A 57,258-nucleotide genomic window follows, 5' to 3' on the forward strand; every position below is an offset into this window, starting at 1 on the left:
AAGAATTTTTTATAGGCTTCACATGCATCTTTGACCGCTTGTTTCGCAACATTGTTCGATACATCAAATAACCAGTTGAAATCATCCAGCTGTTTTATTTTAGTGATTTCTTTCCTCAAGTCATTGTCAGATATGAATTTGTTACCCTGTTTGTAGTTTTCCTGTTGCCGTGCAAGCGTCCAATTATAGACCCATCTCGCGGTACCTACCGATTTCCACATGATGATTTCTTGCGCTTTTGTCGGTTTCAACCTGACCTTCTTCCCTAGAATCATCAAAATCACCTCCGTACAAATCCTTTACCCTTTGCACGGAAAAAATATGCTTACTATCAATAGTCTTTCAACTATTTTTATAGTTTTTTATATGCTGTTCTAGTGCCTCCTTTTCGAAAATTATAGCATTCTATTAGAATATACTGATAACCATAACGAAATAGAAAGCAACTTCACCAAATAGGAAAAGTTGCTCTCTTGTAGGTTATGAATGTATTAAGCAAGCAAGCGAAACGCTAAATTCTTCCACACGCTTATGCGAACGGGTTGCCGCTCCTGCTGCCCTCTAATTTGAGATAAATAAGTCCGTAAATCGCCTTCAAACTCCTGTATTAAAAAAGGAACCTTTGTAAAATGATGGGGCTGTACCATATTCGGCTGAATCGCAAACATCCGCACGCCACCTTCATTGACCACCGTTGCCACAAACTGCGAACAGAAAAATGCACGATCACGCTCGATACCAATATTTAACGCAACCGCAAACAGCCCGATAAAATTATACTTATACTGCTCTTTACGGCGTTCAATTTGGCGGATCTTCTTGCGCATCCTATGATATTCCTCTTCACTAACCTCACAGCTAAAAATCATACAATCTGCCTCACGGAATATCCCCTCAGCCACATCCTCCTTCACAAAACCACCTACAAAAGGATTATGCCGCTGCTTCCGTCCAAAGCTGTACACCTCATTCAATTGCTCGTCAAAAGCGATTGAAGCGTGATTCAAATCCTTTCGCGTGTACAGTCCAATCGCCTTCGACAGCAACGTTCCTGTATCCGTTAAGACAATATATATGGTTTTCCCCACGACAATCAACCCCCACAATCTATTACATCTACTATGTACTTTTTGAATAGCAAACTAAACCGGCTATAGTTGGAAACTTCCTAAGCCCCGAGACCTAGTTCGCAACAGACAATCCAAACATTTTATAAACTCGTAATCTCCATACTTAATTATACGTCTTTCACTAGCTAAGAGTTTCATATTCTTGAAAATATTTAAAACTAAATGTGTCGTTTACTACACAGAGCACTCTATCAAAATGTTTTCAATCCGCAACTTTCAGGGTACATACATACTAACAGCCTCAATAACTTGTGTCCATCAAAACTCCAATAAAAGGAAGTGATTAAGATGATAAATAATTCACCGGAAATCCCACAACTTACACCAGCATCTGACAACGACGCTGCAACTATCGCTAACCAAGTCGTTGCAGCTGTCAATGCCTACAATCGCAAACTGAATCATGACCAAGAAGTCGGACTCATGCTTACATCATTCGGGCAGACCGTGACCGTCAACATCACCGGAATTGGCTTTATTGGCACAAGGTTAATAATGTTTAAAGGATTCCTCACGAACAACAATGCACCTGTTGAATTGTTACAGCATGTGTCACAGTTGAATTTTTTGTTGGTATCGTTGAAGCGGGACAATCCGCAGGAGGAGAGAAAGCATATTGGGTTTGTGGGAGAGTAAGTGTACAGTGTGCTATGTTTTTACAATAAAAAATGATAGCCTTCTGCGGTTAGGCAGAAAGCTATCATTTTTTTGTTTTACCCTATAGTGTGTGCGGAGATTATTTCAATCCACATCCCTCGTTTAAGAGGGATGACCATTATTCTTTCCATAGACCCCCATAGCCGCACACATAAACCTCGCCAACCCCTCCCCAAACTTATCAATATTCTTCGTAAACCGTTCATCATCCACATACATTTCACCGAGTCCTTTAAATGCCTCAAGTGAGTACGTTCCAAAATTAGTATTTAGCATGTTGAACCAATCGCCAATTGCCTCCTGTGCTTCGTCTGATTCTGGAGATGTGTTGCGAAGCGCGGCAAGATTAAAGTAGATGCGGTTCATCTCCTTCTGAATTTCAGGTCCAAACTGTGCAACTTTTTTGTTTGATTCGTCTACTGCCTTGTCACCCCAACGCTCCCTTGCTTCTTGTTCATATGGATTGTGGCTAAAGTCAAAGCCTTTAAACTTCTCTTCGTTCGTCATTGCATATTCCCCTTTTCCTTGTTGAATGGTCTTGTCAATCGTTGCAATCATACTATCGAGCTGCTTGCGTTTATCTAGCAACATTTCTCGCTGCATTTCAAAAGCCTCCTGGCGATTAAATGCGGGACTATCCAGCAGCTCTTTAATCCTCTTCAAAGAAAAGCCGAGTTCACGAAAGAACAATATTTGCTGCAGCGTTGCCAAATTATCGTCGGAATACAGTCGGTAGCCCGACTCCGTCGAATTATCCGGCGTTAGCAATCCAATGTCATCATAATGATGGAGTGTGCGCACACTGACACCGGTTAACTGTGATACTTCTTTCACTTTCATCACTCATGGCCTCCCTTTAAACTAACTATAAAGTATGACGTAACGTGAGAGTCAACAAGAAATAAGAACTTATTATTTCTTCAACTCAAGAGGACGTTCATACTGCCAAGTCCGTTCGTTAACAATAGTGTCCACTACATAAAAAAAGAAATCCAGGACTACACCGGGATCTCTTCTCCTTACACCTTTACACAATCGGCATCCAAATCTCAATAACATCCTCAGTTGCTCCTGCGGGATAGACATATCGCTCAAAATCATAGCACTCCCGCAGTTGGATATCCTTCATCTTAATAATAGCATCGTACGTAGCGGGAATCCCTGGAATGCCTCCCTCGACCGTAGCAACGATGAATTTACCTGAAGGGATAACAACCTCTTGCGTATTCGGGAAGCCTTCAGCGAGATTCGATTGGATACCAGCGATATAGTGGATTTCCTCTCCCTCCATCTTCAGACAAACTCCAAAAGACTCTTCCACGACGACGCCTTTATTGGCAATTTCCACATTTAACTTTTCCCATTCGGCAGGAATTTGTGCAACAGGTCCTATTAATCCATACCCCTTTACTGTCATTTCTTCCATTTCAACAATTCTTGTTTCCATATAAGACTCCCCCTTGTTTAAATAACTTTCAATCGCTTCCATCGTCTGACTCAAACCCTCCATTTCGAGCTCGATTTGCTGTCTCCTTTTCACTAACAACGACTCCATTTGTCCGTCTCCTTCCGCGAGAATAGCCGAGAGGGATACCCCAAATCGCCTCAATGTTTTGATCCGAACTAGTTGTTGTTGCTCCATTTGCGAATAAAAACGGTAGCCTGTTTCTTGATTAATGAAAGCAGGTTTAATAAGTCCCATTTCTTCATAATGCTTTATGGCTTTCACCGTGACACCTACAAGGCGAGCCGTTTTTCCAATCGACAGCATGAACACCCCTCCTTCTTTAATAACTATAAACCTATCCGTTAGGTGTGAGTCAATAGGCGCGAGCATGGGACTACACCGCTACTATTCGCAGAAGAACGCGAATGGTTTCAGTGGCCTAGCACCCGCGAAACTTACTCAATCGGCAGCCAAACCTCTATCTCATAGCCCTCCGAACCTACTGGATGAATATAGCGCTCCAAGCTAATGCTATTGCGCATTTGAATGCCCTCCATGCGCATCAATGCAGTAAACGTTATGGAAATGGCGGAAACTCCACCTTCTACCGCAGCAACAAGGAATTTACCAGCGGGTACAACAGCTTCTTCCGCCTCAACAAGTCCATCTCCAAGCTCCGATTGAATGCCCGCAAGATAGTGAATTTCCCGATCCTTCATCGCCAAACAAAGCCCGAATGATTCTTCCGCTACAATACTTTTTTCAGCCAGTTGTGCATTCAATACATCCCATATACCCGGTATGTCAGACAGCGGCCCCCTCAATCCAAATCCTCTCACCGTAAATGCCTCAACCTCAATAATACGTGTGTCCATCTATCTCTCCTCCTTACCTTCATTATTAGTAAGTATACCTGTTGAAAATCCAATCTTAAACTTCTAGTAATCAAGGGATTAGAAGTTCATGCTCCCCCTATTTCACCACAAAAAAAGCTTGTTGAGAAACCAATTTGGTTCCTCAACAAGCTTTAAATCATTATTCAAGCCAACTTTCTTTCATTCACGTCCACATTATCCACCACAATATCCGTCTCAATCTTATTCGCTCTATTATGCTTCGCTTTCACAAAGAACAGCACTGCCAAAATAGCCGTTAAGACGATTCCAATGTAGTAGGATAGCTGCAAGTCTAGGCTAAATCCAATCTTGGCGTTTAAGATATAGACAAAGACCATATAGCTGATGAACAGTGCCGGGACGAGCGATACAAAGTAGTTCTTACCTTTAACGAACAGATACATCGTCGCAATCCACAACGCAATCGCCGCGGTTGCTTGGTTCGCCCAAGAGAAGTATCTCCACAGAAGGTTGAAGTCAATTTGCGTTAGTAAAGCAGATACCGCGAACAATGGCACAGCTATCATCAAACGTTTCGCCACTTTTTTCTGGTCAATCTTCAGATAATCCGCAATGATTGAACGTGCTGCACGGAACGCTGTATCACCCGATGTAATCGGCAGTACGACAGCCCCCAATACCGCGATTGTTCCACCAATAGCTCCTAACAATGTCATGGACACTTCATTGACTACTGAAGAAGGTGTGCCTGATTTGATGAATTCACTTAATGTTTGTCCGTCTAATAGACTCATTGCCGCAGCAGCCCAGATCATCGCAATGACCGCTTCTGTAATCATCATGCCGTAGAATACATAACGACCTTGTGATTCTTTTTGAGTTGTTCTAGAAATAATTGGCGACTGTGTTGCGTGGAAGCCAGATAGCGCACCACATGTAATTGTAAAGAATAAAATCGGGAAAATTGGAAGATTATCCGGGTGTAAGTTCGCTAACGTCAGTTCTGGAATTGTATAATCCGAGAACAGTAAAGCCCCTCCAACCCCAACAGTACCAATTAATAACACAGCCCCAAAGTACGGGTATAATCTACCGATAATTTTATCAATCGGAAGAATTGTAGATAAGAAATAATAAGCAAAAATGACTGTAATCAATATTCCTACCGCTATTTTACCATTCATTAATATTGCCAATAAAGATGCCGGTGTTGTTACAAATACAGTTCCAACTAATAGTAGAAGTAAAAGTGCGAAAACGTTTACAATATGCTTGGAAACGTTACCTAAGAACTTTCCAGCAAGCTCCGGAATATGCGCACCTTTGTTACGAATGGAGATCATACCCGTTAAATAGTCATGAACAGCTCCCGCGAAAATCGCTCCAAACACAATCCATAAGAAAGCAACGGGACCGAATAACGCCCCCATAATCGGACCGAAAATCGGACCTGTTCCAGCTATATTTAATAGTTGGATTAACGCATTCTTTTGTTTGTGCATCGGCACGTAGTCAATGCCATCCGCATTGGCATACGCAGGTGTTTTCCGTGCATCCGTAGGATCGAAAATCTTTTCAATGAATTTCCCATACGTGAAATATCCAACAACTAATAGTAAAATTGCGCTAAAAAATGTAATCATGTCATACCCCCTATTTGATCTATCTCTTTTACCATTCCATATATTTAGTGTATGGCAAATCTTCTAAAATAGATGTTTTTGGGCACAACATGTCAGTTTAAGAGTTTAACATGTAAATAGAGATGGATAACATGTCACTACAATTCCAAACGCTGCCGTAAATCTTTCACGTAATTTCTACTGACCGACAGCTTTGCATCCAAACCTTCCAATTCCAGCTGATAGGCCCCATTAAACCATGGCGTTAATCGGCTGACGTACTTCAGGTTAACGAGATAGCCTTTATGAATCCGAAAAAAAGAGAAAGGTACTAAGCGACTTTCCAACTCCTTCAACGTTGTCCTCACTTCATAATCATCCGTTTGCGTAATAATTTTTGTTACTTTTTCATCTCGATAAATATACAAAATATCCTGTGGCAAAATATAATCGATGTCGCCATCTGTTTCCACTGCCAACTTCCCAGGTTTCTCTGTGTTATCAACTGACGGCGCCGGATGTAACGTCTTGACAATTCGCTCTATCGTTTGCTTTAACTGCTCCTCGTCATACGGTTTTAATAAATAATCGATCGCGTTAATGCGAAAGGCTTCCGCCGCGAATTGTGGATAAGCCGTTGCAAAAATGATAAGTGGCACTTTTTTTAATTCTACCAACGTTTTAGCCACCTCAATGCCATTCATCTTAGGCATCTCGACATCCAAAAAAACAACATCTGGCTGAAGTTGTAATGCTTTTAAAACAGCCGCTTCCCCACTCTCGGCCTCCCCAACCACTTGAACGCTTGGAAACTTGCTTAGTAAATACGTTAATTCATCACGTGCATATCGTTCGTCGTCTACGATCAAAGTACGGATCGTCCCCATTAGACACTTCCCCCCCATTTAGGAATTCGAAATGAAATAGCTGTTCCTTCATTCTCTATGCTTGCAATCGATAAAGCAGCTTGTTCGCCAAACGTCATTTGTAAGCGACGATTGATATTAAATAGCCCTACGCCAGTTCCCGTTTCAGACTCCAACTGCATCGTGCCCAAAACCGCTAGTCGCCCAGGTGCTATTCCTTTGCCGTTGTCTTCCACCTTAATTTCAATTTCCGCGCCAAGATCACGCACCGTCATGTGCACCACACTATTTTTCTCCATATCATTAATGCCATGATGGATGGCATTTTCAACGATGGGCTGTAAGGTGAAGGGTGGAATTTTTTCTTGTAATAAATGATCATCAACGTCATACGAAATGGTCAACCGATCTATAAATCGTGCTTCTATAATTTCTAAATACGCTTTAACATGCAATAACTCTTGTTCAAGTGTTATTTGAGATGCGGTTGTACCTGTAACGTTTTGTCGCAAAAAGTAGGACAATGACGTCAGTAGTTTCCGTGCTTGATCCGGATCCGTACGAATCAGCGACACAATAATATTCATGGAGTTAAATAAAAAGTGGGGACTGATTTGTGCTTGTAACGCTTTGATTTCAGCCTCTTTCGCCAATTGGTAGGCGCGATCTGTTTCGGCAATTTCTAGCTGGTTACTCAATAGCGAGCTTAATCCGGCAATTAATTCGATACTTACATCTGTAATGACTTTTTCAGATGGATAGTACAGTTTCAACGTGCCAATCGTTTCGCCGCGCCGAATAAGTGGTGCAATGACGGCTGCTCCTAATCGACAGCCTGGATAATCGCAGTGAATGGTGCCGTCATTGACAACAACCAACTTGCCATGATGAATGACATCCTTCGTTTCATCCGTCCGAATCGGGGTGCCTACCTTATGATGATCACTGGCAATCCCGACATGCGCAAGAATATGCGTTTGATTGGTCATGGCGACAGCACTGGGCTTTAATTCACAAAACAGAATATCGCAAACTGTTTGTGTCGTATCTGCGTTCATACCTTTCCGCAAATAACCAAGGGTCTGATTCGCAATGCGCAACGTTTTCTGCGCCTGCAATGCCGTCACTTTCTCTTGTTCACTGATCACATTATGGACAATCAATAGAAATAGCGCAGTTCCAACACCATTTGCCAAAATCATTGGTAGCCCAATGACCTCTACCAATGAAACCGCTTGCTCAAATGGTCTGGATATTAACAGAATCATAGACATTTGCATCGCTTCCGCAAGTGCCCCGATGCCAAAAACAGTAAGCGGTTTAAGCGCTTTCCCTTTTCGATAAAAAGCACCGGCGACCACACCTGCAATAATGGTAGACAGTCCACAAGAAATGGCCGTAAATCCGCCCAACGTCATACGATGGATACCCGCAATCAGCCCAGCACCAATTCCCACGCGGTAACCACCTAACAAACCAGCGACAACCACTCCAATGACACGTGAATTCGCTATGGCCTCCTCCGACGTTAATACCGTTGCAACACTAGTAAAATGCAATGTATTCATATTAAGCGCGACCCCAAAATACGTGCCCACAATACCAAAAAAGCCAAAAAACAAAATCGCCGTAATCTCCTGCCTGCGATTCAATTTATCACGATGCACCAAGTTTTTAAAAAACTGAAAACGAGTCAAAATGAAAGCAACCGCAACAATCATACCAACACGCTCCAGCATTATAACCAGCAAGTCAAACAACTGAACATCACCTCATTTATAAAACACATTGTTTAAATTATACTGTAAACGTGTAGGGATACATATCTTTATTTTCAGTCAACGAGATGCCAGTGACATTAAAACAATTATCCGCATGACAGCCTGCAAGACACCGGTAATCTTTTGCGTAATGACGTTATGATTTGAATGAGTATCGTAATAAAACATATCAAAAGTGAAAACAAAACAGCCAGAAACCCTTAGTATAATAAGAATTTCTAGCTGTTTATGAATACTGCATGTTCAATTCATCCGCTCGGAAGAATTCAATTATTGAGAGTAGGTTAGCTTAGAACACACAAAAAGAAGTGTGGAGAATATTATTAAGTCAATCTCAGATCAAACGAATCTATTAGCATTGAATGTTTCTATTGAATCTGCACGTACAGGTGAGCATGGAAGAGGATTTGGCGTAGTTGCAAATGAAATGCGTAAACCATCAGAGCAAACAAAAAATCGATTATTGACGTATCAAACTTACTTTCCGAAACAAAAATCCAAGTAAATAATGTTTTATCTTCAAGATATAATATTATTCAAATCGGATCTAATATAATGGCGGAGACAAATCTCGTGTTTGAAGAAATAATAAATTCGATGCGAATAAACAAGCACCAGAATAAATTGATTGAAAATGAAATAGATTCTTTCATAAATGTATTAACAGAAATATCAAGTGCATCATCACAAGTTGCAACGATTGCTGATGGATTAAATCAATTAACTCAACAATTGAACTAAAGCATTTCTCCAGGTACCTGTTATGCCCTGCATTTAAAATCAGTCAGAGAGTTGACTGGCTTTTTCGTAATATAGATATACCTATAAATTTGTGGAATCCGATGGTATGTGTAACCTTCATTATTTGTTTTTCAACACAAGTTTTTCACTTTTATCATTCCAACTCACTTCTAGCATTAACTCATCTTCACTAGTCGTAGAAGGACTATTAGAACTTAGCATCTTTCCTTTGTATATGCCTTTTTCGTTTAATAAAATCTCGTTTGCACTGTATTCTAACGCTCCATTATGACTTGATTCCACACGATAACCGAACGTGTCAATGGCTTTCAAGTCATCGCCCCTGTAGTTGAGTTGAATTGTATAGATTTCATCTCCACCAGTCTGACTAACTGTGATTGTCCCTAACCATTGATCGCCTTCACCGGTAAATAGCAATTCTTTGCTTTGACATCCAGATAATAATAATAATAATAATAATAAAATCGCTACAAATAAAATTGATAGAAATAGTTGTTTCAAAGTACCCTCTCCCTCAAACGGGTGATTATATTATAAATAACCAAGTAAGTCTTTTAAGTTTTTGATTTCATAAACTCCTTCATTAATATAGGAAGAACCCACTCCTATTCCAAACCCCCTCATCCCCATATTGATAGCTAATTCAACATCTACTATTGAATCACCAATTATAAAAGATTCGTCAATATTTATGCCAGTGTATTTCTTTATAGCCTCTGTAATCATCCCAGTTTGAGGTTTAATGCAGGTGCACCCCTCTGTCCTGCTATGCGGACAGTAAAATATATCTAAGATTTTCACTCCCTGACGAGTTAGCTCATCCATTATCTTTTCCGTAATATCCTCATACTGTTCAAACGATATAAATCCTTCATTTAATAAATACTGGTTCGTAATAATGATAATTTCATAGCCATGTTGATTTACACTTCTCAATGTTTCAATTGCATCAGCAAGAAACACTGGATTGTCGATGTGTGTCCATTCGTGATCTGGATAGTCTTCAATAATCGTTCCATCCCTGTCAAAGAACGCTACCTTCATTGTAATCCTCCTACTCCCTCTCGGATAAGCCCTGTGCTTTAGACGCTTTGGTTGCAATAAAGTTCAGAATTTTCTTTTATCTAAGATTGTTTCTCTCCCTATATGTACATAGTAAGCACAAAGGAGATCTTTCAGCGCTCTATACCTTATGGCAATCAATGATAAATCTTTTAGCACTCTGTCTAGTCGAGTTTCTACTCTTTGCAAAGCCTGAACAACGGCAGCAAATACGCAAGTATTTCCTACTGGCTTTCGGTTTGCTCACATTGAACCTAGCCCTGCTATTCCATTATCATTTTTTCGACCAGCAATCACTCGCAGGACTACGTGTAACGACAGTACCATACACCATTCTCTTGATTGTTATGGTTATCGGTGCCGCCTTACAATTCTCATCAGGCATCCTGCTCTTCATGATGGAACGTAAAAGAACCCGTCCTTTTCAATGAAAGGACGGGCCAGTTCTTCGTATCATGGGTTTACCAGCGAGTTTCGACATTTACCGGCGACTTCACGGACTTTACCAGCGACTCTCGACATTTACCGGCTACTCCCCTCGCCCAACTCAGCCTTCGCCAAATAAAACGCACCTTTAATCGCCGACAACCCTTCAATACCAGGTGTGACAATATAATCAGCAATCTGATCTTCTAGCTGCGGGAAAGCCAAGTAATGATTATTCATCGCTTGCAGATGTTTGTAAATCACGGGCAACACTTGTCTTTGCTTCATCACGCCACCACCTAAAATAATTCTTTCGGGTGATAGCGTTAGAATATACGTCATTAACGCTTGCGCTATATAATAGCCTTCGATTTCCCACACTTCAGTCCGCTCTTTCAGCAACACGGCTTTTTCATTCCATCTCTTTTCAATCGCTGGTCCAGCAGCCAATCCCTCTAAACAATCTTGGTGGAATGGACAAACCCCCTCAAAAGAGTCTTCAGGATGCCTTCTAACCATGATATGCCCCATCTCAGGGTGACTGATTCCTTGCAGCATCTTGCCATTATTCACCGCGCCCACGCCGATTCCCGTTCCAACTGTCATATAAATACAACTGTCGACATCTTGGGCTGCCCCAAACTTCGCCTCTCCCAACGCCGCAATATTGACATCTGTATCGAACACCATCGGAACATCCAAGTGCTCTTTTAACGATGATAGGATATTAAAATGCTGCCACGCTACTTTAGGTGTCGTTGTAATGCAGCCGTAATTCGTAGAGTTTGGGTTAATATCAGCCGGACCAAATGCCCCCACACCTAGCGCTTGAATATCAAATCGTTGAAAGAATCCCTGTACTTTCTTCATTGTCTCCACAGGGGTTGTTGTTGGAATTTCAATTTGCTCAATCACATTGAAACCCATATCCCCCACGGCACAGACAAACTTTGTTCCACCTGCTTCAATTGCACCTAGCAAGATAAATTCTCCTCTCTACTACGTATCATGAGTGGGATGCTGAAATATAGCTATTTGTTAGCTCGATAGCTCCGCCTGATGCGAATAAGACAATTTCTTCACAGACCTTATCCGGATAAATCAAGCTCGTTACAGCATAAGCACCCTCATTCAAGAATATTTCAATAGAAGAAGAATCTACAATAATACGCAATTTCACCTGATTTGTAGCCTGCAAATTCAACTCTTGACGATTCGAAAAGTTTTCCGAGAATGTGATCTCTCCCGAATACTTTCGATCCAACGTGACACGATTTGTCTCTGTGTCTATCGTAAGCACCGTTTTTTGACTTTCCGTATGAGATACCACGACACCGAATTGCTTCGCGTCATGATTATCAATCGCTAAAACAATCTCCACACTCGACCTATCGACAGCAAATGTTTTTCGCTCTTCACTGTTGATCAATACATCATCAATTTCAACAACTTTCGTAAAGTATGGATCTAGCTCCTTAACAGGATTTTGAACGACCAGCAACTGATCTCCAACATGTTGTAGCGCTAACGTTCTCGGTAGCGTCATCTGACTTCTCCAACCCTCAGTTGGTACTTCGTTGGCATAGCGCCAATTACTCATCCAGCCCAGATAGATTCTTCGACCATCCTCCGAAGGAATATCTGAAAAACTCACTCCAGCGTAATTGTCTTTACCAAAGTCTAGCCACTGAATCTCTTGGTTGTCAGCTGTAAAAGTAGAGCCATCAAAAGAACCTATAAAGTATTGCGTTCTTGAACCACTATCAAATTGAGGGTTGTCCCCAATACTGACCAACAATACCCACTTCTTCTTTTCACTATTGTCCACGGCTAATTCAAATAGATCAGGACATTCCCAAACGCCGTCATGAGAACCAATATTATCGCCAAACTCGCTTTCAAACTGCCAGTCTATTAAATTCAGTGACGAGTAAAAAGTTACCGTTTGTCCTGTTGCTAACGTCATCAGCCACTTTTTCGTTTCCGCATGCCAAAATACTTTCGGATCCCTAAAATCTACTTTTGTTGGGTGCCCGAGTACAGGATTCCCTTCGTACTTCGTCCACGTTCGCCCCTGGTCATGACTATAAGCAAGACTTTGGGTTTGAATGGCCGGCGTTCCATCAGCCTTATCCAAATGATGCGTAAAAATCGCTACAATTCCTGGCTCATCCGGGAAAAAACCTGATGTATTATGCCAATCGACTACGGCACTTCCTGAAAAAATGGTCCCTAGTTCATCTGGATATAACGCAATCGGAAGCTCCTGCCAGTCAATCATATCCTTGCTGACAGCATGGCCCCAATGCATAGGGCCCCATACGCTGTCATTTGGATTATGCTGAAAGAATAAATGATATTCACCTTTAAAATAAACCATTCCGTTCGGATCATTCATCCAATTTTTCTGTGGTGCAAAGTGTAAGGTTGGTCTATACTTCTCAAGATTATTAGTAGTCAATCACTATTTCCTCCTCTGTTAGTTTGAATTTCGGTCATAACCATCTTGTTTAATTTGTAGCCATGTAGGGAACTTCAATCGATCTAGCTCTGCTAAATACTCATCCCACTCGTCTTCAGCTTTTCCAGTTTTAATCCACTCTGCTCGCTTTCTGTGGACATAAGCGAATAAATCTGCTTCGATCGTCGATAGTTCTTTTAACTCATCAAGAGAGAAAAATACTTTTGGATATATATTGTCGGCATACATATGTGGCGACATGACTTCCTTCATTAAATTCAGTCTGCCTACTGCATCATCTGGTTTTGTCGTAACAGTGCCATAGTATCCATCGAGAATAGCTAATGGTCCGCCAATATTTGTTTTTTGTCTTAGCTCGCCAGGTGCAGTTCCTTCCAATGGAAGATGTTTTAGCATATTGGCACTTTCGTCAAACTCAAAGATATTTTGTTGCTCTGTATCGCCATAAGTGCCCCAGTTATTTTGCACAGATTGCACTGGATCATAAAGTTGGTCAATCCATTTGGCCGTTAACTCCAAGTTTTTATTGGCACTTGTAATAACCATTCTGCCTCGGTCAAAGCCCATTCCGTTTGTACGTGCAACATGGACATTGCCTTCAGCATCAGCGAGTGGGGGCATTAGCTCATATTTATCGTTATCGCCACTAATATTAGCTTTATCCCATGTGAAATATAGACCGAACTTCTCGTCTTTCCCTTTAGCCACATACGTATTGAAGTCTTGTTCGAAAGCTTCTTCATCAATTAAGTTATTTTTATAGAGGTCAGCAAAATACATCATGGCATCACGATAGCCTTCTTCAGCTGCGGTAAAAACGACTTCACCTTCATTGGAAACGACTGTATGATCCCAGTTATCACCCAAGCCAAATGGATTGAACAAAAACGCAAGATCCTCCCCACCTTTGTTAATGATGAAAGAAAGTGGGATTTCGTCTGCTTGACCATTGCCGTTTGGATCGTCACTTTTGAAGGCTAGCAACACTTCTTTTAGCTCTTCTGCATTGGTTGGCATGTCCAATCCCAAATTGTTCAGCCACTCCACGTTAATCCATGGGAATGTATCAATGGAGTGAATACTTTCTTTCCCTTCGCCCAATTCCTCAATCCATGGAAAAGCATAAATATGACCGTCTGCTGTCGTAATCATAGATTTGTATTCCGGTCTTTCCTCCAATACTTTTTTAAAGTTAGGCATGTACTGGTCGATGAGATCTTCCACAGGAATAATCGTGCCATCCTTCCCTAACTTTTGAAGATCATAGTCACTATAGGCAGCATCTAAAATTGCATCTGGTAAATCACCACTCGCAACCGTCAAGTTTCTCTTTTCAATAAACGAATCACTCGTATAGTTTTTCCATTCAATATTGACACCCGTTTTTTCCGCTAATCGTTTGTAAATTAACTTGTCATTCGGATCTGTCGGTGCTAAAGGTGAGCTTTGTGTCATGAATTTTAAGCTTACTGCTTCTTCCAATGGAAATGTGACATCTTTCAGCTCATATTCTTCAGATGACGTACCACTATCCTTGCTACATCCCGCAAATAATAACCCCGTAACGAGTAAAGCTGCTAGTGCTTTGTTGCTCTTCTTCATACTAAAACCCCCATTTTTTTATTTTATTGAACCAACCATTACGCCTTTTTCAAAATACTTCTGGAAGAAAGGATACATAATGATTAGAGGTAAACTAGAAAGAATAATAGATGAGTATTTAATCATTTCCGACATCTTTTTCAACTCTGCCATGGCAAGCTGGTCGCCAATCATTCCTGGCTGCACCTCATTTTGAATAAGTATAGAACGTAATACTAATTGCAATGGATGCAATTTAGCATCCTCTAAGTAAATCATGGCGTCAAAATAAGAATTCCATTGCCCTACAAAGGCATATAAGGCAAGAACAAAAATAATCGGTTTAGATAGCGGTAAAATAATCTTGAAGAATATAAGTAAATCAGATGCCCCATCGATTTTTGCCGCTTCTTGGAGTTCCTTAGGAATGGCTTTGAAATACGTTCTAGCTAAAATAATATTCCAGACACTAATCGCACCTGGCAAAATAATAGCCCATATGCTATTTAACATCCCTAGATCCTTGACCACTAAATACGTAGGGATTAAACCACCACTGAAAAACATCGTGATGAGGAAGAAGATCATAATGACTTTCGTACCTCTAAAGCCCTCAACCGATAATGGATAAGCAGCTAGTACGGAAACAATAACTGTCGACAATGCAAATCCAACTGAATACAGAATCGAGTAAAAGAACCCTCTAATAATCGCTTCGTTTTGCAAAATTTTTACATAGCCTTGCACACTCCAATCGTCCGGATTGAACGATATGCCTTTGCTTAGCAAGACGTTAGGTTCTAAAAACGAAGCTAACAGCACATAGAGCAATGGCAACAGAATAATCAACGTCGCAATAATGAGGACATACTTATTTATCATGAGCAGAAATCGATCTTTTTTCGAATAATTCATATCTCTACCTTGTCCCCCTTTTAATAAAGACCTTCACCTTCATTAAGTTTTTTAACCACGTAGTTCACAAAAATAAGCAAAATCACATTGATAATGGAGTTAAATAATCCGACTGCCGATGAGTACGCATAGTCTCCGGCTTGTAGCCCCACTTTGTAAACATAGGTTGCAATAATTTCAGACGTTGGAATATTCATGGCGGTTTGCATCAAATAGGCTTTCTCAAATCCAATGCCCATGATTCCACCTGCCGCAAGAATAAATAGAACAGCCATCATCGGTTTTAATGTTGGAAGATCGATATGCTTTACTCTTTGCAACAATGATGCTCCGTCAATGGTTGCTGCATCATGTAGCTGAGGATCCACATTAGAAAGCGCTGCCACATAAATGATGGAAGCCCAACCTGCACCTTGCCAAATACCCGAAAGAATATAGATGGATACAAATGCATCTGGATCAGACATGAACGAAATCGGCTTGTCCATGAAAAACGATAAAATCGCATTAATGGGTCCTGTTGGTGATAAGAAGATAAACAGCATCCCTGTAATGACAACAACCGAGATAAAATTCGGTGCATACAGAACTAGTTGAATATTTTTTTTAATGGATGCTCGTTTCACCTGATTTAACATTAATGCTAGAATAATCGGTACCGGAAATCCTAACACCAGGCCATAAACACTTAATTTAAGCGTATTCATGAAAATGTCTCCAAAGTTGGGGGACGTTAAAAACTTTGTAAAATGCTCGAATCCTACCCAATCACTTCCCCATATGCCTTTCATAGGACTAAAATCTTTAAAAGCAATAATAGACCCGTACATCGGAATATACTTAAAGATAATTGTTAAAATAATCGCAGGGGCTAAAAATAAATACAGCGTGTAATTTTGAATCATATACCGTAACAAACTTTGTTTCTTATGAGGTACGTTTGTTTTTGTATCAGTGGTCATTTCTATGCATAGCCCCCTTAAATGTTTTTCGATTTGTGAGTTAATAATATGTCAACCGCTTTCATATGTCAACCGCTTGACATAAAATAAATTTTAAAAACCTAATCTTATGAAAATTAGGTTGTCTCATTGATTAACAACTGAACAGGCAACGCTGTTTCATAGGGGCCTGTAAGTTCAGAATTATCGATCATATCCATCAATTTTTCCACAGATGTTTTAGCAATTTCCTCAATCGGTTGTTTAATCGTCGTGAGCTGAGGTAAAAAGCTTCTCGTCGTTTTCGTTCCATCATAGCCAATGACCTTTAATTGCTCCGGAACCCGAATATTCAATTCCCTAGCTACTTGCAAACAGGCAGCCGCCATTAAATCATCACTGGCAAAAATACCATCTGTTTCAGGACGTTCGACTAAAATTTTTCTGATTGATAATACAATATCCTCATCATCAAACTGTATCTCATATGTAATGGGGTTTTCGACCAGATCCTCATAGGCTTTTCTTCTATATTGTGCAGGTGTTTCTAATTCAAGAGGACCGTTAATATGAATAATTGAACGACAGCCACGATCAATTAAATGCTGAACCGCCAATTTGCCACCCATGTAATTATCAGAACCCACTACGGGTATTGTAGGTGCCAAGTAATGGTCAATCGCAACAATTGGAAGCTTTGGATACTTATAAGTATCGATTCCCCGGTTATATGAACAGACAATGATACCATCTACTTGATGTCGAATCAGCATCGTCGAATATGCTTTCTCTTTTTCAAGTTGCCCTGAACTATTGCAAAGAATAATTTTATAACCTAAAGAAGAGCAGATATTCTCAATATACAACGATAATTCACCAAAAAAAGGATTACTAACCGTCGGGACGATTAGTCCAATAAAATTCGTTCTCTTTTTGAACAGAGACCTAGCAACGTCATTGGGGTAGTAATTCAATTCTTTGATCGCATTTTGCACTTTTTCTTTCGTCTGTTCACTAATATACCCTCTATTATTCAACACTCGAGATACTGTAGTTGGAGATACGCCTGCTACCTTCGCAACATCTTCTAATTTCACTTTCATAATGTGTCTCCTTAATAAAGTATTTTTATTCCCAATATTAATTACATCTTAGCATATACCACTAGCTGATTACTTGCTAAAGAAGGCTTATAGGGCAGGAATGTCTATAATCGAAAGCGTATTCCTAGGTGATAATGATGTCCTTTAGACCTGATGAAATGAATGGCGACCATTTCTGCAACTTGTTCCCCAACCATATAATATAAAACTTGCACCCAATCCACATCCTGCATATTAGAATAAACAATGTCATCAAGAACAAATATATCCGCTTCAGCGTTTCCCAGGAAATCTTTTGGTGTTGGGTTCCCTATTACTGTGTTAATTTCTATCCAAACTTTCTGCGGCTTTTCTCCTGATACATCATCATTTGAACACCTCGGCAGTGTAAGTCTCATGAACACCATTACCGCCATTAGCCATCTATTCACACATATCCCTCCATGTAGAATAGACAATATGAATTAAGGAGCTGAAATCATAGATCATACATTTTGATAGGTGAACAGTACATTAATGGTTTGTTAAAATCGCCGTAGCAAAAAGATCTATTTAAAAAGACCGCAACGATGTGAGTGCATCGATACGGTACTTATACTAACTGGTTCCGAAAAGGGATCAGTGTCCTAGGATGAAATAATCTACCCGGAGCGTTCAACTCAAGGGTGGATTATTTCTTTTGTGATACGGAATATACCGTGACAGGTACAAGAATCGGGATGCTGTCCCCCTTGAAAACCCTATTCTATTATTCTCCCATTAAACCAAACACGTGTTCTTAGCAACAAAACAAGATGATTAAATGAATGCCTATTACTGTAAACTGACTTTCTTCCTCTTCAAAAACCCAAACTTCGTTTCAGATATAACAATTGCCACAAGAATCAGCACTGCACCAATAATCATTTTCGCCGTCATCACTTCACTTAAAATCACAACCGAAAAGGCCATACCCCACAAGGCTTCTGTCGATAAAATGATCGCCGCTTTAGTTTCTGTAATATATTTTTGAGCCACGGTTTGCAATAAGTAGGCTATCGTTGTCGAGAATAATCCCAAGTAAAGGAGTGGCAATAGCCCTTCCGTTTCCATTGAAAACGACGTTTCTCCTTTGAAGATGACAACCATCCAGCTAATCACTGCTGCCACTGCCATTTGAACGATTGTCAGCAGAACGGCATCCTCGTCTTTAACAAATTTGGCTGTGTAAAAAATATGGAACGCAAATCCAACCGCGCAACATAAAGTCAACAAATCACCGACATTCACTTCCGCCGATAATTTAAGCGATAACACTGCCACGCCAACCAAAGCAATCACTGCCCCACTCATTTCAAATAAATCGATTTTTCTCTTGTACAATAAAAAGCCGATGAAAGGAACGATGACGACATTGACTGCAGTTAAAAACGCATTTTTAGAAGGGGTCGTATATTGCAATCCTACTGTTTGAAGCACAAAAGCCACATACAAAAATAGTCCTAATATCGTTCCTTTCACAAGCGTACTTTTCTTAATATCCTTCAACTTTTTATTAAATAAAGCACATAAAATGAGTACGCCGATTAAAAATCTTCCTGCTAAAAGCTGATATGGCGTGTAATGTTCCAATGACATTGCACTGGCTACAAATCCACTTCCCCAAATGATTGCTGTAATAATGAGTCCTATTTCGCCGATATATTTCCGCATAATCCACCGCCATTTTCTTAATAATCCTATTATAGCGGATTATTAAGTTCTGCGAGGATTTCTTTTACAGTTCCCATTGTCGTCAAATGCGCACTTTCCTCATTCCACGATCGACACATATCCCGGCTTCTAAATAATATCCTTCCCTTGCTCTGACAAATTCCAATCGATAAATTCAGCAACATGCGGATTTTCATGTTTTATTCACTTGAAAGGATGATTGCTAAACATATTCCAAATTAGCAGAACATAAAAAAAGATCCACCTCGGATCTTTTTTCATTACAATATGTCACAAACCCGTCCAACCTGTCCGTCTTCAAGGCGTACTTTAATGCCATGTGGGTGAAAGCTTGAGTTGGTCAATAAATCCTTCACGACACCCTCGGTTTTCACACCTGTTCGTTGGTCTTTCTTTAAAATGACCGCTACTTTTAAACCTGGTTTAACATCTGCACGATTTTGTCCGTTCATTGAGTAATCTTCCCTTCTTTTTGATGCATCCACTCGTTATCCACTTATTAGCTCTAGTCTAACATAAAGAGGGTGAGGTTATTGTACAATAGACTCAACACAATTTTACTAATTCGGCAGGTCTATATTAATAGAAGACTGGGGGTTTAAAGCAATGAAAAAAAGATTAATAATGGCTCTTATTTTCATTTTAGCAATAGGTGGTTTTACTCTTTATAAAATTTATAATGACAATGTAATTCATCAATCCAAAAGTATAGCTTCCGCAGTAATGTTCGAAAGTATTGACGACCTGGCTAATTCTTCCGACTTAGTTATAAAGGGAATAATTTCTGAAGGTTTCACAGAATTAGATAGACAGCTTACAGATAAACTAACCACAGAACATATTTATAAATTTATCGTAACAGAAGTAGTAACTAATAATTCCAGTGATGAAATTATTATTGGAGATGAACTTACTATTAGTCGATCCATCTCGTTTAAACAAGGAAGCTCTACGTACAACTTATTGGAAGGTAGCTCTGAAAACCTCGAAACGGGGAATTATTTATTATTCTTAAATCAAAACCCACTAGACAAAACTCAATACACAATCGTGTCTCCTAATCATCTTTATAAAGAAATGAGAAAGAGTAAATATAGAAACCTTATTGGTGGAACAGCAATAAATGAAATTGGGGAGAGTGAAATCTCTAATTTAAAGGAATTGACCAGATAACTAAAAAAACAACCTCCCCTTTGGAAGGTTGTTTTAAAAATTGTCAATATCGCAACGACTAGCATGGCAAACATAAAAGTTACCATTCTATATTTCATTCCAAAACCAAACTCCCCACAAACGCATCCATCCGCTGTTCCATCATCTCATCCGTCAACCCCGTCACACCAAAAGCCTCCCAGCCACTATAAACAGTAGGCGGCCCGTCTAAGAAATCGAATGCCGAGACAATATCCCAATACAAATCGTAGGTAAATGAAGAGCCTGCATGCTTTTTATAGGCTTCCAAAAATAAATCTGCGACCTCCACGCTATACAGTAACGCCAAATTCACTCGGCAATGCCCCACATCAATTCCCGCTGGTCCAATGCAAGCATTTGGCCAATCGACGACGCCACTCACTTCATCACCCAACCACAATACATTCGCGGGATGAAAATCGCGGTGAATGAACGTTTCACGGAATGCTGGCATCTTTCCCTGTAATCGTTCAAACGCCGACTGCCATACAGCTGATTTCTTTGTCCATTCTGGGAGTTGGACTGCATCCCGATGCGTATAGGAAGCATATTTCCAAGAGAAATCATCCGCTTCCACACGATGAATCATTGCTAGTATTTTCGCCAATCCATCGGTCCACTTCACAAAATCACTCGGTAAAAGTTCAACCTGCCCACCAACTTTCGTCATCAGAATAGACGGCAACCCACTTGCCTCGCCTGTTTCATCAAACGCAATGAGCAATGGCGCTGGAAGCCCGCTCGCCGAGGCTTTCCGGAGACTCGCCGCCTCATGCTGGACAAGATCAGGTTCCTCCATAAGCCATTCGGCATTGTCGAACTGGCGTAACACGACTGTTGATGTTTCAGATACCACTTCATGAAGAATAGAAGATGTACTGCCCGGCAGTCGTTTCATAGACTGAACTGCAATGCCAATTTCTTGCTGTATCCAACAATTCACTTCGTTAATTGTCATTATCTCATCTCACTTACCACGAAATAGCATTTTTGCGCGGGTAGAGACTGCTTTTGCGCGCACGGCCGCCGCCCAAAATCACTCACTTCGATACATCACTTCCCCCGCAACAACCGTCATCACAACGCTTGCCCCAACAATCTCTTCCACATCCACCACAAATAAATCCCTATCCAGCACAGTAAAATCAGCGTCAAACCCCACTGCTAACTTCCCTCGCACATCCTTCTTACCAATAGTCCCCGCACTTCCCGTTGTAAACAAGCCAACCGCCTCAAAGCGGCTCAGCTTTTCATCCGCCAAATAGCCCGCGTGCGTTTCACCTGGTTTCCGACGTGCCACGGCCGCATAAATACCAAGCAATGGATCTACCTCTTCAATCGGAGCATCCGATCCACCACCACAAATAAACCCGCGATCGAGCAGCTTTTTCCATGCATACGCCCAATCAAGACGGTCCTCGCCTAATCGATCCATCACCCACGGAAAATCCGACGACACAAACACAGGCTGTAAATCCAGGATAACCGGCAACTGCGCCATACGTTCCACCAAATCATCACGCAACACATTGACATGAATCAAGCGATCGCGTTTCCCTTCAGGCACAGGATGTTTTTCAATAGCATCCAATGCTTTTTCCACAGCAGCATCCCCGATGACATGGACAGCAATCGCCTGACCATATTTCCGTGCCATTGCCACAAGTGCATCGATTTCTTCATCAGTCACTACCGTCATACCCGATGTTTCAGGTGTATCCGCATACGGCGCACTCAGCAATGCCGTTTTTCCACCAAGCGCTCCGTCGATGAAAAACTTCATTTCACCCGGCTCAATCCATGGCTCACTATACGTCGCCTTTTCTTCCATCAACTGCTTGAAAACAGTAGATCTCCGGAGCAAATGCGCACGGAATTTCTTCTCCGGACCAATAACATTTTTGAACGCTTGCAAAGGATTGCTGTAATCGCCGTAATAACCAAGATCATCTGTCACTCCCCCCGTTAAACCAAATGACAGTAAATCATCAACTGATTTTCGTAAAGCACGCGTCAATGATTGTTCGGTCGGCTCTGGAATGAGTGCCAGCACCGCATCCATAGCACCTTCCTTCAGAAACCCTGTAGGCTCACCATTTTCATCCCGCACAATGACACCATCTACCGGGTCTAGCGTATCTTTCGTAATGCCCGCAAGCTCCAGCGCTTTGGAATTCGCCAATACCGCGTGTCGACATGCCCGTTTCAACACCATCGGCGAAACCGTCACCTGATCCAATTCCTGACGCGTAAAAATCTTTTTATCAGGGAAATTATTTTCATTCCACCCTTCCCCCATAAACCACTCGTCCGCCGCTAATCCCTCGTGTGCTCCCAGTAACATGTCCATCATCTGTTCAGCAGACGCTGCTTTGGATAAATCCAGACTCAGCAACTTCTCACCATGACCAATCATATGCATATGACTATCGATGAATCCGGGATACAACACTGCCCCGTTTAAATCGATTGCCTCATCAGCTTGCCCCTTCAACGCTTCATACGTTCCAATCGCAATGATCTTGCCATCTTCCGTCAGCAACGCTTCTACTTGGTCGCCTTCCTGTTGCATCGTATACATCTTACCGTTATGCCATACTGTTTTCATCCCAAATCCCCCTATCTCTACTGCTATTGTAAACTTTCAGACAATTTTCTGCTACAATGAAAGTGAATCATAGGGAGGTATATAATTATGCGATTAACCGTTTACCTAGCAGGAGAAATTCACAGTTCATGGCGTGAAGAAGTGAAACTGAAAATAGCAGCACTCAACTTACCAATCGACTTCGTGGGGCCAATGGAAGATCATGACCGTTCCGACAATATTGGTGAAGAAATTTTAGGCAAGCAGCCTAGTGCCATTTTCAAAGATGCCGCAGCATCCAACTTCAATAATTTGCGTACAGAGGTTTTAATGAAGAAAGCCGATATCGTCATCGCCCTATTCGGCGAACAATATAAACAATGGAATACCGCAATGGATGCCAGCGCGGCCGTTGCATTCGGCAAACCACTCATCCTCATTCGAAGCGAAGCACATCACCACGCACTGAAAGAACTATCCCGCAAAGCCCACGCCACCGTCGAAACCGTCGACCAAGCCATAAAGGCATTGCACTATATTTTTGAATAAAATCGGAAGGACCTCACTTTAACGAGGTCCTTTTGTCATTTACAAACTCTTAACATTCCCTTCATACTCCCTCAACATTCCAAAGCTATGATAAGTAAAGCAAGCGCACTTACAACAATAAGTTCGACTAAATAGAGCTCCAACATCAATGAGGAGGATACTCATGACCTTACAATTAGAGCGTACAAAGGATGTAAAACTTCACGTTATGGAAAATACAAAATGGCACAAACCCGTCTACGAAACGAATGGCTTGAACCTGTGGTATGGATCATCCCATGCACTTAAAAATATAGATCTTTCTATCAATGAAAAAGAAGTGACCGCCATCATCGGCCCTTCAGGCTGTGGGAAATCCACATATTTAAAAACATTGAACCGAATGGTAGAACTTGTACCTGACGTCACGATTTCAGGCAACTTAACTTTCCAAGGTAACAACATTCTTGGCAAAGCAATGCCTGTTGAATTGCTACGCTCGAAAGTCGGCATGGTGTTCCAAAAGCCGAATCCATTCCCGAAATCCATTTATGAAAACGTGGCTTTCGGTCCAAAAATTCACGGCATCCGCAACAAAGCAATGCTCGACATGGTCGTTGAAGACAGCTTACGCAAAGCCGCTCTGTGGGATGAAGTGAAAGATCGTCTGCACAAAAGCGCCTACGGACTTTCCGGCGGGCAGCAACAACGTCTCTGTATCGCCCGTTGCCTTGCAGTCGACCCCGAAGTCATTCTAATGGATGAACCAACATCGGCTCTCGATCCTGTCTCGACACATAAAGTCGAAGAACTCATTGCCGCCATTAAAAACGACGTCACCATCGCCATCGTCACGCACAACATGCAACAAGCTGCCCGTATCTCAGATCGCACCGCCTTTTTCCTCAATGGCGAAATCGTCGAATGTGATCGCACGGCCACCATCTTCAACAACCCAGCCGATCCATTAACAAACGACTACATTAACGGCCGTTTCGGGTAATTATTTCTATCCATAATAATTGAACTGACGAACATGTTAACTACAATCCAGCGAAGGCGCCTTACAGGGGTAGCTGAAGCGATAAGACTGACAGTGATCTTCTGTCTGGCTTATCGCGGGAAGCATCCCCTAGCGCCAAGCGAATTTCAAAGTAATATTTAATACAAGTCATCCTGCTTTCCCCAGGATGACTTTTTTAATTAATAAAATTTAATGTTTACAAATCATTTACACTTTCATCATACTCACTTTACATTCACCCCTTATACTAACAATTGAAAGAGCAAATCTTTCACAAAAAATCCGTTTTGGGAGGACAATTAACATGTCATTTAAAAAGTATCTTTTGTTCCTAGTAGTGGCTGCACTTGCAGTACTCACAGCAGCATGTGGGACGGATTCAGAGCAAGAAGACAAAGGCAATGCAAAAGCAGCAGCAAATTTAGAAGGTAGCGTAACCATCGATGGATCTGGAACGGTCTACCCGTTAATGGCTAAAATCGCTGAAGAATATATGGTCAATGAACAAGAAAATGTATCGGTTGAAGTAAGCCGCGCGGGAACAAGCGCTGGCTTCAAGAAGTTCTTAATCGACAATGGAACAGACTTCAACGATGCTTCCCGTCAAATCAAAGAAGAAGAAACAGCCGAAGCAGATAAGCTTGGTATGGAAGTCAAAGAATTGAAAGTAGCATTGGACGGCTTAACATTCGTCATTAACAAAGACAATGACTGGGCGACTGAAATGACACCAGAACAACTCATCAGCATCTTTAAAGCTGATGGCGCAGTCGAAAAATGGTCTGACATCAACCCAGCTTGGCCTGCAGAAGCTATCAAACCAATGGGGCCAAACGAAAACCATGGTACGTATGAGTTCTTCTACGAAAAAATACTTGATAAACAAGATTTAGTGAGTACTGTCAATCTTCAACAAGATTATTCAACACTTGTAAACTTAGTATCTGAAGACAAAAATGGGATTGCATTCTTCGGATTCGGTTACTACGTCAGCAACCAAGATAAGTTGGGTGCAGTAGATGTAGACTTCGGGAACGGTCCCGTTGAACCGTCCCTTGAAACAATCTCAGAAGATGGCGACTATGCCGGCTTCACACGTCCAGTCTTCACGTACTTGAATGTAAAAAATGCTAAAGACAAGCCACAAGTGCTAGACTACGCAATCTATGCCATGAACAATGTCAATAAGTTTGCAGGCGAAACAGGCTTCGCACCGATTCCTGAAGCAGAAGCAAAAGCCAACGTCGATTTCTTAAACGGCTTAAAATAATACACCAAAAGAAGAAGGGCGCTAGTACTATACCAGCCTCCTTCTTCTTATCACTTATACGCGGTAGAAGGAGTGCTTTGCACAATGCCCACAAACAACAATGAGCTTAACATCCGAGAATTAATGGAACAAAAAAGACAATCGAGAAATTTCAAAGACCTGTTCGAAAAATCGATTCCCTTCTTTCTTTTATTAATCGCATCCATATCGATTTTAACAACGATCGGGATTATCTATACATTACTATCTGAAACGATTGAGTTTTTCAAACGTGTACCATTTGTCGACTTTTTCACGGGTACTGTACTTAAACCGTTAAGCCAGACGCCTGAATTTGGCGTGCTTCCCCTCATCATGGGAACCATCACATCATCACTTATCGCCATGGTTGTTGCTGTACCTGTCGGCCTAATGACAGCCATCTATTTAAGTGAATACGCATCAGATCGTGTAAGAAAAGTTGTTAAACCACTTTTAGAAATTCTGGCGGGTATCCCGACGATTGTCTATGGTTTCTTTGCCTTCACTTTCGTCACACCCCTATTGCGTGAATTAATTCCCAGCCTACAAGCAACAAATATATTAAGTCCTGGTATCGTCATGGGCGTTATGATTATTCCGATGATCGCTTCCTTATCAGAAGATGCGATGAGCTCCGTTCCGCAAGCAATGCGTGAAGGTGCACTTGGATTAGGTTCTACTAAGCTAGAAGTGACAAGAAAAGTCGTCATTCCTGCCGCCTTATCAGGTATCATTGCCTCCTTCGTACTAGGTATATCACGGGCCATTGGTGAAACAATGATTGTCACCATTGCAAGTGGCAGTACGAAAAACTTCACGTTTGACATCACACAGTCTATGCAAACGATGACTGCTTATATCGTTGAAGTAACTGGCGGAGATGCGGCTGCTGGGTCGACTGTTTACTATAGTCTTTACGCAGTTGCCATGACACTCTTTGTCTTTACATTACTGATGAATGTCATTGCAAGAGCCGTTTCTCGTAAATTTAGGGAGGAATATTAACATGGAGCAAGTGAATTACGGCGGCACTATACGGAGAATGAATGCTAGAATACTACTGAATAATGTGGCTAAATTCATCTTTCTATTATCCACACTCTTTGGTCTCGTTGTCCTGTCCATCTTACTCTATCGTGTCGTATCCCAAGGGATTGGCTGGATCAATATGGATTTCCTCACTGGAAAACTATCTACACGACCTGAACGTGCCGGCATTATGGGTGCTATTCTCGGTACGGCCTGGTTAATGTTCGTCGTTGTCCCTGTCACGCTATTCTTAGGCGTTGGAACAGCACTTTACTTGGAACTGTACGCGAAAAAAGGGCGACTACAGGGATTCATTCAAACAAATATTGCAAACTTAGCAGGCGTTCCATCCATTGTTTACGGGATTTTAGGCTTAACCGTTTTCGTCAGAGCCCTACATTTCGGCAATATTGTACTTGCAGGCGGTTTAACAATGGCGCTGCTCATTTTGCCAATCGTCATTGTTGCTAGTCAAGAAGCCATTCGTGCGGTACCCAACCATTTAAGCGAAGCTTCTTACGGTATGGGCGCTACGAAGTGGCAAACGATTAAAACAGTCATCTTGCCTGTTGCACTACCTGGCATCCTAACAGGTGCCATTCTTTCACTATCACGAGCAATCGGCGAAACAGCACCATTAGTCGTTATCGGAATTCCTGCGTTATTACTACCTTTCCCAGGAGGCATTTTCGATCGCTTTACCGTACTACCGATGCAAATCTATTATTGGACACTCGATTCCTCACTCGTTGCGGAATATGCGAACCTAGCAGCTGCAACAATCATCGTCCTACTCGTTGCTTTGCTTATCCTAAATTCGACAGCTATCGTTATACGAAATAAATTTCAAAAAAGATATTGAATTCAATGTATACTGGAATGCACTAATCCCACTGAACTCGGTGTGGTTAGTGCATTTTTATTCCATTGAACGTGCCAGTTGCTGCCCCAATTCGCGGAAGGACACGAATGGTGTCAGTAACTGGACACCGGAGTGGTATGGGTATTTTTTAGCGCTTCGAGCGCCTACCTCACTAACAAAAAAAACGAAGATGCCCTCATTCCCGGCATCTTCGATCTATAATTTGTCTATTATTCCAGTCCCATCTCTACCCGAACAACATCCGCAATCCGTTCAACGAGACGTTCACAATTCTCTTCCGTTGACGCTTCTACCATGACGCGGACAAGTGGCTCAGTACCAGAAGGACGAACGAGCACACGACCCTCTCCAGCCATTTCCTGTTCAGCTTCCGCAATGACTTCCGCCACTCGCACATTGTCTGTTACTGCATTTTTATCCGTTACGCGAATATTAACCAATCTTTGTGGATAAATCGTCATTTCACTGGCAAGATCAGATAATTTTCGTCCTGTGCGTTTCATTATATTAATGAGTTGCAAGCCTGTCAGTAGACCATCCCCCGTTGTATTATAATCAAGGAAAATAATATGGCCCGATTGTTCGCCACCTACATTATAATTATTTTTCCTCATTTCCTCTACAACATAACGATCACCGACAGCTGTTGCTACACTTTTAATATCATATTTTTCAAGTGCTTTGTAAAAGCCCAAGTTACTCATGATTGTTGAAACAACTGTACTCGATTTCAATCGTCCTTCCGAGTGAAGATGACGGGCAATGATGTACATAATCTGATCGCCATCTACGACTTTACCGTTCTCATCGACCGCGATCAAACGATCGCCATCACCGTCAAATGCCAAGCCGATATGAGCACCTTTTTCAACAACGAATTTACCTAATTCCTCAGGATGAGTCGAGCCAACACCATTGTTGATGTTCAAGCCATTTGGTGAAGCCCCCATCGTTGACAGGTCTGCATCCAAATCTGCAAATAGATGTGTGGCTAATGGTGATGTCGCACCATGCGCACAGTCAAGTGCCACATGAATACCTGTGAATTCCTCATCGACTGTCTGTTTTAGGTATTGAATATATTTATGGCCGCCTTCAAAGTATTCAGTAATGGAGCCAACACCCGCGCCAGTTGGACGCGGTAATAGGTCTTCCTGTGCGTTTAACAGTTGCTCAATTTCCTCTTCCTGCTCATCCGTCAGTTTGTAGCCATCAGCACCGAAAAATTTGATGCCATTGTCTTCAACTGGATTATGCGAAGCTGAAATCATAACACCAGCCTGTGCATTCATGACCCGCGTTAAGTAAGCAACACCCGGTGTACTGATAACCCCAAGCGTCATCACTTCGATCCCTGTCGATAAAAGTCCCGCAATCAAGGCACTTTCAAGCATATGACCCGAGATACGTGTATCTCTACCGACAAGTACTTGTGACTTGCCTTGCGCTTCTTTCGTTAACACATGGCCACCCATTCTACCGAGCTTAAAAGCGAGCTCCGGCGTCAATTCCATATTTGCAACTCCACGGACACCATCTGTCCCGAAATACTTTGTCATTTCCATTCTCCCTTTCAATCCTGTACATTCAGTTGAATCCTCAGGCAAGTTCAATTTGCATCGTTACTTCACCATCTGAAAGTTTCCACCTTACATCCGGAGGACCTTCTACCGACACGAGAAGAACCTTTTCTCCCTCATCCATCGTCCCTGATGCATCGATGTAAACCATAAAATCAGATTGCTTTAACGCATCAATCACAGTTTGTTCTGCCGTAACAGTAAGCACAACTAAACCGTCTGTCGGTTTCATAAACGAACTATTGAATTTTTCATCAAGCCCTTTTACCACAATCGGGACATTTTGAAATTCTTTCGTTGCAATTTGCTCGCCATCAACCGGCATGTCCGGGTTGGTTTCTTCTATATCTACACTGACATCTGAATCTGAAACGGTATCAGACACAGTCGCCTCTATTTTCACTTTGATTTTATTCAAAGACATTTGTGAAACACCTTTTGGTTTTTTTAACTCAACATCCAACGTTCCTGGTCCCTTCACCTCAGACACATCCACATCAGCGCTGAATTCCGAAATGAGATCCAGCACTTTACGCGGTCCCGATAGACGAATCGTTTTCTCCTCTGCTGTAATCGAATCGATGGTGACATCCGCACTTGGTACGCCGCGCCCTTTCAATACGAGTGGTACTTCTTTATAATATTCAGCAACTTCAACTTTGACAGTTACCTGCTCTGGAACAATCGTCACATTCAGTTTCGTCAAGTCCCGATCGAGCACCCGGACTCTCGCCTTCTGTTCAAATGACTTATTAATGCCCTTTTCGCCTGTGACAGACGCTTTCACAAAACTAATCGCTTCAATGACACTCTTCGCACCAGTCACTTCGATGGTTTGCGGAATGACATCCATTTTCCCAACATGGAAATCCTCAGCCAACAAACGCTCATTTAACTCCGGATCCACTCGGAACGTCTGTGTAATTTTTTCTTCAATGACAACATCAATCGTTGCTGGATCTATTCGTACCCGCAACTTTTCGGAAATATTTTCAGACTTGATACGAACCGTATGTCGCCCCAACGGTAAATCTCTTAAATCCACCTTCAAGGTGAAATCTTTCAACAGCTTTGTCGACTGTACCATATTTGCCGGTCCATCAATCGTCATATCCACCTTTTCTGGTACACCTGTTACAACTAGATTTTCATTGTCATAAAAGACATCTACCGGAATGTCACGGATCACATCCTGCGCATCACCGACAGTATTATTCTCTACTGACATCTTGACAGATACGAACATAACGATTGCAAGAAACAAGGCTGTGAGTCGAAGAAACCATGGGGTATCCATTAATTTATCCATTTTTTCTCCTCCACTTCCAGATTGAATGATCAACCTGCTCGGGCGTTGAACCAAACCATACCCTACGTAACCGTGTTTCAAATTCCTCCATGCTCAAATTTCTGTCTAAATCCCCAGCTGCTGTAATACTAACAGCACCGGTTTCTTCTGACACTATCACCGTAATCGCATCTGTGACCTCACTCAGTCCAATCGCAGCTCTATGCCGCGTTCCAAGCTCTTTTGAAATAAACGAACTCTCTGACAAGGGCAAGTAGCATCCTGCCGCAGCAATCTGATTTTTTTGCAGAATTACTGCACCGTCATGAAGCGGTGTATTGGGGATAAAGATATTAATAAGTAGTTCAGATGTTATGTCTGCACGTAACGGGATACCCGTTTCAATATATTCACTTAAGCCGGTTTCTCGTTCAATTGAAATGAGTGCTCCAATACGACGCTTCGCCATATAGCTTACTGATTTCGTTATCGCTTCCATGAGCCGGTTTCTTTCTTCTTCTTCCTGTACATTCGTTCTAGCGAATAGACGCCCTCTACCCAGTTGTTCCAGTGCACGTCTAAGCTCAGGCTGGAAGATAATGACAATCACTAACACACCAAAAGGCAGTACTTGATCCAATAAAAATCGGAGCGTATCGAGACTGAATACATCTGTTAGAAAACGAACAATAATGATGACGAAAATCCCTTTTAACAACTGGACTGCTTTTGTTCCTTTAATAATCTTCATCAGTTGATAAAAAACAAACCAGACGAGTAACACATCCACTATATTAACGAGTGCCGCGACTGGACTTAAATCGATTAATTCTCCCCATTTGGGCATGTGCTTCGCCTACCTTCTTACACAATGTCATATGCGTATAAGTATATCATAATAGTACCGAACTACGCTCCCATCAAACATACCTCGGCGTGTTTGCGTCCAGATTTTGAATTGAGCCTGAGGCCTGCATGATGCAGGTCATGCAACCATTGCCGCAGGACGCGGCGAACTTAGGTTGCCTTCCTTAACTCTCTTCAAAATCTGTGACATCCGCCGGAGGCTTTAACAGGGAGGAATTGAAATTCATTCCTCCCTGTTAAGAGCAAGTAAAAACGACTGATTGCGCGCTTGTTAGCGGTTCGCATCAGTCGCTTTTTTTACTCTACAACCGGCTCCTCTTTTACCGAAGCTGGGAAAATGTCTGTTACTGTTTTCTTCATTTTATACCAAAGCCAATCAAATAATTTGTCAACCTCCTTAATTTGGCCTGTTACAATTGCGGTTGACGCCATGTATTTAGAACCTCGAATGACCGTGACATTACCGTCCACTTGTCCTTCAATTCGCAATGTGCCATTTTTAACAACGATGTCCCCTTTCACGGTTTCACCTTCCGGCACCAGTACCGTTTGCCCTTCAACAATGAGGTTAGGTTGCTTCGTTACTGAAAATTGCTGATCGTTGCCATAACTAGAAAAGAGCGAGGCACTCATCAGAATGACAAACATCGCAGCAGCCGCAAAAAATGGATGCTTGCGTAGCCAACGTTGGAAGCCTGCTTGGGACTTCTCCTTCGGCAAACGCGCCATGACGCCATTCACGAAGTTATTCGGTGCTTGTATTTGAACAGCGCTACCTATAAATGCAATAGACTCGGTTAGTCCATTCATGATTTCCTTACACTGCTGACAGCTTTCCAAATGCCTCTTCAATTCTCGTTCTTCATCGCGACTTATGTCACCGTCTAAATACGCGTGCATATAATGAACGATTTGTTCCGGACACGTATTCATACCTTTTCCCTCCTACACATTACTCATCTGTTTGCGCAGTGCTTCCCGCCCTCGATGGACGCGGGTCTTTACAGTGCCTAATGGCAAGTTTAAAATATCACCAATTTCTTGCAATGGCAATTCCTCGATATACCTTAGAATAATTACTGAACGGTATTTATCTGGAAGCCTACCTATTTCATAATGAATTCGTTCCTGCATTTCCATCTTTTCCACTTGTTCTTCCGGTAATTCACCGGGCGATGCGATTTGCGAGTACATATTCAAACCTTCTGTACCCGGCACTTCTGCATCAAGATAATAATCCGGTTTCTTTTTTCGAATGCGATCGATACATAAATTGGTCGCAATCCGAAACAGCCATGTTGAAAATTTCCGGTTTTGGTCGTACGTATGGATATTCGTATAGGCACGTACAAATGCTTCTTGGGCGATATCTTCCGCCTCCTGCGCATTTCCAAGCATCCTGTAACACACTTGGTACAGACGATGCTGAAATAGGGTCACAATTTCTTCAAACGCATCCTGATGACCTTTCAAGACTTCATTCACTCGTTTATTAACCAATTCATCCACTATGCATTCATCCTCCGCTCTATGCGGCTGTCTCTTCTATACGTATGAAGATAGCGACAGGTTTCATTTTTTTTCGTTAAGTTTATTTTACCAGAAATGTTGGATGTTTTCCCCTCTCTTTCCAGAATAGTTTTAATTCACAAAAGAGCCTATGTATTGGAATGAACAAATGCCAAGAAGAAATAATTTTCTCCTTGGCATTCATAGAATTATAGTAATTTCTCTCCAAATAATGAGCCCATTAAACCGACTGCAACATCTGCTGTTTTGTTTTTTTCATCCAAGATCGGATTTACTTCCACAAATTCAGCCGAAGTAATCATCCCAGAGTCTTCCAACATCTCCATTGCCAGATGACTTTCTCTGTAACTGATGCCGCCTGGTACCGGCGTTCCAACTCCCGGTGTATATAACGGGTCAAGCCCATCAAGGTCCAGGGACAAGTGCACACCGTCGACATTCCGCAAACGTAAATAAGCAATCGCATCTTCCATAACTGCTGTCATGCCATCACGATCGATTTCATGCATTGTGTAGACTTTAATACCTTGTTCTTTGATCAATTGACGTTCACCCGGATCAACGGAACGCGCTCCGATAATAATCACATTCTCCGGCTTGATCTTCTGTTTTTCACTATATAAGTTCACTAGACTTTCATGACCTAGACCGATACTAACGGCAAGCGGCATACCATGAATATTGCCCGATGGCGATGTCTCTGCTGTATTCAAATCGGCATGTGCATCGTACCAAATGACGCCAAGGTTGCTGTATTTATCAGAAAGACCTGCCAGTGTTCCGATAGCAATGCTGTGATCTCCACCTAACACTAGTGGGAATCTGCCTGCCTCTACAACTTCCGCTACCTTCACCGCAAGTGCCGTGTTCGCTTGAATGACTTCATCCAAATTTTTCAGTTTCGAATCGCTTGGCTCTTTGCGCTCTACAACACCTACTGGGATATCCCCTTCATCGCTCACTTGATGGCCGATCGCTTCGATTCTTCCGACCGCGCCCGCATAACGAATGGCACTCGGCCCCATATCCACCCCACGGCGACTTTGTCCAAAATCAAGCGGTACCCCAATAATTGAAATAGCTAGTTTCTCCATAATTAAATACCTCCCCTTCACAATATCTCTATTGTAAGTCTTTGAGAGGCTTTGACTCAACTCGACAAGTATCTGAATATTTATTCATTTTTTCATAAAGGTTTCGCAATCTTTTGGGGATACCGGCTTACTATAATAATAACCTTGCCCCTCGCGGCAGCCTAGTTCATTCAAAATAGCGACTTGCTCTCCATACTCAACGCCTTCTGCAATCACCTTCAAGCCCACTATATCCGCCAAGGTCACAATCGCTTCAACAATTGCTCGGCTATCTTCATTCTCATGTATCTCTCGAATAAAGGACATATCAATTTTCAATATATCAGCGGGAAGCTCCTGAATATAGCTAAATGTACTATAACCAGTTCCGAAATCGTCAATCGATACCGTAATACCGAGATCCCTTATTTTACCTACAGTCTCCCGCATACCTTTTCTATCCGCAAAAGCACTTTCAGTCAATTCGATTTCAATCAAATCTGCTGCGACCCCTGTTTCACCGAGGATCGCTTGAATCGTTTTGAGAATTGTTGGCTCTTCCAGTTGGACAGCAGACATATTAACAGCTGTCCGAAATGGCTGATAACCACTATCCTGCCACTTTTTAGCCTGACGACAAGCTTCGCGCAAAACCCACTCCCCAAGAGGAAGAATAATTTTCGTTTCTTCCGCCACCGGAATGAATCGATCAGGTGGTATCCTTCCTAAATCAGGGTGATTCCATCTGACAAGCGCTTCAACTCCAGTCAACTCACCCGTCGACAAATTCAACTTCGGTTGATAATCTAAATTAAAATGCCCCAGCTGCACACTTTTCCTCAACTCATTTTCCAACAAAATTCGTTCTAACGTTTTGGTAGCCGTACCATGTCGATACATCTCAAAACCACTGCCGCCATGAGACTTCGCGCTACCTAGCGCTTTTTCCGCTTTCATGACTAACTCTGATGGCTTAGTTGCATGTTCAGGGCAAAGAGCAATCCCAAAACTCACCGATGGTATATGGGACTGCCCCATCAATTCAATCGGTTCCTCTAGGTATTGTTTCACTTCCTGTGTGATTTGTTCAGCATGTTCTGCGTTACGTATATTTTTTAATAGCAACGCAAACTCGTCCCCTGACAGCCTGCCAATCATATGCTTCCCTTGCAACTTATCCTTCAGTCTTTTTGCAATAACAGTTAACACATAATCACCAGCCTCATGGCCAAATGAATCATTCACATAACGAAAGCGATCGATATTCAGAAAAACAAAAGCTAGATTTTTGCCAGCATCAGTTGACCTCGCTATTTCTTCATGCAGCATTTTCCGAATAGAAATCCTGTTTGGTAAATTTGTCAGCTGATCATAATAGATCAGTTCGTGGGTCATTCGCTCTGACTCTTTACGCGGCGTAATATCGTACCGAATCGATATATATTCATAAGGATTTCCTTTATCGTTTAAGAATGGAACGATTGTTGTATCTACCCAATAGAAGGAGCCATCTTTTGCTTTATTATAGATTTCTCCACGCCACATCTTTCCCCGGCTAATCGTGGCCCACATTTCTTGAAAAAACCCCGGGAGATGATAACCAGAATTGATTAGCCGATGATTGGCACCAAGCAATTCTTCCATACTGTATTGTGATATTTTCGTAAACATCTCGTTGGCATATATAATTTTCCCTGTACGGTCTGTAATAGCTACAATTGCAGACTGATCCAGTGCTTGCGCAATATCCCTAAGTATTTTGATCTCGCTATGATTAGCACCATGGCGAATAAGTTCTTGTATCATTTCATAATCCTCCTGCATATAATCACCCCTCACTAAGCAACTATGGATTTTTCAATACATTAATTTCAAACGAATTCACAATAAACTAAGGATTTACTTTCCTACTAGTTTACTATAAACAGACCTACTTTTGCGCTATGATAAGCTTGTCTATATTGTCTCTATTAAGGAACTTTCGTACAGTTTACAATATAAAAAAACCCAATTCATTTTTGAAAAGGGTTTGGTCGAACTTATTGTAATAAACATGGTTAGGTAAAGGTAAAACTAAAACAGAAAATGGCTGGGGTAGCTGGATTCGAACCAACGAATGACGGAGTCAAAGTCCGTTGCCTTACCGCTTGGCTATACCCCAAGGGTTAAATTTAGGATAACTATTTTTAATGCTACTTGTTTAGAATATGGATGTTTCTTTTCAACACTTCGTGTTAAAAAAAACTTGGTGGTGGGGGACGGATTCGAACCGCCGAACCCTGAGGGAGCGGATTTACAGTCCGCCGCGTTTAGCCACTTCGCTACCCCACCAGGTTAAAATTATTAAGATATGCTATTTTCAATACTACGTATTGAAAAAGTTTTATTGGTGACCCCTACGGGATTCGAACCCGTGTTACCGCCGTGAAAGGGCGGTGTCTTAACCGCTTGACCAAGGGGCCTTAATAAAGACGCTCTCTGGAGCTTCCAACCGGATTTGAACCGGTGACCTCTTCCTTACCATGGAAGCACTCTACCTACTGAGCTATGGAAGCAAGATGGCTCCGCAGGTAGGACTCGAACCTACGACCGATCGGTTAACAGCCGATTGCTCTACCACTGAGCTACTGCGGAATAATAATTATTTTTTTGTTGCATGTCCTTCATGACAAATTCCATTATAACAAGAATAAATTCTTTTTCAAGGCTTTTTTTAAAAAAGTTTTTATTCCCTTCGACAACTTTTACATAATAGCACACCTTTTGCATATCAGTCAACAGACTTACATAAATTACAGTAGATTATGTACAAGGGGGGCAACGGACACCATATGCGTAACAAATACTTCGTCATCTTCACGGCATGCCTTGGATTGTTCCTACTTTTACCCTCATTACCCGAGCCAGCTTCGCTTACTAGCGTCTTCCGCTTAACAGAGGAACCGGCTGTCATCGTTCGTGGTACAAGTGGATCGGCACTGACTGTCAATATTTCATTCGGAGACGTTGAAGTAGAACGGTGGATCAGGGAAGTAAAAAAACCATATCCGCTGCTATTTGTAGAGATGGATTGGGCTGAACGCTTCCCAGAAACCGTGCGACTCATTCAGGAGAAAAATATCCCAGTTGGACTTCTTGGCGATAATGGTATCGCTTATGAACAAAACAAACCACTTTTCACCAATCAACTTGAGCGATTTGAAGATATTTTCGGCATGAAGCCACTGTGGTTCCGCACGATTGACGAAGTATTTCCTCATTCCTTACATACGCTGCTTTGGGAAGCAGAAGTCAATGCGCTTGGTTCTTCCGTCGTTTGGCGTGGCGGTGATTCTCCACCTGTCACAGAAGGAGAAATCCTTTCTATTCCACATCACCGTGGCGATCATATCAAATTTGCTGAATTAAACAAGTTATATAAGAATCGAACGTTTACATCAGTTGAAGATATGCTGTTCAAGACCACTGTGAAAGTGAAAAAAATACCCGAATAGAAAAAAAACAGCACAGTCCAGCCACTTCTGGCAAAACTGCGCTGTTTTTATTTCGCTTTAGAAGCTGTTGCAACTTTCTTACGTGCTTTTCTGCGTTCTTCCAGCTTCAGCTTATCTTCATCAGACTGCCTGTTGTACTTTGGAAGCGCTAAGAGTTGGTAAGCATTCACCGCAAGTAGCGGGAAGAGCAAAATCGTCACCCATGAATCGATATTACCTGAACGCACCATCAATGCAGGTAACCATTCAAGTGTTGTCACGACAATCATGAAAAATAACGCTGAAATTAGCGTATGTTTCTTCGTCCATTTCGCCTTAAAATAAGCGGTTATAGCGGACACACCGACAAGTGATGCCAGTAAAATAAGATACAGTAACGTCCGTCCTGTCTCACCAGAAGTCAGACGGAATCTGAAGAAGATGAGGTCAAATAACACAACGGCTATGATTAATAACTGAACCCAATTCCATAACGTCAATGTCTTAAACATATTGACGCCAAATTGATGGATTGTTAAATAAGCAAAAAAACCCATTTGTGCAACGACACTCATCGTGAATCCGAGGAATACCATCCAGAGCAAAGCGCCCATGAATTGCCATATCTCACCGTCTGTCAAATATTGCGAGAAGAATTCCCAGCGGACAATCAATCCCATCACCGCTGTTACAATGCCCCCGATTAGTAATGCATTAAAAAAGAATTTTACCCAATTTCGTATTGTCACAACAATAATCCTCCGTTTTTTAGTGCTCCCAATAGTGTAACAACGTTTCGACAAAAAATCTATTTACTTACACGTCTGATGCATATTCCACGTTATTATGTGAACAATAAATGAAAATACTTGTGGAAGGGAATTGGTTTCCATGAAAAAAAAGTGTTTTCATGTATTGTTACTGCTCTTGCTGTTAACCGGGTGCGGGGTACAACAATCCGGTCCGACATATGACGAACTAAAAAAGATGGTGACGGACGCATTGCAAACAGAAGACGGTAAAAAAGCCGTCAAACAAATGTTAGCAGACCCCGAATTTAAAGAGCTTCTTATTTTGGATCAACCCGAAGTAAAAAAATCAATTGAAGATACCTTATTATCAAAGAAAGGTGAAGACTTTTGGAAAAAGACCTTTGAAGATCCCAAATTCACAGAAACCATTGCCAAAAGCATGAAAGAACAACAGCAAGATATCATGAAGTTGCTAATGGATGATTCTTCATTCCAAAAAGAAATGGAGGAATTTTTCGGCCAGCCTGATATGCAGAAACAGTTGGAAACAGTTATGCAGTCAGGGAATATGAAAAAACATCTTGAAAAGGTTGTCGAGGAGACTATTAGTAGCCCACTTTTGCAAACGAAATGGCAGGAGCTCATTTTGAAAGCTGGGGAGGTCAAACCGGTGGAAAGTGAGGGTGGTGGCGGTAAGAAGCCAGATGAAAGCAAAGGAAGCGGAGGAGGCAAATAGCCCTCTCCGCTTTACCCAGTCATTATTTCGCTGTTTTTTTAATAATATTTTCTGCAATACCCGCATAGATTTGCCCAATCGGATGGTCATCCGCATAAACTGATGGCGCAAAATCTTCATCATTCCAATCAGGTTGCCCTAGTGGAATCTGTCCAAGTAACTCTGTACGAAGTTCTTCCGCTAGCTTAACGCCGCCACCTTGACCAAAGACAAATTCGCGTTCACCAGACGTTTTTGATTGGAACCAAGACATGTTTTCAATGACACCGAGTAGTTCATGGTCTGTCTGAAGCGCCATCGCCCCTGCACGTGCTGCAACAAAAGCGGCCGTTGGGTGCGGAGTCGTGACAACGATTTCCTTCGATGTCGGAATCATTTGATGGATATCAAGCGCAACATCTCCTGTACCAGGTGGTAGATCCAGTAGGAGATAGTCTAATTCGCCCCACTCGACATCACGGAAGAATTGGTCAAGCGCTTTTCCAAGCATTGGCCCACGCCATACAACAGGCGCATTATCTTCAACGAAAAAGCCCATCGAAATCACTTTTACACCAAGACGCTCAACTGGAATAATCCGATTGTCACGAACGACTGGTAATTCCGTAACACCCATCATATCTGGCACACTGAAGCCATAAATATCCGCATCGATGAGTCCAACTTTTTTCCCCTGACGCGCAAGCGCTACTGCAAGGTTGACCGACACAGTTGATTTACCAACCCCACCTTTACCAGATGCGATGGAAATAAAATCAACACTGCTCAATGGAGATAGCAGATCCTGTGCTTCCGCCTCCGTCGCTGTTCCACGGAATTGTTCAAGCACTTCTTTCGATAACTCCTCAAAACGGATACCAACAGAAGCTGCTCCTGCACCTTTCAATAGCTCAACAACCTTCATCTGAAGCGGCATTTGTTCCGCCGTGTTCACTTTTGCAATCGCTACTTTCACGCTTACATGGTTTTTCTCCGGCTTGATGGATACTTCGGTAATACCCTGCGTTTCTTCAAGCGTTTTATGTAAAAACGGATCTTTCAACTGCCCTAACAATTCACGTATAGTTTGCTCGTTAATCAATGCCGACACTCCTTGGAGGTATATTCATTCACCTCCAAGTATACCATAATCCCTCTTTGGAAAAACCAATAAATGCCTCACTGTTCTTCTGCTAGATGAAAGTTAATAATCCCTTCCAAAATGGCATCCGCCACCTTATGTTGATAACCCGGGTCCGTTAGCAGCGCTCGTTCCTCTGGGTTTGAAATAAAGCCCGTTTCAACAAGCACGGAAGGCATCGGGACTTTCTTTAATAGATAAACGCCTTTAATAGCCATTGCTACGCGTTCCGTATTTTTCAAATTCCCCCGAAAAGACTCTTGTATCGATTCCGCAAGCAACTTGCCGCCCGCATTGCCTTCTGGATGATAAAACACTTGCGACCCACGCCATTTTTCTTGTGGAATGGCATTGACATGAACACTAATGAACATATCCGGGTTTTCATCAATCGCAATGTTTTCTCTCAGCTTTAAATCAGCCATTTTCCGGTCACGTATCGTCCTAAACGTTTCTTCAGGCGCATGCTCCGCCAGCGCGTCGCCGTCCTTCATCCTCGTCATGATGACGGTAGCACCTTTCTTTTCGAGCCGTTTCTTCAACTCATGCGCAATGCTCAGCGTAATATCACGTTCTACCACTTCGCCCGAAGAAGCCCCACCGTCTAAGCCTCCGTGGCCGGGATCCACGACGATTTTCACACCACTCAGCTCTTCTGGCATGAAAAAGTTCCGATCCGACGCCTTTACACCGTACAAGACGACTCCTAGCGAACAAACAAAAAGTAAACCAATGACAACCCATCGTTTCATATGGACACCGCCTTTTTCCTTCACTATACGCAGTGATACACAAAGTTATGTCCCATTTTCGGTGTCCAGTTACTGACACCATTCGCGCCCTTCGAATTGTGGCAGCAAGCCGAACAACGAAGGGTTCGGTTTGTATAATTTCTGTGCCCTTTACAGAAATTATACAAGTAAGCACGTTCAATGAAATAAAAAAGAATCCCGAGAGGTCCTTGTCATAATCATTATTATTCAGTTGCGCCTGCCCATTCCAGCATGCCGCCCACCATATTCGTGACATCATAGCCTTCTGCATCCAAAAACGCTGTTGCACGTCCACTACGTCCGCCTGAGCGACAAATCATGATATAAGATTTCGCTTTGTCTAACTCATCCAAGCGCTCTGGTACTTCTCCTAAAGGAATATGGATGGCACCCGGAATCACCCCTTGCGCTACCTCATCCGACTCGCGTACGTCTACCAAGTTAAGTTGTTGTCCTTGCTCTACTAATTGCTGTAATTCAGTCGTCGTAATTTCTTTCATCATCCAACGCCTCCAAACTTTTTCTCCTTCTTACTTTACCATAGGCTCCTTTTTTCTACGACAAAACGATACTCAATTAGGCGATACCTAAACGCTTTGCTATACTAACGGGACAAGACTCTTTCAAGGAGGGTGAAACATGACAGATACCATTTCCTACACAACTGAAGAAATTGCCCATATTTTAAAAGTATCCAAACTAACGGTCTATGATTTGATCAAAAAAGGCGTCCTACCCTCTTACCGTGTCGGTCGCCAGATACGAGTCGACGCCCATGACCTAGAGACTTATAAAGACCAGGCTAAAGGTGGTAAAACTCCTGTCAAATCGGAGACACGGGTCACAGCAGTTCATTCAGAGGGTCCTAAACCAGTAGCCACTTCCACTAGACAAATCATTATTAGCGGTCAGGATATTAGCTTAGACATTTTAGCCAATTACATTGAGAAAAAATCAACAACTATCCGTCCGCTTCGCTCCTACGCTGGTAGCTTGAATAGCTTAGTAGCTATGTATCAAGGGAAAGCTGATGTCGTCAGCACGCACTTATACGACGGGGACACCGGCGCCTATAACCTCCCCTATATCCGAAGAATTTTAGTAGGGCACTCCTACATCGTCATCAATCTTCTATCGCGCTGGGAAGGGTTTTATGTCCAAAAAGGCAACCCTAAAAACATTCAAACTTGGGCTGATTTTATAACTCCGGGAATCACAATGGTGAACCGAGAAAAAGGGTCGGGTGCAAGGGTTTTGATTGACGAACATTTACGGCTATCAGGCATTTCACCTTATGATGTCGAAGGCTACGATATAGAAGAATCGAGTCATATCGGAGTTGCTAGCAAAGTAGTTAGCGGTCAAGCCGATGTAGGCGTAGGAATTGAAAAAGCCGCCCGTCTTGTCGACGTCGACTTCATTCCCATTATGAAAGAGCATTATGATTTAGTCATCATGAAGACTGCACAAAATGCAGAATTCATCGAGCTACTGCAAGATATCGTACATTCAGATGCCTTCCAAAACGAACTTGGAGCCATAGGTGGTTACGATTTATCGCGAACGGGGCAAATCATTTATGAAACACCTTAGTATCGCGAATCAACCCTCGTTCTAAAAAGAAAATGGTGTCACCGAGCTTTTCAGCTTCCTCCATATCATGCGTCACAATAATGAATGGGATTTTCCACATCTCATGGAGCCTCAGCAGCTCATCCTGACACTCGATACGCGTTTCGCGATCCAAAGCAGATAACGGCTCATCTAACAGTAAAACAGACGGCTCTGTCGCCAAGGCACGAGCCAACGCAACGCGTTGCTTTTCCCCACCGGAAATCTGGTGGGGATATTTTTTTACCAAATGTCCAATCCCTAATACATTCATCAATTGGTCACTGCGCGACAGCGCCATTTTATTTTTTACACCATAGCCAATATTCTTTTCCACTGTCATATGCGGAAATAGTGCATAATCTTGAAATAGGTAACCGACATTTCTTTTTTGTGGCGACAGTGATTGACCTTTCCCTTGAAAATACACTTGCTCATTTAATGTAACCAAACCCTCATCTGGATTATCAAGCCCTGCAATGACATTCAAAATTGTCGTTTTCCCCGACCCCGAAGGTCCCACTAGAACAACAATTTCATCCTCAACCCTCAAATGAACATCCACTGTAAAATGCGCCAATGCTTTCTTAATTCGTACGTCTAACATCTAATCATCCTCTTATGTATGTCCATTCTTATACCGCTCCATATTGCGCCTACTCCACCAATTGAGCCACATAATCGTACTAAAGCCGAGTGCTACGATAATGACGACCCAGAAAGTAGCCTTCTCCATTTGCCCTGACTCTACCGCAAAGTAGATGGCCATCGGAATCGTATCTGTCTTGCCCGGAATATAGCCTGCTAACATCAGTGTCGCACCAAATTCACCCAGACCACGTGCAAACGATAATACCAAACCCGCTAGCAACCCTGGCCAGGCGAGCGGAAAGGTAATCGTTCTAAACACCTTCCACTCCGAAGCCCCCATCGTCCGAGCTGCATTTTGCATCCGACTATCCAAACTACCAAATGCCGCACTAGCACTTTGATACATTAGCGGAAATGAGACGACTACTGACGCAATCACCGCACCAATCCATGTAAACACAATCTGAACATCAAACCACTCGATTAGCAGGCTACCTATCCAGCCTTTTTTACCAAAGAGAATAAGTAAACCGAAACCAACAACTGTTGGAGGTAACACCAATGGCAATAAAAACAGTGATTCAATCACACTTTTTCCAAAGAATTGTTTTCTAGACAATAGATGAGCAAAAAACACACCTGTGATGAACACAATAACAGTAGAGATCCCCGCTATTTTTAACGATAACATCAATGGTGTGTAATCAGTGGTAGACACGACGATTCCCCCTACTTACTTAAAACCATATTTCTTCAAAATTTCTTTTCCTTTATCACTCGTTAAGTAAGCCAAAAACGCTTTCGCTTCTTCAGGATGTTTAGTTTCTGAAACAACCGCACCAGGATAAACAATTGGTCCATGCCATTCAGCACTAGCTACGGCCAACACTTTTACTTTGTCCGAAATTTTTGCATCACTGGAGTAAACAACACCTAAATCTGCATTGCCCATTTCCACATGCGTCAATACTTGGCGCACATCAGAGCCTAACACCATTTTATCCTGCAACGGGTCCCATAAGCCAATATTCTCTAATACTTCTTTTGTATAACGTCCAACTGGTACACCTTCAGGCTCTCCAATTGCAAAATGCGCAATCGTTGACGGATCAATATCTTCAAATGAATCTACAGTTAATAATTCGTCTTTATTTGTAATTAGCACCAATTCATTGGCCGTAAAATCTACACGCGTTCCTTCCAACAGTAGTTTGCCTTCTTCTAACGTATCCATATCCTTTTTACTAGCAGATAAAAATATATCCGAAGGCGCTCCCTGCTCAATCTGTTGCACCAATTTACCCGAGCTTCCAAAGTTGAATGTCAGCGTAATATTATCATGCTCACTTTCAAAAGAAGCTTTCATATCCGTTAATGCGTCCGTCAAACTCGCAGCTGCCGAGATCATCACTTCTACTTGCTCCTCCGACTCACCAGCCGAGCATCCTGCCGTAATCAATAGTAAGCCTAAGCAGACAAGACAATTCCAAAACTTTTTACTCAATCAAAAACCTCCCTCGTTATCATTAGATATAACTAAACATAACTTATTATAACCAATTATAATTAATGCCTAACAATGGGTCAAGCTGATATGTGGATAACATAAGTTGTTCGAATAGTTATCCACATATCTGAATTTCATCATTTCTAGCCGACAAAAAAACCCTCTTCCACGAATGGAAAAGGGTTTTGATTTGAAAAATTAACGTTTTGAGAACTGTGGTGCACGACGTGCGCCTTTAAGACCTGGTTTTTTACGCTCTTTCATTCTTGCATCACGCGTAAGTAGTCCTGCTGATTTCAACGTTGGACGGAAATCAGGATCTACGTTTAGAAGTGCACGTGCAACGCCGTGGCGAATTGCACCTGCTTGTCCTGTGTATCCGCCACCGTGGACGTTTACAAGGATATCGTAGCTTCCAAGAGTTTCTGTTGCTACTAGTGGTTGCTTAATGATTTCACGAAGTGTTTCAAATGGAACGTAGTCTTCTGCGTCGCGGTTGTTGATGATAATTTGACCATCACCAGGAACCAAACGTACACGAGCTACTGAACTTTTACGACGGCCTGTGCCGAGATATTGTACTTGTGCCAAAGGTGTTTCCTCCTCTTAATTATCCGCGAAGCTCGTAAGCTTCCGGTTTTTGTGCCGCGTGCGGATGTTCCGCTCCTGCGTATACGTTCAATTTCTTGAATGTTTGACGACCTAGAGGACCTTTTGGAAGCATTCCTTTGATAGCCAATTCAAGCATTTTTGTTGGGTAGTTCGTGCGCATTTCTAGCGCTGTACGTGTTTTAAGGCTACCAGTGTAACCCGAGTGACGGTGATACAATTTGTCTTTCAATTTGTTACCTGTTAGTTCGATTTTCTCTGCATTGATGATGATCACGTGATCACCTGTGTCAACGTGTGGTGTGAACGTAGGTTTATGTTTGCCGCGCAAAAGTGATGCAACTTCAGAAGCAAGACGACCAAGCGTCTGCCCTTCAGCGTCGACAACGAGCCATTTACGCTCTACTTCGTGACCTTTAGCCATGAATGTTGTACGCATGTTTTTATCCTCCTAAAATGAATATCAATTGTTCCGTTTTCTCTATCCCTAAACACAATTAACCTTCCGGGGCTTGTTTGTGGGGTTATTGAAATACCATTACCCATCTTATACTGAATCCCACAATAAGTCAAGCGACTTTCTGAAAAACACCAGGAAAAGTTGCCCTAGTCTCCGTAGGTCACATTTTCCAAATACAAACCGTGTGCTGGTGCAGTTTTGCCGGCCTCATTACGATCGCGCAACTCGAGAATGCGCTTGACGTCTTCTGGACTATTCCAGCCCCGACCAACCGCCAACAGCATTCCTGCAATGGTCCGCACCATATTATACAAGAATCCATCGCCTTCAATCGTCATGACGAGATAGTCGCCTTGCCTTTCACAAGTCAGCTTCCTAACTGTACGAACTTTATTGGACGTAGCCGTTTTGGCTGAACAAAAACTCGTAAAATCATGCGTGCCAATCAAATGGTACGCCGCCTCTTGCATGCGTTCCACATCAGGACGCAAATGACCAAGGTGGACCGAATAATTACGATCAAAAGGGCTATGCACTTCACTATAAGACCAGCGGTAGCTATACGTTTTACCCTTCGCTGAATAGCGCGCATGAAAATCCTCATCGACATATTCAGCACCAACAATTCTTATATCCGTAGGCAATAAAACATTTAATGCCATCTGCCAACGATCTAACGGAAGACCAAGTGTTGTATCAAAATGAATCACCTGTCCATTGGCATGAACGCCAGCATCTGTCCGCCCACTTGCCACCGAGTGGACAGGTATGGTTTTATGAATTTTCACCAATGCCTTATCAATTTCCGATTGTACGGTGCGCATACCCGGTTGAGACTGATACCCCGCAAAGTTTGTTCCATCATAAGAAACAACAGCTTTTATGCGTTTCATATGTATCCACCTCCTAACCTCTCGCTAGCAAGAGGACGACAACGAGGATAACAAACAAACCCATGATCAATGTATCGCGCCAATGCCACTTCAATTGCCGATACCTCGTTCTTCCCTCGCCACCGCGGTAGCCACGGACCTCCATAGCGACTGCTAGGTCTTCCGCACGCTTGAATGCACTCACGAATAATGGAACAAGCAATGGAATCACCGCCTGAATACGTTGCTTAATAGAGCCCGTACTAATATCTGAGCCCCTTGCTAGCTGTGCTTTCAAAATCTTATCGGTCTCATCCATCAACGTGGGGATGAAGCGTAAAGAAATCGACATCATCAGCGCCAACTCATGAACGGGTAACTTAAAGCGTTTAAACGGACCCAGTAAATCCTCAAGTCCATCCGTAATTGAAATCGGAGAAGTCGTCAATGTTAGCACGGACGTCATTAATACGAGAACAAGGAAACGAACGGAAATGAAAATCCCTTGCCGCAAGCCTTCTTCGTAGATTTTAATAAACTTCCAATCCAGCAGCAGTGCACCTTCTTTTGTGAAAAAGATATGCATGAGAAACGTAAAAATAATCAAGAACAGAATCGGCTTTAATCCGTTGATCAAGAAATATAAACGAATTCGCGAACTGAAAATAACAAGTAACGTAAATCCTAATAACAAACCATACGTCAACGTATTATTCGCCAAAAATACTGTAATGATAAACAAAAAAACAAAAGAAAGTTTCGAACGCGGGTCCAGCTTATGAACAAACGATGTTCCTGGTATGAAGCGACCGAAAATCATCTTCTCCAACATTAACGGCCACCTTCTTCCTGCGTAGCTTGTACAATTGCTTGCGCAAGCTGCTCTTCCGTTAATGCCAGTGTTTGAAGCGGACGACCAATCATCTTCTCAATATCACGCTGGAACTTCACAGAACGTGGTAAGCCAAGCCTGAAGGACTTTAGCTTCTCTTCGTCACCAAACACTTCCTGCGGCGTTCCAGCTAGCACAGAACGTCCGTTATGCATGACAATAATATTATCCGCATAGCGTGCAGCATCCTCCATACTATGTGTCACAAGAATCATCGTCAGTTGCTCCTCAATATGTAAACGATGGAACAGCTCCATGATTTCTTGTCGCCCTTTTGGATCAAGTCCCGCAGTTGGTTCGTCCAAGACTAATACAGATGGTTTAAATGCCAATACACCTGCAATGGCCACACGACGCATCTGACCACCTGACAAATCAAAAGGTGACTTCTGGGCAACCTCTGGTGGTAATCCAAGAAGCTCTATCAATTCATGGGCTCGCCTCCGCGCCTCTTCCTCCGGTACACCAAAGTTCATCGGTCCGAACATAATATCTTTTTCTACGGTTTCCTCAAACAGCTGATGCTCAGGAAATTGAAAGACAATCCCAACATGCCTTCGTACATCTTTCAGACCTTTCGCCTTGGTGCCCGCAGAAATCTTCGTATCCCCAATCTGCACGATACCTTCCGTAGGCTTAAGTAAACCGTTCAAATGCATTAGTAATGTCGATTTCCCTGAACCCGTATGCCCAATAATCGCTGAATAAGAGCCGGAACGGATCGTGGCCTCCACATTCTGCAAAGCTCTCTTCTCAAAAGGCGTATCCTTACCATACAAATAGCCTACTTGCTGAAGTGAGATGTCCATAATTCATTCACCAACTCTTCTTCTGTCATATGCTCACCATCAAGCCGCATTCCACAATCTCGTAATAAGTTAGATACTTTCAAAGCAAATGGTAAGTCCAAGCCAATCGCCTCTAGCTCATCCCCCCGAGCAAATATTTGCTCAGGCGCTCCAACCGTCAGCACCTTGCCTTTGTTCATCACAATCATACGATCTGCCAGTAACGCCTCTTCCAAATCATGTGTAATTGAAATCACTGTAAGACCCGTCTTGTGCTTCAATTCCTCCACAATCCGAATAACTTCATCACGCCCTTGCGGATCAAGCATAGAAGTCGCTTCATCCATAATCAACAGCCTTGGCTGAAGTGCCAATGCCCCCGCAATTGCGACGCGCTGCTTCTGTCCGCCTGATAGATGGTGCGGCTCCTGATCAAGGAAATCACTCATCTTCACCTGCGCAAGTGATTCATGCACCCGAATCTTCATTTCCTCAAAAGGAACCCCATTATTCTCTAATGCAAACGCTACATCATCTTGAACTGTCGAACCAACAAACTGATTATCCGGATTCTGAAAAACAATCCCCATTTGAGATCGAATCTCCCAAATATTCTCTTCCGTCAGCTTTTCGATAAACACATTGACATTCCCTTCATCTGGGAACAATAGTCCAATCATTAATTTTGCAAGTGTCGACTTGCCCGACCCATTATGACCCACAATCGCAATCCATTCACCATCTTGCACCGTGAACGATACATCATCAATTGCCTTCTTGACCTCCCCATCCTCGGATGGATAAGAATAGCTCACATGATCTATCGACAAGATTTCCTTCATCGCCTAACACCTCCGGCTACATTTACTTCTTATGTATACTACGAAGGATCCCTTGCAACATGCCAAGGAATCCCCTTCAATCATATCAAAACACTTATTTTAGAATAAAAAAAAGCGCGCACCTCATCCGAAGAAATGCGCTCATATCTATAACTAATACCGGGTGCTCAATCCAGTATCGCGGATGAGGTACGTAGAGCTAGACCAGACGATAATGCATTATCGCGGATCGTAACACTCAGCTTTTAAATTTGTCGTATAAATCTTAAAGATGTATTGAAAAAGGGCATGTCCGGCTTGCGCACAGCCACACCCCTTTTTTCGAAAATTAGACTAGTTCGATTACGACGACAGGTGCACCGTCACCGCGACGAGGTCCCATTTTCATGATACGTGTGTATCCACCTTGACGCTCAGCGTAGCGTGGAGCAACATTATCAAAAAGTTTTTGGATGGCAAAGATTTCTGTCTCCTTGCCTTCTTCGTCCGTTACTGAAACTAGTTCGCGACGGATGAATTGTGCAACTTGACGACGTGCGTGCAAGTCTCCACGTTTACCAAGCGTAATCATCTTCTCAACTACAGAACGCAATTCTTTCGCGCGTGCTTCAGTCGTTTGAATACGCTCATGTACGATTAGGTCTGTCGCTAAGTCGCGAAGCATCGCTTTACGTTGTGAACTTGTACGTCCAAGTTTTCTGTATCCCATTAGAAGTTTCCCTCCTTCAATCTATAAATTTGCTCAATCTTCTAAGCGTAACTCAAGGTTAAGCTCGTCCAATTTCGCTTTCACTTCTTCAAGTGATTTACGGCCGAGATTACGCACTTTCATCATTTCGTCTTCAGACTTGCTAGCAAGCTCAAGAACAGTATTGATGCCTGCACGTTTCAGGCAGTTGTAAGATCTAACAGAAAGGTCGAGTTCCTCAATGGTCATCTCAAGTACTTTCTCTTTTTGATCTTCCTCTTTTTCCACCATGATTTCAGCAGTTTGTGCTTCGTCAGTCATGCCGACAAATATATTTAAATGCTCTGTAAGAATTTTTGCTCCTAACGCAACTGCTTCTTTCGGACCGATACTACCATCTGTCCAAACGTCAAGTGTTAACTTATCGAAGTTCGTCATTTGACCAACACGAGTATTTTCTACTTGGAAGTTAACGCGTGAAACTGGAGTGTAAATAGAGTCGATCGGAATAACGCCAATTGCGAGATCCTCACGTTTGTTCTGAACAGAAGGCGCATAGCCTCGACCGCGTACAGCATACATCCGCATGCGTAAGTGTCCATTTTTTCCAAGTGTTGCAATCTGAAGTTCAGGATTCAATACTTCTACGTCGCTATCATGTGTAATGTCAGCAGCCGTAATTGTACCTTCACCTTTCACATCTATCTCAATCACTTTCTCTTCGTCTGAATAGACTTTGAGAGCTAGTTTCTTCACGTTCAAAATAATCGTAGCGACGTCTTCGACGACACCTTCAATTGTAGAGAATTCGTGGAGTACACCGTCGATTTGGATAGACGTTACAGCAGCCCCAGGCAATGAGCTTAGTAGAGTACGGCGCAGGGAGTTACCCAACGTATTTCCATATCCACGCTCAAGTGGTTCGATGATAAACTTACCAAACTTGGAATTTTCGCTGATCATAACAGTTTCAATCTTTGGTTTCTCAATTTCGATCATTTATTTACCCTCCTTTAAACGTCGAATGTATAGGCCGTTCCATATTGAAATCGATTTTCACAGACGGCAATTTGCAATCGCACAATCATTTTTGACAAAAATTGTGTTTCTCAATCAAATGGACTACAAGCCATTATACACGACGGCGTTTTGGCGGGCGGCATCCGTTGTGCGGAACCGGTGTAACATCTCTGATTGCAGTAACTTCAAGGCCAGCAGCTTGTAGTGAACGAATTGCTGCTTCACGTCCAGCACCTGGACCTTTAACAGTAACTTCCAACGTTTTTAAACCGTGCTCCATAGCAGTTTTGGCAGCTGTTTCAGCAGCCATTTGTGCAGCAAATGGTGTCGATTTACGAGAACCTCTGAAGCCTAGTGCACCAGCACTTGACCAAGATAATGCGTTCCCTTGCATGTCAGTAATTGTAACGATTGTATTGTTAAACGTCGAACGGATATGTGCAATACCGGATTCAATATTCTTTTTCACGCGACGTTTACGAGTTTGTTGTTTACGTGCCATGTTAAGAAGATACCTCCTTTACCTATTATTTTTTCTTGTTTGCAACTGTCCGTTTAGGACCTTTACGAGTACGTGCGTTGTTTTTCGTGTTTTGTCCGCGAACAGGCAAGCCACGACGATGACGGATACCACGGAAGCTACCGATTTCCATCAAGCGTTTGATGTTAAGTGAAGTTTCACGACGAAGATCCCCTTCAACTTTCAATCCGTCAATTTCCTCACGAATTTTATCAAGCTCAGCATCAGTAAGATCGCGTACGCGTGCTTCTTCAGATACTCCAGCTGCTGCCAAAATCTTCATAGCAGTTGTTTTTCCGATTCCGTAAATGTAAGTTAATGAAATTACGACGCGCTTATCGCGCGGAACGTCTACACCAGCAATACGTGCCATATAGATTGTGCACCTCCTTCTGAATTAGCCTTGTCTTTGTTTATGTTTCGGATTTTCACAGATTACCATTACCCGGCCGCGTCTGCGAATAATTTTGCATTTTTCACAGATCGGTTTTACAGATGGTCTTACTTTCATCTTACCCAACCTCCTTCAATATTCCGGAGTGCAAAAGTTTATTTAAAACGGTATGTGATACGACCACGTGTTAAATCATAAGGCGAAAGTTCCATTGTCACTTTATCGCCAGGCAGGATGCGGATAAAGTGCATACGAATTTTGCCAGATACATGCGCAAGAATTGTATGGCCGTTTTCCAGCTCTACTTTAAACATCGCGTTTGGCAACGTTTCGACTACGGTTCCTTCAACTTCAATTACATCGTCCTTCGCCATCAATCCTGTCTCCCTTCTATATCCAATAAAGGTTCTCACCATCGAGCGGCATCAGTCGCCTTTAAAGCTTTCTTCAACATATGTCTGGATTGCACGAGTGATGTTCGAAAGACGTCTGTCACATTTCGTTTCCCTTTAGTCAGTCCCCGACCTCTTGTTATGGAAAATCGCGTCGGAATGGACACGACTGTCCAGATTGCCGTGGATGAGTTCCTAGTTGCGTTATAAAGTTCTTTACCACTAAATGATTATACCTACTTCAACAGGAAAATACACTTATTATGATTAAGAACATACGCCCGCAGAACTCCGACTAGTTCTTATACCGGGCATCATATGCTTTTGCAGCTCGTTGAAATACTCTTTCACTCCGTTTATATTAGTATGACCAAAATTGACCAAAAAATATCTACTTTTGAAAAAGCTTACTGTCCGCTTTTTTGAAGAAGAGCGTCCAGATCTTTAAAAACATCATCGATGTCCTGTTGTCCATCAATGTTTGCCAACACGCCTTTGGCATCATAATACGCCAATAGCGGTGCCGTTTGGTTCATATTTACTTCCAGACGGTTTGTTACAGTTTCGGGATTGTCATCCGCACGCTGATAAAGTTCGCCACCATCTTTATTACATTTCCCTTCAACCTTTGGTGGGTTAAATAGAAGATGATAAGAAGATCCACAAACTTTACAAATACGTCGGCCAGTTAGCCGAGCGATAAGTTCTTCCTTCTCGACTTGGATATTGAGAACATGCTCAATTTTTCGTCCCATATCAGACAGCAACCCATCAAGCGCTTCCGCTTGAGGAACTGTACGTGGGAATCCATCGAGAAGAAAACCATTATCACAATCGGATTTGCTTAATCGTTCACGCACAATGCCAATTGTTACTTCATCAGGAACAAGAGCGCCTTGATCCATGAACGATTTTGCTTTGACTCCAAGTTCCGTGCCTTCTTGAATCGCAGCACGGAACATATCGCCTGTAGAAATATGAGGGGTTTCGTACTTTTCGACAATTTTATCTGCCTGTGTACCTTTACCGGCTCCTGGCAGACCCATTAATACGATATTCATACGTCTTGCCCTCCCATTTTCACATGTCAGTTAGAAAGAATAGATTCTTACTAACCCTTATTTCATGAATCCTTTGTAATGCCTTTTCACTAGTTGTGATTCAAGTTGCTTCATCGTTTCAAGGGCAACCCCGACGACGATGATTAAACTTGTTCCTCCAATTTGCGCAGACTGTGGAAGGTTTGCGAATTTGATAAAGAATACTGGCATGATTGCAACTGTAGAAAGGAAAATCGCTCCAACAAATGTCAATCGATACAAAGTTTTCGTTAAGTAACTTTGTGTGTTTTGTCCTGGACGAATGCCCGGGATATAAGCACCTTGCTTTTTAAGATTGTCCGCAATATTTTCTGGATTCACTTGTATGAACGCATAGAAATATGTGAACGCAATGATTAACGCTAGATAAAAGACCATACCAATTGGTTGAGTATAATCAAATACTTTTGTAATCGTTGTCGTTACGTTATTTGTTCCAAAGAAAGCAGCTATTGATTGCGGTGTCATGAAAAATGCTGACGCAAAGATTACCGGAATAACCCCTGCAGCATTAAGTTTCAATGGTAAATGCGTCTGTTGTCCAGCAGTCGAAGGACCACGGCCAGAGACACGCTTCGCATATTGGATCGGAATTTTCCGTAGTGCTTCTTGCACGTAGATAATTCCAACAGTTATTGCAATGACCACAAGAAGTAACAGCAGCATTATTGCTATTCTAATAAACAATAGGTCGCCAGCATCTTGGATCTGAGTTGCGTAAAGTTGGTTGACTGCATTCGGGATCGCTGCGACAATTCCGGCGAAGATAATAATGGAAATACCATTTCCAACACCTTTTGCCGTAATCTGTTCACCGAGCCAAAGAAGAAATGCAGTTCCTGCCGTCAGTACGATCGCAATGACCACATATGTCGAAACACCTTTGCTAGTTATCAGCGTGCCGTCGTACATCTTATTAAAGCCGAACGACATGGCAATTGCCTGGATAAATGCTAGGATTATTGTGAAATACCTAGTGAACTGAGCAAGTTTCCGTCTTCCAACGTCACCTTGTTTCGCCCATTCAGTAAATTTCGGAACAACATCCATCTGCAATAATTGCACGATAATGGATGCCGTAATGTATGGCATAATTCCCATCGTTAAGATGGAGAAGTTGGCAAGGGCACCCCCGCCAAAGACATTCATTAAACCGATAAGATTGTTATCAGATTGTTGAAGAGCAGTTGCATCAACGTTTGGAACTGGGATAAATGTACCTAGTCTATAAACGATGAGCACAAGCAATGTGTAAATGATTTTAGACCGTATATCTCTAACGCGCATAAAGTTGGAGATTGTCTGGAACATTAAACCACCTCGGTTTGCCCGCCCGCTTTCTCGATTGCTTCAACAGCAGAAGCAGAGAATTTGTGAGCTTTGACAGTGATCTTTTTATCAAGAGTTCCGTTTCCAAGAATCTTAATTCCGGATTTTGCGTTGCTCACGATGCCTGATTCAAGTAGTAGCTCAGGAGTTACTTCCGTTCCTGCATCGAAACGATTAAGTGTATCAAGGTTTACGATTGCATATTCCTTACGGTTAATGTTCGTAAATCCACGTTTAGGAAGACGTTGGAAAAGTGGAATTTGTCCACCCTCGAATCCAAGACGTACCCCACCGCCTGAACGGGAGTTTTGACCGTCATGACCTCTACCAGAAGTCTTACCGTGACCAGAACCTGTTCCGCGTCCAACACGTTTACGTTTTTTACGAGCACCATCAGCTGGTTTCATATCGTGTAATTTCATTTAATTGGCACCTCCTTATTCAAAAGATCGGTATTATTGTTCCTTAACTGTAACTAGGTGGTCCACTTTGTTGATCATGCCGCGAATCGCAACATTATCTTGGTGTTCTACCATTTGGTTTAATTTACGTAGTCCAAGCGCTTCAACAGTTTTACGTTGTGCTGGCTTTGAACCGATTACGCTTTTTGTAAGGGTGATTTCAAGTTTGTTCGCCATTGTGTTTCCCCCCTTAACCTAACAGTTCTTCTACGGATTTGCCGCGCAATTTAGCTACATCTTCAGCGCGTTTCAAATTCGTCAATCCTTCGATTGTTGCACGAACCATGTTAATTGGTGTGCTTGAACCAAGGGATTTAGAAAGAATATCCGTGATACCTGCAAGTTCAAGTACCGCACGGACAGGTCCACCAGCGATAACTCCCGTACCAGGTGACGCAGGTTTGATAAGAATCTTTCCTGCTCCAAAATGTCCAAGTACTTGGTGCGGAGTCGTTCCTTTGACCATTGGTACAACGATCAAATTCTTCTTCGCATCTTCGATAGCTTTACGGATTGCATCCGGAACTTCTTGTGCTTTACCAGTACCGAAACCTACACGGCCATTTTTATCTCCGACAACGACAAGAGCTGTAAAGCGGAAACGACGTCCACCTTTTACAACTTTCGCTACGCGGTTAATCGTAACTACGCGTTCTTCGAATTCACTTTGTTTCTGATCATTACGACGCATGAAATGTGTCCCTCCTTCTTAATTAAAATTCCAGACCGTTTTCACGTGCTGCGTCCGCAAGAGCTTTCACACGGCCGTGAAATAGGTAACCGCCACGGTCGAAAACTACCGCCTTGACGTCCTTTTCAACAGCTTTCTTTGCGATCATCTCGCCGACTTTAGCCGCTGCTGCAGTGTCTCCTTTGGAATCAGAACCGAAGTCTTTGTCCATTGTAGAAGCACTCGCAATCGTTACGGCATTTACATCATCGATCAATTGAGCATAAATATGCTTGTTCGAACGGAAAACGTTTAGACGTGGACGAGCTGCAGTCCCGCTTATTTTCGTACGTACGCGTACATGACGCTTTTTACGAGTAGCGTTTTTATCTTGTTTCGTGATCATCGTGGTCACTCCTTCCGGGATGCCTTAAGCGGCATTATTTACCTGTTTTACCTTCTTTACGACGTACGACTTCGCCTTCGTAGCGAATCCCTTTGCCTTTATACGGCTCTGGTGGACGTACTTGTCGGATGTTCGATGCAAGAGCACCTACGCGTTCTTTGTTGATACCGCGTACGATGATCTTAGTGTTTGCAGGAACTTCAACTTCAATTCCTGCTTCCGGTGTGAACTCAACCGGATGTGAGTAACCAACGTTCAATACAAGTTTTGTACCTTGAAGTGAAGCACGGTAACCTACCCCAACTAGTTCAAGTGTTTTTTCAAAACCTTTAGAAACGCCCGTCACCATATTATCGACTAATGAACGAGTCGTTCCATGAATAGAACGGTGTTCTTTAGATTCAGAAGGACGGATAACTGTGATCACGTTACCTTCTTGCTCGATTTTAAGATCCGCGTTAAATGTGTTTGTAAGTTCGCCTTTTGGTCCTTTAACTGTAACGAAGTTACCATCAGCGATGGTTACTGTTACGTCAGCAGGTACCTCAATCGGCTTTTTGCCAATACGGGACATTCAATTGCACCTCCATTCATTTGTTACGAATTACCAGACGTAAGCTACTACTTCTCCGCCTACTTGTTTAGCACGTGCTTCCTTATCAGTAAGGACACCATGTGATGTTGAAACGAGGGCGATACCAAGACCATTCAAAACTTTAGGCACTTCGTTTGTTTTTGCATATACACGAAGACCAGGTTTAGAAATACGTTTAAGACCTGTGATAACACGCTCATTGTTTTGACCATATTTAAGGAAAATGCGGATGATACCTTGTTTGCTATCCTCTACGAATTCAACTTCGCGGACGAAACCTTCACGTTTCAAGATCTCTGCAATTTCTTTTTTCATATTTGAAGCAGGTACTTCAAGCTTCTCGTGACGAACCATGTTGGCGTTACGGATGCGTGTAAGCATATCTGCGATCGGATCACTCATTGTCATTCCATTTACCTCCTTCCCAAATTGCCGGGT

At 42.4% G+C, this 57,258-nt stretch carries 67 protein-coding genes, 5 tRNA genes and 1 pseudogene; 13 read left to right on the plus strand and 60 right to left on the minus strand.

Annotated features, from left to right (window positions below; genetic code table 11):
* On the minus strand, positions 1–275 hold a 275-nt coding region (locus R2B72_RS08595; protein WP_318616067.1), incomplete at its 3' end, for a helix-turn-helix domain-containing protein.
* A gap of 216 nt (positions 276–491) precedes the next feature.
* Positions 492–1,088 (minus strand): hypothetical protein, encoded by a 597-nt coding sequence (locus tag R2B72_RS08600; RefSeq protein WP_318616069.1) that lies wholly within the window; start codon positions 1,086–1,088, stop codon positions 492–494.
* Positions 1,089–1,418: 330 nt separating this feature from the next.
* Here R2B72_RS08600 and R2B72_RS08605 point away from each other — a divergent pair, with 330 nt between their 5' ends.
* The gene (locus tag R2B72_RS08605; RefSeq protein ID WP_318616070.1) at positions 1,419–1,766 is read left to right on the plus strand and encodes a DUF6173 family protein; all 348 of its coding nucleotides are present in this window, start codon (positions 1,419–1,421) and stop codon (positions 1,764–1,766) included.
* 123 nt (positions 1,767–1,889) lie between these two features.
* Here R2B72_RS08605 and R2B72_RS08610 read toward each other — a convergent pair whose 3' ends face one another.
* The 6 genes from R2B72_RS08610 to R2B72_RS08635 all read right to left on the minus strand — a co-directional run bounded on the left by R2B72_RS08610 (position 1,890) and on the right by R2B72_RS08635 (position 8,339).
* The gene (locus R2B72_RS08610; RefSeq protein ID WP_318616071.1) at positions 1,890–2,627 is read right to left on the minus strand and encodes a MerR family transcriptional regulator; all 738 of its coding nucleotides are present in this window, start codon (positions 2,625–2,627) and stop codon (positions 1,890–1,892) included.
* 187 nt (positions 2,628–2,814) lie between these two features.
* Positions 2,815–3,558, minus strand: a complete 744-nt coding sequence (locus tag R2B72_RS08615; protein WP_318616072.1) for a MerR family transcriptional regulator — start codon at positions 3,556–3,558, stop codon at positions 2,815–2,817.
* 131 nt (positions 3,559–3,689) lie between these two features.
* Positions 3,690–4,109: a GyrI-like domain-containing protein gene (locus tag R2B72_RS08620; protein ID WP_318616073.1), complete on the minus strand. Its 420-nt coding sequence runs from the start codon at positions 4,107–4,109 to the stop codon at positions 3,690–3,692.
* Between the two features lie 164 nt (positions 4,110–4,273).
* Positions 4,274–5,734, minus strand: a complete 1,461-nt coding sequence (locus R2B72_RS08625; RefSeq protein WP_318616074.1) for a carbon starvation protein A — start codon at positions 5,732–5,734, stop codon at positions 4,274–4,276.
* 137 nt (positions 5,735–5,871) lie between these two features.
* Positions 5,872–6,600: a LytTR family DNA-binding domain-containing protein gene (locus R2B72_RS08630; RefSeq protein WP_318616075.1), complete on the minus strand. Its 729-nt coding sequence runs from the start codon at positions 6,598–6,600 to the stop codon at positions 5,872–5,874.
* Positions 6,600–8,339 (minus strand): sensor histidine kinase, encoded by a 1,740-nt coding sequence (locus R2B72_RS08635; protein WP_318616076.1) that lies wholly within the window; start codon positions 8,337–8,339, stop codon positions 6,600–6,602. Before R2B72_RS08635 ends, R2B72_RS08630 begins: the two co-directional genes overlap by 1 nt.
* Positions 8,340–8,682: 343 nt before the next feature.
* Here R2B72_RS08635 and R2B72_RS08640 point away from each other — a divergent pair.
* Together R2B72_RS08640 and R2B72_RS08645 are read left to right on the plus strand one after the other, a co-directional pair.
* A pseudogene (locus R2B72_RS08640) lies at positions 8,683–8,811 on the plus strand (methyl-accepting chemotaxis protein); the annotation flags it as partial.
* Positions 8,812–8,933: 122 nt separating this feature from the next.
* Positions 8,934–9,101, plus strand: coding sequence for a hypothetical protein (locus tag R2B72_RS08645; protein ID WP_318616079.1), 168 nt, complete (start codon positions 8,934–8,936; stop codon positions 9,099–9,101).
* A gap of 120 nt (positions 9,102–9,221) precedes the next feature.
* Here R2B72_RS08645 and R2B72_RS08650 read toward each other — a convergent pair whose 3' ends face one another.
* Together R2B72_RS08650 and R2B72_RS08655 are read right to left on the minus strand one after the other, a co-directional pair.
* Complete coding sequence (locus R2B72_RS08650; protein WP_318616080.1) at positions 9,222–9,623, minus strand: hypothetical protein; 402 nt, start codon at positions 9,621–9,623, stop codon at positions 9,222–9,224.
* Between the two features lie 30 nt (positions 9,624–9,653).
* The gene (locus R2B72_RS08655) at positions 9,654–10,166 is read right to left on the minus strand and encodes an HAD-IIIA family hydrolase (protein WP_318616081.1); all 513 of its coding nucleotides are present in this window, start codon (positions 10,164–10,166) and stop codon (positions 9,654–9,656) included.
* A 158-nt stretch (positions 10,167–10,324) separates the two neighbouring features.
* Between R2B72_RS08655 and R2B72_RS08660 the strand changes: the two genes are divergently transcribed.
* A complete protein-coding gene (locus R2B72_RS08660; RefSeq protein ID WP_318616082.1) occupies positions 10,325–10,615 on the plus strand; it encodes a hypothetical protein in 291 nt (96 codons plus the stop codon).
* 91 nt (positions 10,616–10,706) lie between these two features.
* Here the strand turns inward: R2B72_RS08660 and R2B72_RS08665 are convergent, their stop codons facing one another.
* The 9 genes from R2B72_RS08665 to R2B72_RS08705 all read right to left on the minus strand — a co-directional run bounded on the left by R2B72_RS08665 (position 10,707) and on the right by R2B72_RS08705 (position 19,797).
* On the minus strand, positions 10,707–11,591 hold the full coding sequence (locus R2B72_RS08665; RefSeq protein WP_318616083.1) for an ROK family protein: 885 nt from the start codon (positions 11,589–11,591) through the stop codon (positions 10,707–10,709).
* Positions 11,592–11,616: 25 nt separating this feature from the next.
* Positions 11,617–13,071 carry a glycoside hydrolase family 32 protein gene (locus R2B72_RS08670; RefSeq protein ID WP_318616084.1) on the minus strand — a complete coding sequence of 485 codons (1,455 nt, stop codon included), beginning with the start codon at positions 13,069–13,071 and terminating at the stop codon, positions 11,617–11,619.
* Positions 13,072–13,089: 18 nt separating this feature from the next.
* Complete coding sequence (locus R2B72_RS08675; RefSeq protein WP_318616086.1) at positions 13,090–14,694, minus strand: extracellular solute-binding protein; 1,605 nt, start codon at positions 14,692–14,694, stop codon at positions 13,090–13,092.
* Positions 14,695–14,712: 18 nt separating this feature from the next.
* A complete protein-coding gene (locus tag R2B72_RS08680; RefSeq protein ID WP_318616087.1) occupies positions 14,713–15,588 on the minus strand; it encodes a carbohydrate ABC transporter permease in 876 nt (291 codons plus the stop codon).
* 20 nt (positions 15,589–15,608) lie between these two features.
* Positions 15,609–16,550 carry an ABC transporter permease gene (locus tag R2B72_RS08685; RefSeq protein WP_318616088.1) on the minus strand — a complete coding sequence of 314 codons (942 nt, stop codon included), beginning with the start codon at positions 16,548–16,550 and terminating at the stop codon, positions 15,609–15,611.
* A gap of 116 nt (positions 16,551–16,666) precedes the next feature.
* On the minus strand, positions 16,667–17,632 hold the full coding sequence (locus R2B72_RS08690) for a LacI family DNA-binding transcriptional regulator (RefSeq protein WP_318616089.1): 966 nt from the start codon (positions 17,630–17,632) through the stop codon (positions 16,667–16,669).
* 104 nt (positions 17,633–17,736) lie between these two features.
* Positions 17,737–18,063 carry a hypothetical protein gene (locus R2B72_RS08695; RefSeq protein WP_318616090.1) on the minus strand — a complete coding sequence of 109 codons (327 nt, stop codon included), beginning with the start codon at positions 18,061–18,063 and terminating at the stop codon, positions 17,737–17,739.
* A 382-nt stretch (positions 18,064–18,445) separates the two neighbouring features.
* Positions 18,446–19,324 carry a DMT family transporter gene (locus tag R2B72_RS08700; RefSeq protein WP_318616091.1) on the minus strand — a complete coding sequence of 293 codons (879 nt, stop codon included), beginning with the start codon at positions 19,322–19,324 and terminating at the stop codon, positions 18,446–18,448.
* A 281-nt stretch (positions 19,325–19,605) separates the two neighbouring features.
* A complete protein-coding gene (locus tag R2B72_RS08705) occupies positions 19,606–19,797 on the minus strand; it encodes a YwbE family protein (RefSeq protein WP_203247923.1) in 192 nt (63 codons plus the stop codon).
* A 154-nt stretch (positions 19,798–19,951) separates the two neighbouring features.
* Between R2B72_RS08705 and R2B72_RS08710 the strand changes: the two genes are divergently transcribed.
* Complete coding sequence (locus R2B72_RS08710; protein WP_318616092.1) at positions 19,952–20,518, plus strand: hypothetical protein; 567 nt, start codon at positions 19,952–19,954, stop codon at positions 20,516–20,518.
* 94 nt (positions 20,519–20,612) lie between these two features.
* On the opposite strand, the gene R2B72_RS08715 is transcribed toward R2B72_RS08710, so the two are convergent.
* Together R2B72_RS08715 and R2B72_RS08720 are read right to left on the minus strand one after the other, a co-directional pair.
* Positions 20,613–21,497, minus strand: coding sequence for an aminoglycoside phosphotransferase family protein (locus tag R2B72_RS08715; RefSeq protein ID WP_318616093.1), 885 nt, complete (start codon positions 21,495–21,497; stop codon positions 20,613–20,615).
* Positions 21,498–21,575: 78 nt separating this feature from the next.
* A complete protein-coding gene (locus R2B72_RS08720; RefSeq protein WP_318616094.1) occupies positions 21,576–23,147 on the minus strand; it encodes an amidohydrolase in 1,572 nt (523 codons plus the stop codon).
* A gap of 87 nt (positions 23,148–23,234) precedes the next feature.
* Here R2B72_RS08720 and R2B72_RS08725 point away from each other — a divergent pair, with 87 nt between their 5' ends.
* The 5 genes from R2B72_RS08725 (at position 23,235) to pstA (ending at position 27,860) form a co-directional block, all read left to right on the plus strand.
* Positions 23,235–23,675 (plus strand): YtoQ family protein, encoded by a 441-nt coding sequence (locus R2B72_RS08725; protein ID WP_318616095.1) that lies wholly within the window; start codon positions 23,235–23,237, stop codon positions 23,673–23,675.
* A gap of 208 nt (positions 23,676–23,883) precedes the next feature.
* Positions 23,884–24,657: a phosphate ABC transporter ATP-binding protein PstB gene (pstB, locus tag R2B72_RS08730; RefSeq protein WP_318616243.1), complete on the plus strand. Its 774-nt coding sequence runs from the start codon at positions 23,884–23,886 to the stop codon at positions 24,655–24,657.
* Positions 24,658–24,982: 325 nt separating this feature from the next.
* Positions 24,983–25,948, plus strand: a complete 966-nt coding sequence (locus tag R2B72_RS08735; RefSeq protein WP_318616096.1) for a PstS family phosphate ABC transporter substrate-binding protein — start codon at positions 24,983–24,985, stop codon at positions 25,946–25,948.
* Between the two features lie 123 nt (positions 25,949–26,071).
* Positions 26,072–26,974 carry a phosphate ABC transporter permease subunit PstC gene (gene pstC, locus R2B72_RS08740; RefSeq protein WP_412177816.1) on the plus strand — a complete coding sequence of 301 codons (903 nt, stop codon included), beginning with the start codon at positions 26,072–26,074 and terminating at the stop codon, positions 26,972–26,974.
* Position 26,975: 1 nt separating this feature from the next.
* Positions 26,976–27,860: a phosphate ABC transporter permease PstA gene (pstA, locus tag R2B72_RS08745; protein WP_318616098.1), complete on the plus strand. Its 885-nt coding sequence runs from the start codon at positions 26,976–26,978 to the stop codon at positions 27,858–27,860.
* A 230-nt stretch (positions 27,861–28,090) separates the two neighbouring features.
* Here pstA and glmM read toward each other — a convergent pair whose 3' ends face one another.
* The 12 genes from glmM to R2B72_RS08805 all read right to left on the minus strand — a co-directional run bounded on the left by glmM (position 28,091) and on the right by R2B72_RS08805 (position 36,853).
* Complete coding sequence (gene glmM, locus R2B72_RS08750; protein ID WP_318616099.1) at positions 28,091–29,440, minus strand: phosphoglucosamine mutase; 1,350 nt, start codon at positions 29,438–29,440, stop codon at positions 28,091–28,093.
* 40 nt (positions 29,441–29,480) lie between these two features.
* Entirely contained in the window at positions 29,481–30,770 is a 1,290-nt protein-coding gene (locus tag R2B72_RS08755; protein ID WP_318616100.1) for a YbbR-like domain-containing protein, read from the minus strand.
* Complete coding sequence (cdaA, locus tag R2B72_RS08760) at positions 30,763–31,596, minus strand: diadenylate cyclase CdaA (RefSeq protein ID WP_318616101.1); 834 nt, start codon at positions 31,594–31,596, stop codon at positions 30,763–30,765. The genes R2B72_RS08755 and cdaA overlap by 8 nt, the downstream gene beginning before the upstream one ends.
* A 317-nt stretch (positions 31,597–31,913) precedes the next feature.
* The gene (locus R2B72_RS08765; RefSeq protein ID WP_318616102.1) at positions 31,914–32,549 is read right to left on the minus strand and encodes an anti-sigma factor; all 636 of its coding nucleotides are present in this window, start codon (positions 32,547–32,549) and stop codon (positions 31,914–31,916) included.
* Between the two features lie 12 nt (positions 32,550–32,561).
* A complete protein-coding gene (gene sigW, locus R2B72_RS08770) occupies positions 32,562–33,125 on the minus strand; it encodes an RNA polymerase sigma factor SigW (RefSeq protein WP_318616103.1) in 564 nt (187 codons plus the stop codon).
* A gap of 209 nt (positions 33,126–33,334) precedes the next feature.
* Positions 33,335–34,240 (minus strand): arginase, encoded by a 906-nt coding sequence (gene rocF, locus R2B72_RS08775; RefSeq protein WP_318616104.1) that lies wholly within the window; start codon positions 34,238–34,240, stop codon positions 33,335–33,337.
* 84 nt (positions 34,241–34,324) lie between these two features.
* Complete coding sequence (locus R2B72_RS08780; RefSeq protein ID WP_318616106.1) at positions 34,325–36,025, minus strand: putative bifunctional diguanylate cyclase/phosphodiesterase; 1,701 nt, start codon at positions 36,023–36,025, stop codon at positions 34,325–34,327.
* 280 nt (positions 36,026–36,305) lie between these two features.
* A tRNA-Gln gene (locus R2B72_RS08785) sits at positions 36,306–36,380 on the minus strand.
* Between the two features lie 85 nt (positions 36,381–36,465).
* Positions 36,466–36,550: transfer RNA gene (locus R2B72_RS08790), tRNA-Tyr, on the minus strand.
* Between the two features lie 56 nt (positions 36,551–36,606).
* Positions 36,607–36,681: transfer RNA gene (locus tag R2B72_RS08795), tRNA-Glu, on the minus strand.
* A 17-nt stretch (positions 36,682–36,698) separates the two neighbouring features.
* Positions 36,699–36,774, minus strand: a tRNA-Thr gene (locus tag R2B72_RS08800).
* A 4-nt stretch (positions 36,775–36,778) separates the two neighbouring features.
* Positions 36,779–36,853 (minus strand) — tRNA-Asn (locus tag R2B72_RS08805).
* A 197-nt stretch (positions 36,854–37,050) separates the two neighbouring features.
* On the opposite strand from R2B72_RS08805, the gene R2B72_RS08810 reads away from it, so the two are divergent.
* Complete coding sequence (locus tag R2B72_RS08810) at positions 37,051–37,713, plus strand: hypothetical protein (protein ID WP_318616107.1); 663 nt, start codon at positions 37,051–37,053, stop codon at positions 37,711–37,713.
* A 47-nt stretch (positions 37,714–37,760) separates the two neighbouring features.
* On the opposite strand, the gene R2B72_RS08815 is transcribed toward R2B72_RS08810, so the two are convergent.
* Entirely contained in the window at positions 37,761–38,441 is a 681-nt protein-coding gene (locus tag R2B72_RS08815) for a KinB-signaling pathway activation protein (protein ID WP_318616108.1), read from the minus strand.
* Between the two features lie 142 nt (positions 38,442–38,583).
* Between R2B72_RS08815 and gerD the strand changes: the two genes are divergently transcribed.
* Positions 38,584–39,180 (plus strand): spore germination lipoprotein GerD, encoded by a 597-nt coding sequence (gerD, locus tag R2B72_RS08820; RefSeq protein ID WP_318616109.1) that lies wholly within the window; start codon positions 38,584–38,586, stop codon positions 39,178–39,180.
* Between the two features lie 22 nt (positions 39,181–39,202).
* Here the strand turns inward: gerD and R2B72_RS08825 are convergent, their stop codons facing one another.
* The 3 genes from R2B72_RS08825 to R2B72_RS08835 all read right to left on the minus strand — a co-directional run bounded on the left by R2B72_RS08825 (position 39,203) and on the right by R2B72_RS08835 (position 41,573).
* Positions 39,203–40,261: an Mrp/NBP35 family ATP-binding protein gene (locus R2B72_RS08825; RefSeq protein ID WP_318616111.1), complete on the minus strand. Its 1,059-nt coding sequence runs from the start codon at positions 40,259–40,261 to the stop codon at positions 39,203–39,205.
* Between the two features lie 77 nt (positions 40,262–40,338).
* Complete coding sequence (locus R2B72_RS08830; protein WP_318616113.1) at positions 40,339–41,052, minus strand: N-acetylmuramoyl-L-alanine amidase; 714 nt, start codon at positions 41,050–41,052, stop codon at positions 40,339–40,341.
* 224 nt (positions 41,053–41,276) lie between these two features.
* Positions 41,277–41,573, minus strand: a complete 297-nt coding sequence (locus R2B72_RS08835; RefSeq protein WP_318616244.1) for a rhodanese-like domain-containing protein — start codon at positions 41,571–41,573, stop codon at positions 41,277–41,279.
* Positions 41,574–41,712: 139 nt separating this feature from the next.
* On the opposite strand from R2B72_RS08835, the gene R2B72_RS08840 reads away from it, so the two are divergent.
* Positions 41,713–42,666: a helix-turn-helix transcriptional regulator gene (locus tag R2B72_RS08840; protein ID WP_318616114.1), complete on the plus strand. Its 954-nt coding sequence runs from the start codon at positions 41,713–41,715 to the stop codon at positions 42,664–42,666.
* Here R2B72_RS08840 and R2B72_RS08845 read toward each other — a convergent pair.
* The 23 genes from R2B72_RS08845 to rpsH all read right to left on the minus strand — a co-directional run bounded on the left by R2B72_RS08845 (position 42,647) and on the right by rpsH (position 57,228).
* Positions 42,647–43,291, minus strand: a complete 645-nt coding sequence (locus tag R2B72_RS08845) for an ABC transporter ATP-binding protein (RefSeq protein WP_318616115.1) — start codon at positions 43,289–43,291, stop codon at positions 42,647–42,649. The two genes, R2B72_RS08840 and R2B72_RS08845, sit on opposite strands and share 20 nt — an antisense overlap.
* 12 nt (positions 43,292–43,303) lie before the next feature.
* On the minus strand, positions 43,304–43,966 hold the full coding sequence (modB, locus tag R2B72_RS08850; RefSeq protein ID WP_318616245.1) for a molybdate ABC transporter permease subunit: 663 nt from the start codon (positions 43,964–43,966) through the stop codon (positions 43,304–43,306).
* A 42-nt stretch (positions 43,967–44,008) separates the two neighbouring features.
* A complete protein-coding gene (modA, locus tag R2B72_RS08855; RefSeq protein WP_412177813.1) occupies positions 44,009–44,779 on the minus strand; it encodes a molybdate ABC transporter substrate-binding protein in 771 nt (256 codons plus the stop codon).
* Between the two features lie 201 nt (positions 44,780–44,980).
* Positions 44,981–45,373 (minus strand): 30S ribosomal protein S9, encoded by a 393-nt coding sequence (rpsI, locus tag R2B72_RS08860; protein ID WP_318616116.1) that lies wholly within the window; start codon positions 45,371–45,373, stop codon positions 44,981–44,983.
* Between the two features lie 19 nt (positions 45,374–45,392).
* The gene (gene rplM, locus R2B72_RS08865; protein ID WP_318616117.1) at positions 45,393–45,830 is read right to left on the minus strand and encodes a 50S ribosomal protein L13; all 438 of its coding nucleotides are present in this window, start codon (positions 45,828–45,830) and stop codon (positions 45,393–45,395) included.
* 167 nt (positions 45,831–45,997) lie between these two features.
* Entirely contained in the window at positions 45,998–46,744 is a 747-nt protein-coding gene (truA, locus tag R2B72_RS08870) for a tRNA pseudouridine(38-40) synthase TruA (RefSeq protein ID WP_318616118.1), read from the minus strand.
* Positions 46,745–46,757: 13 nt separating this feature from the next.
* Positions 46,758–47,555, minus strand: coding sequence for an energy-coupling factor transporter transmembrane component T (locus R2B72_RS08875; RefSeq protein ID WP_318616119.1), 798 nt, complete (start codon positions 47,553–47,555; stop codon positions 46,758–46,760).
* A complete protein-coding gene (locus tag R2B72_RS08880) occupies positions 47,555–48,424 on the minus strand; it encodes an energy-coupling factor ABC transporter ATP-binding protein (RefSeq protein ID WP_318616120.1) in 870 nt (289 codons plus the stop codon). The genes R2B72_RS08875 and R2B72_RS08880 overlap by 1 nt, the downstream gene beginning before the upstream one ends.
* Positions 48,400–49,245, minus strand: a complete 846-nt coding sequence (locus R2B72_RS08885; RefSeq protein ID WP_318616122.1) for an energy-coupling factor ABC transporter ATP-binding protein — start codon at positions 49,243–49,245, stop codon at positions 48,400–48,402. Before R2B72_RS08885 ends, R2B72_RS08880 begins: the two co-directional genes overlap by 25 nt.
* Before the next feature lie 328 nt (positions 49,246–49,573).
* Complete coding sequence (gene rplQ, locus R2B72_RS08890) at positions 49,574–49,954, minus strand: 50S ribosomal protein L17 (RefSeq protein WP_203247895.1); 381 nt, start codon at positions 49,952–49,954, stop codon at positions 49,574–49,576.
* Between the two features lie 33 nt (positions 49,955–49,987).
* A complete protein-coding gene (locus R2B72_RS08895) occupies positions 49,988–50,932 on the minus strand; it encodes a DNA-directed RNA polymerase subunit alpha (protein WP_318616123.1) in 945 nt (314 codons plus the stop codon).
* A 133-nt stretch (positions 50,933–51,065) separates the two neighbouring features.
* A complete protein-coding gene (gene rpsK / locus R2B72_RS08900) occupies positions 51,066–51,455 on the minus strand; it encodes a 30S ribosomal protein S11 (protein ID WP_318616124.1) in 390 nt (129 codons plus the stop codon).
* Positions 51,456–51,480: 25 nt separating this feature from the next.
* Positions 51,481–51,846: a 30S ribosomal protein S13 gene (gene rpsM / locus R2B72_RS08905; RefSeq protein WP_318616125.1), complete on the minus strand. Its 366-nt coding sequence runs from the start codon at positions 51,844–51,846 to the stop codon at positions 51,481–51,483.
* 24 nt (positions 51,847–51,870) lie between these two features.
* Positions 51,871–51,984, minus strand: coding sequence for a 50S ribosomal protein L36 (rpmJ, locus tag R2B72_RS08910; protein WP_084212378.1), 114 nt, complete (start codon positions 51,982–51,984; stop codon positions 51,871–51,873).
* A 38-nt stretch (positions 51,985–52,022) separates the two neighbouring features.
* The gene (infA, locus tag R2B72_RS08915; RefSeq protein ID WP_060203457.1) at positions 52,023–52,241 is read right to left on the minus strand and encodes a translation initiation factor IF-1; all 219 of its coding nucleotides are present in this window, start codon (positions 52,239–52,241) and stop codon (positions 52,023–52,025) included.
* A 425-nt stretch (positions 52,242–52,666) separates the two neighbouring features.
* On the minus strand, positions 52,667–53,320 hold the full coding sequence (locus R2B72_RS08920; RefSeq protein WP_318616126.1) for an adenylate kinase: 654 nt from the start codon (positions 53,318–53,320) through the stop codon (positions 52,667–52,669).
* Between the two features lie 57 nt (positions 53,321–53,377).
* Positions 53,378–54,670: a preprotein translocase subunit SecY gene (gene secY / locus R2B72_RS08925; RefSeq protein ID WP_318616127.1), complete on the minus strand. Its 1,293-nt coding sequence runs from the start codon at positions 54,668–54,670 to the stop codon at positions 53,378–53,380.
* Positions 54,670–55,110: a 50S ribosomal protein L15 gene (gene rplO, locus R2B72_RS08930; RefSeq protein ID WP_318616128.1), complete on the minus strand. Its 441-nt coding sequence runs from the start codon at positions 55,108–55,110 to the stop codon at positions 54,670–54,672. Before rplO ends, secY begins: the two co-directional genes overlap by 1 nt.
* 33 nt (positions 55,111–55,143) lie before the next feature.
* Positions 55,144–55,326 carry a 50S ribosomal protein L30 gene (gene rpmD, locus R2B72_RS08935; protein ID WP_318616129.1) on the minus strand — a complete coding sequence of 61 codons (183 nt, stop codon included), beginning with the start codon at positions 55,324–55,326 and terminating at the stop codon, positions 55,144–55,146.
* A 13-nt stretch (positions 55,327–55,339) separates the two neighbouring features.
* The gene (rpsE, locus tag R2B72_RS08940; protein WP_318616130.1) at positions 55,340–55,840 is read right to left on the minus strand and encodes a 30S ribosomal protein S5; all 501 of its coding nucleotides are present in this window, start codon (positions 55,838–55,840) and stop codon (positions 55,340–55,342) included.
* Between the two features lie 22 nt (positions 55,841–55,862).
* Positions 55,863–56,225, minus strand: coding sequence for a 50S ribosomal protein L18 (gene rplR, locus R2B72_RS08945; protein WP_318616131.1), 363 nt, complete (start codon positions 56,223–56,225; stop codon positions 55,863–55,865).
* Between the two features lie 34 nt (positions 56,226–56,259).
* On the minus strand, positions 56,260–56,799 hold the full coding sequence (rplF, locus tag R2B72_RS08950; protein WP_318616133.1) for a 50S ribosomal protein L6: 540 nt from the start codon (positions 56,797–56,799) through the stop codon (positions 56,260–56,262).
* 30 nt (positions 56,800–56,829) lie between these two features.
* Positions 56,830–57,228 (minus strand): 30S ribosomal protein S8, encoded by a 399-nt coding sequence (gene rpsH, locus R2B72_RS08955; protein WP_203247885.1) that lies wholly within the window; start codon positions 57,226–57,228, stop codon positions 56,830–56,832.
* Positions 57,229–57,258: the final 30 nt, after the last annotated feature.

Origin of the sequence: Sporosarcina sp. YIM B06819, assembly GCF_033485175.1 — a bacterium.
Taxonomy (GTDB): Bacteria; Bacillota; Bacilli; order Bacillales_A; family Planococcaceae; genus Sporosarcina.

Coding starts and splice junctions, on each gene's coding strand:
- R2B72_RS08605 (WP_318616070.1), top strand. CDS start 1,419: ATGATAAATAATTCACCGGAAATCCCACAACTTACACCAGCATCTGAC.
- R2B72_RS08610 (WP_318616071.1), bottom strand. CDS start 2,627: ATGAAAGTGAAAGAAGTATCACAGTTAACCGGTGTCAGTGTGCGCACA.
- R2B72_RS08615 (WP_318616072.1), bottom strand. CDS start 3,558: ATGCTGTCGATTGGAAAAACGGCTCGCCTTGTAGGTGTCACGGTGAAA.
- R2B72_RS08620 (WP_318616073.1), bottom strand. CDS start 4,109: ATGGACACACGTATTATTGAGGTTGAGGCATTTACGGTGAGAGGATTT.
- R2B72_RS08625 (WP_318616074.1), bottom strand. CDS start 5,734: ATGATTACATTTTTTAGCGCAATTTTACTATTAGTTGTTGGATATTTC.
- R2B72_RS08630 (WP_318616075.1), bottom strand. CDS start 6,600: ATGGGGACGATCCGTACTTTGATCGTAGACGACGAACGATATGCACGT.
- R2B72_RS08655 (WP_318616081.1), bottom strand. CDS start 10,166: ATGAAGGTAGCGTTCTTTGACAGGGATGGAACGATTATTGAAGACTAT.
- R2B72_RS08660 (WP_318616082.1), top strand. CDS start 10,325: ATGATAAATCTTTTAGCACTCTGTCTAGTCGAGTTTCTACTCTTTGCA.
- R2B72_RS08675 (WP_318616086.1), bottom strand. CDS start 14,694: ATGAAGAAGAGCAACAAAGCACTAGCAGCTTTACTCGTTACGGGGTTA.
- R2B72_RS08680 (WP_318616087.1), bottom strand. CDS start 15,588: ATGAATTATTCGAAAAAAGATCGATTTCTGCTCATGATAAATAAGTAT.
- R2B72_RS08685 (WP_318616088.1), bottom strand. CDS start 16,550: ATGACCACTGATACAAAAACAAACGTACCTCATAAGAAACAAAGTTTG.
- R2B72_RS08690 (WP_318616089.1), bottom strand. CDS start 17,632: ATGAAAGTGAAATTAGAAGATGTTGCGAAGGTAGCAGGCGTATCTCCA.
- R2B72_RS08700 (WP_318616091.1), bottom strand. CDS start 19,324: ATGCGGAAATATATCGGCGAAATAGGACTCATTATTACAGCAATCATT.
- R2B72_RS08705 (WP_203247923.1), bottom strand. CDS start 19,797: ATGAACGGACAAAATCGTGCAGATGTTAAACCAGGTTTAAAAGTAGCG.
- R2B72_RS08710 (WP_318616092.1), top strand. CDS start 19,952: ATGAAAAAAAGATTAATAATGGCTCTTATTTTCATTTTAGCAATAGGT.
- R2B72_RS08715 (WP_318616093.1), bottom strand. CDS start 21,497: ATGACAATTAACGAAGTGAATTGTTGGATACAGCAAGAAATTGGCATT.
- R2B72_RS08720 (WP_318616094.1), bottom strand. CDS start 23,147: ATGAAAACAGTATGGCATAACGGTAAGATGTATACGATGCAACAGGAA.
- R2B72_RS08725 (WP_318616095.1), top strand. CDS start 23,235: ATGCGATTAACCGTTTACCTAGCAGGAGAAATTCACAGTTCATGGCGT.
- pstB (WP_318616243.1), top strand. CDS start 23,884: ATGGAAAATACAAAATGGCACAAACCCGTCTACGAAACGAATGGCTTG.
- R2B72_RS08735 (WP_318616096.1), top strand. CDS start 24,983: ATGTCATTTAAAAAGTATCTTTTGTTCCTAGTAGTGGCTGCACTTGCA.
- pstC (WP_412177816.1), top strand. CDS start 26,072: ATGGAACAAAAAAGACAATCGAGAAATTTCAAAGACCTGTTCGAAAAA.
- pstA (WP_318616098.1), top strand. CDS start 26,976: ATGGAGCAAGTGAATTACGGCGGCACTATACGGAGAATGAATGCTAGA.
- glmM (WP_318616099.1), bottom strand. CDS start 29,440: ATGACAAAGTATTTCGGGACAGATGGTGTCCGTGGAGTTGCAAATATG.
- R2B72_RS08755 (WP_318616100.1), bottom strand. CDS start 30,770: ATGGATAAATTAATGGATACCCCATGGTTTCTTCGACTCACAGCCTTG.
- cdaA (WP_318616101.1), bottom strand. CDS start 31,596: ATGCCCAAATGGGGAGAATTAATCGATTTAAGTCCAGTCGCGGCACTC.
- R2B72_RS08765 (WP_318616102.1), bottom strand. CDS start 32,549: ATGAATACGTGTCCGGAACAAATCGTTCATTATATGCACGCGTATTTA.
- rocF (WP_318616104.1), bottom strand. CDS start 34,240: ATGGAGAAACTAGCTATTTCAATTATTGGGGTACCGCTTGATTTTGGA.
- R2B72_RS08780 (WP_318616106.1), bottom strand. CDS start 36,025: ATGATACAAGAACTTATTCGCCATGGTGCTAATCATAGCGAGATCAAA.
- R2B72_RS08810 (WP_318616107.1), top strand. CDS start 37,051: ATGCGTAACAAATACTTCGTCATCTTCACGGCATGCCTTGGATTGTTC.
- gerD (WP_318616109.1), top strand. CDS start 38,584: ATGAAAAAAAAGTGTTTTCATGTATTGTTACTGCTCTTGCTGTTAACC.
- R2B72_RS08830 (WP_318616113.1), bottom strand. CDS start 41,052: ATGAAACGATGGGTTGTCATTGGTTTACTTTTTGTTTGTTCGCTAGGA.
- R2B72_RS08835 (WP_318616244.1), bottom strand. CDS start 41,573: ATGAAAGAAATTACGACGACTGAATTACAGCAATTAGTAGAGCAAGGA.
- R2B72_RS08840 (WP_318616114.1), top strand. CDS start 41,713: ATGACAGATACCATTTCCTACACAACTGAAGAAATTGCCCATATTTTA.
- R2B72_RS08845 (WP_318616115.1), bottom strand. CDS start 43,291: ATGTTAGACGTACGAATTAAGAAAGCATTGGCGCATTTTACAGTGGAT.
- modB (WP_318616245.1), bottom strand. CDS start 43,966: ATGTTATCGTTAAAAATAGCGGGGATCTCTACTGTTATTGTGTTCATC.
- rplM (WP_318616117.1), bottom strand. CDS start 45,830: ATGCGTACAACATTCATGGCTAAAGGTCACGAAGTAGAGCGTAAATGG.
- truA (WP_318616118.1), bottom strand. CDS start 46,744: ATGAAACGCATAAAAGCTGTTGTTTCTTATGATGGAACAAACTTTGCG.
- R2B72_RS08875 (WP_318616119.1), bottom strand. CDS start 47,555: ATGTTGGAGAAGATGATTTTCGGTCGCTTCATACCAGGAACATCGTTT.
- R2B72_RS08880 (WP_318616120.1), bottom strand. CDS start 48,424: ATGGACATCTCACTTCAGCAAGTAGGCTATTTGTATGGTAAGGATACG.
- R2B72_RS08885 (WP_318616122.1), bottom strand. CDS start 49,245: ATGAAGGAAATCTTGTCGATAGATCATGTGAGCTATTCTTATCCATCC.
- rplQ (WP_203247895.1), bottom strand. CDS start 49,954: ATGGGATACAGAAAACTTGGACGTACAAGTTCACAACGTAAAGCGATG.
- R2B72_RS08895 (WP_318616123.1), bottom strand. CDS start 50,932: ATGATCGAAATTGAGAAACCAAAGATTGAAACTGTTATGATCAGCGAA.
- rpsK (WP_318616124.1), bottom strand. CDS start 51,455: ATGGCACGTAAACAACAAACTCGTAAACGTCGCGTGAAAAAGAATATT.
- rpsM (WP_318616125.1), bottom strand. CDS start 51,846: ATGGCACGTATTGCTGGTGTAGACGTTCCGCGCGATAAGCGCGTCGTA.
- rpmJ (WP_084212378.1), bottom strand. CDS start 51,984: ATGAAAGTAAGACCATCTGTAAAACCGATCTGTGAAAAATGCAAAATT.
- infA (WP_060203457.1), bottom strand. CDS start 52,241: ATGGCGAAGGACGATGTAATTGAAGTTGAAGGAACCGTAGTCGAAACG.
- R2B72_RS08920 (WP_318616126.1), bottom strand. CDS start 53,320: ATGAATATCGTATTAATGGGTCTGCCAGGAGCCGGTAAAGGTACACAG.
- secY (WP_318616127.1), bottom strand. CDS start 54,670: ATGTTCCAGACAATCTCCAACTTTATGCGCGTTAGAGATATACGGTCT.
- rplO (WP_318616128.1), bottom strand. CDS start 55,110: ATGAAATTACACGATATGAAACCAGCTGATGGTGCTCGTAAAAAACGT.
- rpmD (WP_318616129.1), bottom strand. CDS start 55,326: ATGGCGAACAAACTTGAAATCACCCTTACAAAAAGCGTAATCGGTTCA.
- rpsE (WP_318616130.1), bottom strand. CDS start 55,840: ATGCGTCGTAATGATCAGAAACAAAGTGAATTCGAAGAACGCGTAGTT.
- rplR (WP_318616131.1), bottom strand. CDS start 56,225: ATGATCACGAAACAAGATAAAAACGCTACTCGTAAAAAGCGTCATGTA.
- rplF (WP_318616133.1), bottom strand. CDS start 56,799: ATGTCCCGTATTGGCAAAAAGCCGATTGAGGTACCTGCTGACGTAACA.
- rpsH (WP_203247885.1), bottom strand. CDS start 57,228: ATGACAATGAGTGATCCGATCGCAGATATGCTTACACGCATCCGTAAC.